Raw genomic sequence first — 57671 nt, 5'->3', positions numbered from 1 at the left:
CTGCTGGCGCAGGTTCGACAACTGGCCGCCGGGGATCTCGTGGGTGTAGACGCGGCCGGTCGGGGCGGGCAGCCCCGACTCGAACGGTGCGTAGACCCTGCGCAGCGCCTCCCAGTACGGCTCGAGATCGCACACGGCCTGCAGGTCGAGGCCGGTGTCGAACTCGCTGTTCGCCGCGGCGGCGACGATCGCCGACAGGGCGGGCTGGCTCGTCGTACCGGCGAGCGCCGCGGAGGCACCGTCGACGGCGTCGGCACCGGCGTGCCAGGCCGCAAGATAGGTCGCGAGCTGCCCACCCGGAGTGTCGTGGGTGTGCACGTGGACCGGCAGGTCGAAGTTGCTGCGCAGCGCCGAGACGAGCGTCGCGGCGGCCGGGGCGCGCAGCAGACCGGCCATGTCCTTGATGGCGAGCACGTGTGCACCGGCCTCGACGATCTCCTCGGCCAACCGCAGGTAGTAGTCGAGCGTGTAGATCGTCTCGTCCGGGTTCGACAGGTCGCCGGTGTAGGACATCGCGACCTCGGCGAGCGTGGTGCCGGTCTCGCGCACCGCGTCGATCGCCGGACGCATCTGGTCGACGTTGTTCAGCGCGTCGAAGATGCGGAAGATGTCGATGCCCGTGTCCGCGGCCTCCTGCACGAACGCGCGGGTCACGGCCTCCGGGTAGGGGGTGTAGCCGACGGTGTTGCGTCCCCGCAGCAGCATCTGCAGGTTGATGTTCGGGATCGCCTCGCGCAGCGCGGCCAACCGCTCCCACGGATCCTCGTGCAGGAAGCGCAGAGCGACGTCGTAGGTCGCGCCGCCCCACGCCTCGATCGAGAGGAGCTGCGGGGTCATCCGGGCCACGTGCCCGGCGACCGTCAGCAGGTCCTTGCTGCGCACACGGGTCGCGAGCAGCGACTGGTGCGCGTCGCGGAAGGTGGTGTCGGTGACGCCGATGGACTTCTGCTCACGCAGCGCACGGGCGAAGCCCTCGGGTCCGAGTTCGAGCAGCCGCTGCCGCGAACCGGCCGGCGGCGCGGCGCTCAGGTCGATCACGGGCAGCTTGTCGTGCGGGTAGAGCGTGGTGGGGCGCTCGCCGTGCGGCTTGTTGACCGTCACGTCGGCGAGGTAGTTCAGGATCTTGGTGCCGCGGTCGGCGGACGAACGCAGCGTCAGCAGCTGCGGACGTTCCTCGATGAACGAGGTGGTGACGTGTCCGTCGCGGAAGTCGGCGTCGTCGAGCACGGCCTGCAGGAAGGGGATGTTCGTCGCGACACCGCGGATGCGGAACTCGGCAACCGCGCGGCGGGCACGGGCGACAGCGGTCTCGAACGTCCGGCCGCGGCAGGTGAGCTTGACGAGCATCGAGTCGAAGTGGGCGGAGATCTCCGCGCCGACCGAGGTGCCGCCGTCGAGACGGATGCCGGCACCACCCGGGGTGCGGTAACCGGTGATACGACCGGTGTCCGGGCGGAACCCGTTGGCGGGATCCTCGGTCGTGATGCGGCACTGCAGCGCCGCGCCGCGGATGGTGATGCTCTCCTGTGACAGACCCAGATCGGCGAGCGACTCGCCGGCGGCGATGCGCAGCTGCGACTGCACGAGGTCGACGTCGGTGATCTCTTCGGTGACCGTGTGCTCGACCTGGATCCGGGGATTCATCTCGATGAACACGTGGTTGCCGCGCTCGTCGACGAGGAATTCGACGGTGCCCGCGCACTGGTAGCCGATCTCCTCGGCGAATGCGACGGCGTCGGCGCAGATTCGGTCGCGCAACTCCGGGTCGAGATTCGGGGCCGGGGCGAGCTCGATGACCTTCTGGTGCCGGCGCTGCACCGAGCAGTCGCGCTCGTACAGGTGGATGACGTTGCCGTACTTGTCGGCGAGGATCTGTACCTCGATGTGCCGCGGGTTGACCACGGCCTGCTCCAGGAAGACGGTGGGATCACCGAAGGCCGCGTCGGCCTCGCGGGAGGCGGCTTCGATCGCTTCGCGCAGCTGGGAGGGCTCGGCGACCCGGCGCATGCCGCGTCCGCCACCACCGGCGACGGCCTTGACGAAGACCGGGAAGTTCATCGACTCCGACGCGGCGATCAGCGCGTCGACATCCGAGGACGGCTCCGACGACGCCAGCACCGGCAGACCTGCGGCCTTCGCCGAGGCGATCGCGCGGGCCTTGTTCCCGGTCAGCTCCAGGATCTCCGCCGAGGGGCCGACGAAGGTGATGCCCGCGTCCGCGCACGCCGCGGCGAGGTCCGGGTTCTCGGACAGGAAACCGTAGCCGGGATAGATCGCGTCGGCTCCGGCCGACACGGCCGCTTCGACGACCTTCTCGACCGACAGGTATGCGCGGACCGGGTGCCCCTCGTCACCGATCTGATAGGCCTCGTCGGCCTTCAACCGGTGCAGGGAGTTCCGGTCTTCGTACGGGAACACCGCGACCGTCCCGGCACCCAGTTCGTAGGCGGCACGGAAGGCACGGATCGCGATCTCGCCACGGTTGGCGACAAGCACTTTCGAGAACATTGGTCGACGGTACCGCGACGTAACATTCCGCCTTCGACGCGCATTCCACATCGTGGGACGGAGTGGCCGGACGGCACGACTGGAACGATGCAGTGGGACCGTCCGTAACACGCTGTCAACGTTCCGGGGAGGGTGGTGGAAACCTCACCGGAGGTTCCACGGCACGGTGTACGGAACGTAACTCAGGACTTGTCGAGGTACTCGACGCGCTCGGCGTCGAGCGCCGCGCGCACCATGCTCGCGAGCCCCGGATGGTGTTCGAGGCCCGGATCCTTCTCGGTCACCGTCCGGGAGAAGTCGCGGGCCGCCTCGATGACGTCGGCGTCGTCGACGAGCGAGAGCAACCTGAGCGTCGACACCGTGCCGGACTGGGCGACCCCGAGGACGTCGCCCTCCCGTCGCAAGTGCAGATCGAGCTGGGCGAGTTCGAACCCGTCGGTGGTGCCGGCGACGGCCTCGAGCCGCATCATCGTCGGGGTGCCTGGTTTCGCGTCGGTCACGAGCAGACACAGCCCCTGGTGCCCACCACGGCCCACGCGACCGCGCAGCTGGTGCAGCTGGCTGACACCGAACCGGTCGGCGTCGACGATCACCATCACCGTCGCGTTCGGCACGTCGACACCGACCTCGACGACGGTCGTGCACACCAGCACGTCGAGCTCCGCCGCGTTGAAGGCCTGCATCACGGCGTCCTTCTCGTCGCCGGGCAACCGGCCGTGCAGCAGACCCACCCGCAGGTCGCGCAGCGGACCGGAGGTCAGGAACTCGAACTGCTCGAGCACCGAGGTGGTCTCGGGTGGCGCCTGCTTGCCCTTCCCCGAGCCCGACGGCTCGGGAGCGCCCGGATCGAGGAGTGCGTCGTCGTCGGAATCGCCGTCGCCGATGCGTGAGCACACCACATAGGCCTGCCTCCCGTCGGCGACCTCTTCGCGGATACGTTCCCACGCCCGGTCGACCCACGTCGGGTGCACCTTCGCCGGGACAACGCGGCTGACGATCGGCGACCGCCCTCGGGGCAGTTCGCGCAGGGTCGAGACCTCGAGGTCGCCGAGCACGGTCATCGCGATGGTGCGCGGGATGGGCGTCGCGGTCATCACCAGCACGTGCGGTGACGCCCCGTCGCGGCCGCGCGACCGCAATGCGTCGCGCTGCTCGACGCCGAACCGGTGCTGCTCGTCGATCACCACGAGACCGAGGTCGAAGAACTGCACCTTGTCCTCGATGAGCGCGTGGGTGCCGATGACGATCCCGGCATCTCCCGTCACCGCCTCGTTGAGCGCGGCCCGCTTGCGCGCGACCCCCATCGAGCCGGTCAACAGGGTCACGCGGGTCGCGAGTTCGTGGGCACCCAGTTCGCCCGCCGCCGCGAGGTCGCCGAGCATCGTGGTCAACGAGCGGGCGTGCTGCGCCGCGAGCACTTCGGTGGGTGCGAGCAGGGCGCACTGCCGCCCGGAGTCGATCACCTGCAGCATCGCCCGCAGCGCGACGATGGTCTTGCCCGAACCGACCTCGCCCTGCAGCAATCGGTTCATGGGGTGTTCTCGGGCCAGATCGGCGGAGATCTCCTCCGCCACGGCGAGCTGACCGGCCGTCAGCTCGAAAGGCAGGCGCCGATCGAACTCGTCGGCGATCCCGTCCGCGCGGTGCGGGCAGGACGGCGCGGAACGCACCTCGACGTCGTGCCGGCGGCCCGCGAGCACGAGCTGCACCGCGGCAGCCTCGTCGAACCGCAGGCGGTCGCGTGCCCGGTCGATCTCCTGCTTCGTGTCGGGCAGGTGGATCGATCGCAGGGCATCGTCGAGACCCACGAAGCCGTGCTCGTCGCGGACCCACGCGGGCAGCGGATCGTCGACGTGGTCGAGCTGGTCGAGCACCTGCCGCACGCAGCGCATGACGGTCCACGACTCCACCTCGCGGGTCGCGCGGTACATCGGGATCAGCGCGCGGTCGAAGACCGACATGTCCACCCCGGAGCCGTCCTGCGCGGTACGCGCGAGACCCGCCAGGGCACCGGCGCCCCGCACCCGCGCGGGCGCCGCCGAGACGAGATCGTCCGCGTCGCGCGGCTCGGGAAGCACGAGATAGCTCGGGTGGGTCAGGCTCCACTTGTCGCGGAAGTACTTCACGGTGCCGGAGAACATCGCGCGCACACCGGGCTTGATGTTGTGCTTGACCCGGTGCGGATTGAAGAAGGTGACGTCGATGCTGTGGCGATCGGAGCGCAGCCGCACCGCGAGGCGCTTCCCGGCGCGGGACTTCATCGGCACCTCCTGCGCCGATTCGACCCGCGCGATGATCGTGATGTGCCGGCCCTCCTCGGGCCGGCTCTCACCGAGCTCGGCGCCCTGGGTGGCGTAGCGGTGCGGATAGTGCCGCAGCAGATCCTCGACGGTGGCCATCCCGAACGCGTCGTGCAAGGCGTCCGCCGTCTTGCGGCCGAGGACATGATCGAGCCGGTCCGCGAGTGTCGCCACTGCCGTCCCTTCCGCTACTCGTGCGGTGGCCTCGCGGCGCACCGGCTACTCGACGCCGAGCTGCAGCAGGTCGCTGCGCTGACCGCCCTGATAGACCACCACGTCGATCTCCGGGTGGCGGCGATCGAGATGGTCGGCCAGTTGCTCGACGAGTCCGTCGGGAGCATAGGCACCGACCAGCATCGTCACGAGCTCGCCGCCCGCGGCGAGAAGCCTGTCGAGCAGCGATGCTCCCGCTGTCACCAGATCATGCTCGATCACTACGACATCGTGGCCGGCGAGGCCGAGACTGTCGCCGGGCTCGCACGTTCCGACCCAGGTCAGAGCACGTTCGTTCGCGTACCGCAGCGATCCCCAGCGCACGCACGACGCCGCCTCCGACATCGCGAACGCGTCGTCGACGGTGGCCCGCATCGGATCGTGCACGGCCAACGACGCCAGTCCCTGGACCACCGAGGACGACGGCAGGAACATCACGTCGCAGTCCTCCCGCCGCGCCCGGGCGCCCACGGCGACGACGTCCTGCGCGGAGAGCGCACCGTTGGGGAGCACGAGGACGTCCCGGCTCGGCAGTGCCCGGATCGCCGCGAGCAGCTCGTCCGGGACGGAGATCTCCTCCGCCCGCAGCACCTGCGCGCCCTCCGCTTCGAACAGTTCGGCAGCACCGTCGCCGCCGACCACCGCGAGGACCGCGCGGGACTGCTCCCCCGCCGTGTGGGTGTGCGCCGGGACTGCGGCCGTGCCCGACGCGGCGGCTCCGTCGCCGCACCCGCGACGTGCGGACTCGAGCGCGAAGCACGTGATGTCGATGCGGCGCAGGGCGCCCGCCGCGAGACCGGCCTCGACCGCTGCTCCCGGATCGCAGCAGTGCACGTGCACGGACCAGCAACCCGATTCCCCGGCGACGATCGCCACGGAGTCTCCCAGTGCGTCGAGATGGGAACGCAGGGCGTCGATGCGCGTGCCGTCGGAATTCTCGACGAGATACATCACCTCGTACTCCTGCTGGTCGCTGTCGTGGCGGTCGTCGACGACCTCGGGTTCGACCACGGGACGCGAGGCACCGGCGAGCACCATCCGGCGGTCGGGGCGCGTTCCCGTGGTGACCTCGACCAGGCAGTCGAGCAGCACGAGCAGGCCGAGACCGCCGGCGTCGACCACCCCCGCCTCGGCGAGGACGTCGAGCTGGGTGGTGGTGCGCTGCAGCGCGTCGGCAGCGGCGTCGGCGCTCGCGACGACCACCTCGCACACGGTCGGGTCGGTCTCCGCGGCAGCACGGGCGGCACCGTCGGCTGCGGCTTCGAGGACGCTGACGATCGTGCCCTTCGCGGGCGCGCTGAGCGCTCCGGTCACGAGTGCCGCGGCGTTCGAGAGTGCGGCGGCGAGATCCGCGGCGCCGACGGTCGTCAGCCCGGCGACTGCGTCGGCCACACCGCGCAGGGCCTGCGCAAGGATGATCCCCGAATTGCCCCGGGCGCCGGTGAAGGCACCGCGTGCGAGCCCCTCGGCGACGTCGGACGCGGTGAGCGCGCCGTCCGCGGGGCCACCGATCCGGGCCGCGGCGGCCTGCAGGGTGCTGAGCAGGTTGTTTCCGGTGTCGCCGTCGGGCACCGGGAAGACGTTGAGCGAGTTGATCTCGGCCCGGCGCTGTTCGAGCGCGTCCACACCGAACTCCACCCACCTGCGCAGCGCTCGCCCATCCACCGTGTCCTCGGCTTCGAGCAACGATTCCACCCCCTTCGCCTCTCGCCTCCGGGCCGCATCCGCCACTACGATGGGTACCGATCGCCACGGTGCCGAGCCCTGGCGAACAGGTTAGCCGCGAGCCGTCCCGGCGTCCGGTTTGGCCATCCGCACTCGAGTTCGCTAAGCTTGCCGGGTTGCCTCGCACGGGCGGCTCGTTCCCCGTGTTTGCAGGGTGAAACAACACAGACAGAAGATCTATCCACTAGACACAAGGAGTTCGCGACATGGCTGCCGTCTGCGACGTATGCGCCAAGGGCCCCGGCTTCGGGAAGTCGGTCTCGCACTCGCACCGGCGTACCAACCGTCGCTGGAACCCGAACATCCAGAGCGTGCGCGCTCAGGTTGCACCGGGCAACACCCGCAAGATGAACGTGTGCACCTCCTGCCTCAAGGCCGGCAAGGTCGTCCGCGGCTGATTCCCGGTCGAGTCGTAGTGAAGGCCCCTTGCGCTGATTGCGCAGGGGGCCTTCACTGTTCGATTCTGCGGCCGGATATCGTGCGGGAATGACCGAGAACCAAGTTTCCTTTCCTGCCGGCAACGGCTCTCTTCACCCGCTGGTGAGTGTGGAGGACCGGGTCCTGCGGATCGCCGTGGCAACCTCCGAGTACGGCACCTCCCTGTCCCCCGCGGGAATGGAGCAGGGCATCGCGGCTCTGCGGGCGGCAGGCCCGGAGATCGGCGCCGTCCTGCTCGTCGGCGAGGGCGCGAACTTCTGTGCGGGCGGCAACGTCCACGGATTCGCCGCGGCCGAGGATCGTGGCGCCCACCTGTTCGAGGTCGCGAGTCTCTTCCACGACTTCGTCCGTGAGCTGAACAAGGCCGCCGTCCCGGTCGTCGCCGCCGTGCACGGCTGGGCTGCGGGCGCCGGCATGAGCCTCGCGTTGCTCGCGGACATCGCGCTCGCCGGCCCGGGTACGAAGATGCGCGCCGCGTACCCCTCGATCGGTTTCTCGCCCGACGGCGGGATGTCCTGGACCCTGCCGCGGATCGTCGGTCCGGCGCGGGCGCGCGAGATCATCATGACCGATGCCGTGATCGGCGCCGACGAAGCCGTGCGTCTGGGTCTGCTGAGCCGACTCGTCGCCGACGGGGAGATCCAGGGCGAAGGGTTGCGGCTCGCCCGGACCCTCGCCCACGGCCCGACGCAGTCCTACGCCTCGATCCGCTCGCTCGTCGCCGAGTCGGCAGGACGGTCGCTGTCGGAGCACCTCGACGCGGAAGCCGCCGCGATCTCCGCGGCCGCGACGAGCCCCACGGGCATCGAGGGCGTCGATTCCTTCGTCGCCAAGCGCCGCCCCGACTGGGATTCGATCCGCGCCTGACGATCCGGTATCGGTGACGGACCGGTGGTCAGGGCAGTCGCCAGTCCACCGGTTCGCCGCCCTGTTCGACGAGGAGAGCGTTCGCGCGGGTGAACGGACGCGACCCGAAGAATCCGCGGGAAGCCGACAGCGGGGACGGATGCGCCGACTTCACGGTGGGCGCACCGCCGAGCATGGGCTCGAGGGTCGCCGCGTCGCGGCCCCACAGGATGGCGACGAGCGGGGTACCGCGCGCGACCAGCGCGCGGATGGCCTGCTCCGTGACCGCCTCCCAGCCCTTGCCCCGGTGCGAGGCCGGCTGGCCCGGCGCGACCGTGAGCACCCGGTTGAGCAACAGGACGCCGTGCTGCGTCCACGGCGACAGGTCGCCCGTGGACGGCTGCGGCAGATCGAGATCCTCGGTGTACTCGCGGTAGATGTTGGCGAGACTGCGAGGGATCGGACGGACATCCGGAGCCACCGAGAAGCTCAGTCCCACAGCGTGACCGGGAGTGGGATAGGGATCCTGCCCGACGATCAGGACGCGTACCGCCTCGAAGGGCTGGGCGAAGGCACGCAGCACGTTCGGGCCGGACGGCAGGTAGCTGCGTCCCGCGGCGAGTTCCGCGCGGAGGAACTGCCCCATGGCGGTGATGTCGTCGGCGACGGGTTCGAGTGCTCGGGCCCACCCCGGGTCGACGAGTTCGGAGAGGGGGCGGCCGGATCGGGGTTCACCCTCTCCACCGGACGCGGACTGTGTGTCGACGGTGCCGGCCACCTGTCACTCCTGGTCGATACGGCGGAGGGCGGTCCGGTAGTAGGCCGCGTTCGCTGCGTACATCTCGGCGTTGGCGTCGAAGTTGTTCTCGGGAACCTCGTACCCCTCGCGGACCTTCGCGGGGATACCCATCGCCATGCGGCGGGGCGGGAGTTCGAATCGCGGAGGGATCAGGGCGCCGGCGGCGACCTGGGCACCGGCACCGATGACCGAGCCGTTGAGGACGAGCGAACCCGACCCGATCAGTGCACCGTCACCGATGGTGGAGCCTTCGATGTGCGCGTTGTGACCGACCACGCACCGCGCACCGATGACGGTGGCCTCGATCGCGGTGCAGTGGATGATCGTGCCGTCCTGGATGTTGGTCTTCTCCCCCACGGTGATCGTGCCGTAGTCCCCGCGCAGCACCGCCGAGGGCCACACGGAGGCCCCGGCACCGAGGGTGACGTTGCCGATCACGACCGCGTCGGGGTGAACCCACGCGTCGGGATGGATATCGGGGACACGCTCGCCGAGTGCGTAGACAGCCATGACTGCAGAACCTATCTCGAGTCGGGACCCTGGGATGCAGCGCCCGGCGCGAAGCTCTCCCAGCCTCCGGATCCCTCCCGGCCTTCCCCGTCGACGGTGACACCGGCGCCCTCGAGCGCCACCCCGATCGGCCGCCATCCGTCCGGCAGGGCGACCCCGCGCGGAAAGCATGCCGCGAGGGCGTGGTCCTCGCCGCCGGTGAGGATCCACTCCCACGGATCGGCCGACAGCGCCTCCCCGGCCCTCCGGAGCTGCGTGTCGGGAGTGAGCGCGTCGGAGTCCAGGTCGATCGCGACTTCCGAAGCGGTACAGATGTGCCCGAGATCGGCGACGAGACCGTCGGAGATATCGGTGCAGGCGTGGGCACCCGCCGCCGCTGCGGCAGGACCTGCAGCGTAGGGCGGAGTGGGCACGAGATGCGACGCGACGAGCTCGGGGAAATCCGGGTTGCCGGCAAGCAGCAGAGCGAGGCCGGCTGCCGAGCGGCCGGTGCTGCCGGCGAGTGCGACGACGTCACCGGGACGGGCGGTCGAGCGGAGCAGCGGGGGTCGGCCCTCGAGGTCGCCCAGCACGGTGACCGACACGATCACCTGGCCGGCCTGCACGAGGTCGCCCCCCACCACTCCGGCACCGATCTCCTCCGCGGCCTCCCCGATTCCCGCGGAGATGCCGTCGAGCACGGCGACGGGAGTGTCGGGCGGGCACCCGAGACCGACGACGAAGGCGGTGGGGCGTGCCCCGACCGCGGCGACGTCCGCCCCGTTCTGGGCGACGGCCTTGCGCCCGACCTGGTGCGGGCCGGACCAGTCGAACCGGAAGTGACGTCCTTCGACGAGCATGTCGGTGGAGATCGCGATACGGCCGTCGGCCGCTGCCACGACCGCCGCGTCGTGGCCCGGACCGACGAGCGTGCTGCGTGGCTGTCGCCGTGCCCTCACCGCCCGTTCGATCACGGGAAACTCCCCGATGTCGGAGACGGTGGGTCCGGTCGGGTTCGTCACGGTGACGGTCGCCTCTTTCTCGGTCGGCGGCGGGAGAGAGCCGGCACGTGTCCTGCTACGTTCGGTTCACGCTACCGCCCCCTGTCCCCGAGCCCGGATTCTGGACACGATGAACGACACCTCTGCTTCCGACCGCGAACCCTCCGACGACGTCCCCGGCGAGACGCCCGAAACGGATGCGACCCGCCGCAGTCCCGCCCTGATCGCCACGGCGATCGCACTGCCCGTCGCTCTGCTGGTCGGCGTGGTCGTGGCGGCCGTGACGGTGTCCCGGTCACCTGTGAACACGCCCGTCGGTCTGGGTCCCGTGCCCGCCCCCGAGGCCGAATCCGAATCGTGCGCGCAGCTGCTCGCGGCCCTGCCCGAGAAGCTCGGCGACTACACGCGCGCCGAACTGGCCGACCCGGCTCCGGTGGGCGCCGCGGCCTGGCAGTCCGACGAGGGCGACGAGGTGGTCCTGCGCTGCGGTCTCGACCGGCCCGACGAGTTCGACCAGGCAGCGGCTCTGCAGGTGATCGACGAGGTGCAGTGGTTCGAGGTGTCGGGGGCCGAGCAGGGCATCCCGGCGAGCACGTGGTTCACGGTCGATCGTCCGGTCTACGTGGCGCTGACCGTGCCCGACGGTTCCGGGCCGACCCCGCTGCAGGACATCACGGCGGCGATCGAAGCGACGCTCCCGCAGCAGCAGATCGATCCGGCGCCGATCCGCTGAGCCGGCCATACCCGGCGGTGGGTCACCGAGCCGGACATACCCGGCGGCGGGTCACCGCGCCGGACGAAGGTCGGCCCCGGCACCGTGGATATGGTGCCGGGGCCGACCTCGTTCGTCGCCGCGTCGATCAGGACGCGTGCATGGTCCCCGTGCGCTGGTAGCGCTCGTGGAAGGAGAACGCCTCACCGAGCAGGTGCGGGGTGTGGCCTGCTCCGGGAGCCGCTTCGGCGCGCTCGATGTAGTCGAGCAGTTCGGCGCGGTAGTCGGGATGCGCGCAGCGCTCCACGACGACCCGCGACCGACGACGGGGAGACAGGGCGCGAAGATCGGCGAGACCCTGCTCGGTCACGATGACCTGCACGTCGTGCTCGGTGTGGTCGACGTGCGGCACCATCGGAACGATCGAGGAGATCGCGCCGCCACGAGCGGTCGACGGGCTCAGGAACATCGACAGGTAGCCGTTGCGCGCGAAGTCGCCGGAGCCACCGATACCGTTCATGATGCGGGTGCCCATCACGTGGGTGGAGTTGACGTTGCCGTAGACGTCGGCCTCGAGCATGCCGTTCATGGCGATGATGCCGAGGCGGCGCACGATTTCCGGGTGATTGCTGATCTCCTGTGGCCGCAACATGATGTGGTCGCGGTAGAAGTCGATGTTCTCGACGAAGTCGTTCAGTCCCGCTTCGGACAGCGCGAGGGCGGTGGCCGAGGCGAACCGGACGGTGCCGTGCTTGACGAGGTCGAGCATGCCGTCCTGGATCACCTCCGAGTAGCAGGTCAGCCCCCGGTACGGTCCGCTGTCGAGACCGGCGAGCACGGCGTTGGCGACGTTGCCGACACCCGACTGCAACGGCAGCAGCGTGTCGGCGGGCAGCCGTCCCGCGGCGACCTCGTGTGCGAAGAAGTCGAGGACGTGCTCTGCGATGGCCTGGCTGGTGGCATCCGGAGCGGTGAGCGCCGTGGCACTGTCGGGCCGGTCGGTCTCGACCACCGCGACGACACGCTCCGGATCGATCCGGAAGTAGGGCTGGCCGATGCGGTCCTCCACGTGGGTGAGGTCGATCGGGCGGCGGTTCGGGGGAAGCGCGGTGCCGTAGTAGACGTCGTGCACACCGTCCATGGCGGCGGGGATCCACGAGTTGACCTCGAGGATCACCTTCTCGGCCACGTCGAGCCAGGTCTTGTTGTTACCGATGGATGTGGCGGGGATCAGCTCGCCGTTCTCGGTGATGCCGGAGATCTCGACGACCGCCACGTCCACGTGTCCGTAGTAGCCCTCCCAGACCTGCTGCGCGACGTGCGACAGATGGATGTCGACATAGTCCATCCGGCCCTCGTTGATCCGCCCGCGTGCGGTGGGCTCCGCCTGGTACGGCATACGCAGCGCGATTCCGTCGACGTCGGCGAGCATGCGTTCGGTGTCGGAGGCGACCGACGCGCCGGTGAGCAGGTTGATCCGGAAGTCGCCACCGGTCGCGCGCGTGCGCCGGATGTGTTCGGCGAGCGCAGGGGTAACGGCCTTCGGGGTGCCTGCACTGGCGAAACCGCTGATGGCGACCGTGTCGCCGGGGCGGATCCACTGGACGGCTTCCTGCGCGGACACGATCTTGTTGCGGTAGGTCTCATGACGTACCCGAGCCTCGGCCGGGGTCACGACGACCGACTCCACAGACGGTGCTGCGGGGGATGAAAGGGCTGCGTACATGACGACGACCATAGCGGCGCGGATGATCCGCTCGTCACACTCGGGCCGGACCGGCGATCGCCGTCACCAATATGGACACAGAGTGTCACGAGTCGCACTCCAAGATCGATGCTATCGGAAGTTGTTGTTCCGCAGGATTTTACATCATGATTTCCGCCACGCCGTGCGACACTCGGTGCCACCTCCTTTCTCGGGCCACGTCCGGTCACGTTCTTCACGGTATCCCCGTTCGCCGCCGCATCGGTACCGTTCACCGCCGGTGACGAACCGCTCACCGCTGCCGTGACGGAACGACGTCGTGCACGATTGCAGCATGACGAACTCCACCGAGCTGTTGCGCGACGACGCCGAGCATCTCCTCCGCGAGCTGGCGGGTCCCGACGCCCGGCTCCGCGACGACCAGTGGGTCGCGATCGAAGCGCTCGTGGTGCACCGTCGCCGCGCCCTCGTCGTGCAGCGCACGGGCTGGGGGAAGTCGGCCGTCTACTTCATCTCCGCCAAGTTGTTGCGTCGACAGGGCCGGGGTCCGACCGTGATCGTCTCGCCGCTGCTCGCGCTCATGCGGAACCAGGTCGCGGCCGCCGAGCGGGCCGGCGTCCACGCGGCAACCATCAACTCCGGCAATGTCACGGAGTGGGACTCGATCCACGAGCAGATCACGGCGGGCGAGGTCGACGTGCTCCTCGTGAGCCCCGAGCGCCTCAACAATCCCGACTTCCGCGACCAGGTGCTACCGTCTCTCGCCCGCGATGCCGGACTGGTGGTCGTCGACGAGGCGCACTGCGTGTCGGACTGGGGTCACGACTTCCGGCCCGACTACCGCCGTATCCGCACCCTCGTCTCCGAACTCGGCGACGACATCCCGGTGCTGGCGACGACCGCGACCGCCAACGATCGGGTGGTGGCGGACATCGCCGCACAACTCGGTGTGGGCGGGAACGCCGATGTCGACGGAAGCAGCGATCCCGGCCCCGGCGAGACACTCGTGCTGCGCGGCGGGCTCGACCGTCCGTCGCTGCACCTGTCGGTGGTGCGGATCGACGAGCCGGCACGACGTGCGGCGTGGCTCGCGCAGCATCTGAAGGACCTGCCGGGATCGGGCATCGTCTACGCGTTGACGGTCTCCGCCGCCCGCGACCTCGCAGCGCTCCTGGCCGACCACGGTTACGCGGTGGCCGCGTACACCGGGCAGACCGAACCGACCGAACGCGAACAACTCGAGGCCGACCTGCTCGACAACAAGGTCAAGGCACTCATCGCCACCTCGGCACTCGGCATGGGTTTCGACAAACCCGACCTCGGCTTCGTGGTCCATCTCGGCGCCCCGTCGTCGCCGATCTCCTACTACCAGCAGGTGGGGCGCGCGGGTCGCTCCACCGACCGCGCCGAGGTGGTCCTGCTCCCCGGCCCGGAAGACCGCCGGATCTGGCAGTGGTTCGCGTCCGTCGCCTTCCCGGACGAGACTCTCGTCCGTCGTGTGATCGCGGCGCTCGATATCGAACGGCCGGTGTCGACCCCCGCCCTCGAACCTCGGGTCGACCTCACCCGCTCACGCCTGGAGATGGTCCTCAAGGTTCTCGATGTCGACGGAGCCGTGAAGAGGGTCAAGGGTGGCTGGATCGCCACCGGGCAGCCGTGGGTGTACGACGACGAGCGGTACGGGCGCCTCGAGGAGGCACGCGCGGCGGAGCAGGAGGCAATGCTCGAATACGAGCACACCACCGAATGCCGCATGGTCTTCCTGCGTCGCCAGCTCGACGACCCCGGACTCGATGCGCAGGGCATCGGCTGCGGTCGCTGCGACAACTGCACCGGCTCCCGATGGGCGACCTCCGTCGGCGACGACGAGGTCGCCCGGACCCGGGCCCGACTCGAACGCCCCGGCGTCGATCTGCCGCCGCGACGCCAGTGGCCCACCGGGATGTCGACGCTCGGGATTCCCCTGTCGGGACGGATCGCGGACGGACCTCGTCCCGGCCGCGTCCTGGGTCGGCTGTCGGATCTGGGCTGGGGGCCTCGGCTCCGGGAACTGCTCGACGGGCCGGATCGCGAGGTACCGAAGGCGGTGGTCGACGCGTCGATCGCGGTGCTCGCCGCGTGGGACTGGGAGGAACGACCGACCGCGGTCATGGCGCTGGAATCCCCCGACCACCCCCTCCTCGTGGAGTCCCTCGCGTCACGATTGGCACAAATCGGACGATTACGAGATCTAGGTGTACTACGACGCCGTAGCGGGAATACGGAGCCCACGGCAGCGAACTCGGCATACCGGGTCGCCGCGTTGATCGATGCGTGGGAACAACCCGACACGGTCGGGTCGAGTGGTCCGATCCTCCTCGTCGACGCGGTGACCGACACCGGCTGGACGTTCACCATGGCGGCGAGAACCCTCGTCGCCGCGGGAGCCGACGCGGTGTTGCCGTACGCACTCGCGAGCCCGAAGTAATCGCCACGAGGAGGACCGACGTAACATGTTTGTGACCGGTATCACAACATGCGCTCCACCTGCACGGACCACAGGGTTCCGATCCCGATTCCGGGCATCGAGGTGATCTCGATACCGGAAGTTGTTAGGTTGAAAGGACATATGAGGCCCGTCAAGGAAAGAAGTACCCCGACCCCCGACTCGGCTGAATCGAATATCGCGACCACCCCTCGGGGCGTAGCCGCATCCGAGTCCGGTAGTGAGCCGGCTGCAATCGAATTCCGGCGTCCGCGTATCGCCGACGGTAGACGACTCTGGCAGATCGCGCGTGATTCGCAGGTTCTCGACGTCAATTCCGGTTACGCATATGTGTTGTGGTGTCGCGATTTCGCCGACACATCGGTTGTCGCAACCGACGATACCGATCGCCCTGTGGGGTTCGTGACCGGCTACCGCCGTCCCGATTCCCCGCACACACTGTTCGTCTGGCAGGTCGCGGTCGACGCCGAGCAGCGTGGACGCGGAGTGGCGGGCCGCATGCTCGATGCCCTCCTCGACCGACTCGAGCCGCTCGGCGTGACCCGTCTGGAAACGACGGTGAGCCCCGACAACGAGGCATCGATCGCAATGTTCACCGCTCTCGCACGTCGCCGTGGAACGCATATCACTCGCACAGAGTTGTTTGCACCCGACGATTTCCCCGATTCCCACCTGGCCGAGGATCTGTACACCGTCGGCGAATGATCGCAGCGCATCTGCGCGCGGAAATCCCATAATCTTCGAATAATCACAGGAGGACCACGACATGACCATCCTGGAAAACAAGCCCGAGACCACGCCCAATTCCGACACCGCAATTTTCTCGCACCTCGAATCCGAGGTCCGCAGTTACAGCCGCGGTTGGCCCGTCGTTTTCGACAAGGCATCGGGATCCTGGCTGCGCAGCGAGGACGGGAAGGACTACCTCGACTTCTTCGCCGGCGCCGGAGCCCTGAACTACGGCCACAACAACCCTGTTCTCAAGTCGGCGCTCGTCGACTACATCATGGGCGACGGCATCACCCACGGCCTCGACATGCACACCGTCGCCAAGCGCACGCTCCTCGAGACCTTCGAGTCCCACGTGCTCGCACCCCGCGGCCTGGACTACAAGGTCCAGTTCCCCGGCCCGACCGGCACCAACGCGGTCGAGGCGGCGCTCAAGCTCGCCCGCAAGGTCACCGGCCGCGAGTCGATCATCAACTTCACCAACGCTTTCCACGGTATGACCCTGGGCGCCCTGTCGGTGACCGGTAACTCCATGAAGCGCGCCGGCGCAGGCATCCCCCTCGTGCACGCCACGCCGATGCCGTTCGACAACTACTTCAACGGCGTCACCGAGGATTTCCAGTGGTTCTCGCGCGTCCTCGACGACGCGGGCAGCGGACTCAACCGTCCCGCCGCGGTCATCGTCGAGACCGTGCAGGGTGAGGGTGGCGTGAATGTCGCTCGCCCCGAATGGCTTCGCGCTCTCGCCGACCTGTGCCGGGAACGCGACATCCTGCTCATCGTCGACGACGTGCAGATGGGCTGCGGCCGCACCGGTCCGTTCTTCTCGTTCGAGATCGCCGGCATCACGCCCGACATCGTGACCCTGTCCAAGTCGATCGGCGGCTACGGAATGCCGTTGGCGCTCACCCTGTTCAAGCGTGAGCTCGACGTGTGGGGGCCGGGCGAGCACAACGGCACCTTCCGCGGCAACAACCCGGCCTTCGTGACGGCCGCTGCCGCCCTCGAGCACTACTGGTCCGACGACAAGCTCGAGCGCGACACCCTGCGCAAGGGCGAGCGCATCCGTCAGACCTTCATGAACCTGTCCGACATGTTCGACGGCGTCTCGACCCGCGGCCGCGGCCTGGTCCAGGGTCTGGTCTTCGAGAACCCGGACGACGCCGGGAAGGTCTGTGCCCTGGCCTTCGAGGAGGGTCTGCTCGCCGAGACCTCCGGCCCGTCGGACGAGGTGGTCAAGCTGCTGCCGCCGCTGACCATCACCGACGACGAACTCGAGTTCGGGCTCAACATCCTCGCGGAAGCGACCGCCAAGGTCCGCTCCTGAGCGGTCCGCTTCTCCGCCCGTCCCGAACCGATTTGCAGAAGAAGGACTTTCGACACCCATGATCGTTCGCACGACAGAAGAGATCACCGGCACCGAGCGCGATGTCGTCTCCGAGGACGGCCAGTGGCGCAGCAAGCGCATCATCCTCGCCGGCGACAAGGTGGGCTTCTCGTTCCACGAGACGACCATCGAGCCCGGCACCGTCAACGAGTTCCACTACGCCAACCACGTCGAAGCCGTGTGGCTGGTCGAGGGCACCGGCAAGCTGCAGGATCTCGACAACGACGTGGAGTACGAGCTCGCTCCGGGCTCGATGTACCTGCTCGACGGGCACGAACGTCACCGTGTGCTCCCGGAGACGCGGATGCGCATGCTCTGCGTCTTCAACCCCCCGGTGACCGGCCGCGAGGTGCACGACGAGAACGGTGTGTACCCGTTGATCGAGGAACCCGCCTGAGCGCGGTAACCACGTGACCGATGCGGGGCGGACGCTTAGAGTCGAGAACATGACTCCCGAGCGTGCGCCCCGCATCGCTGTCGGTCCCGAGCGCGACCCCCGCTTCGAACGGGCGGTCGCGGCTGGGGGCGGTGTGTGCTGCAGGCTCGAGGACGCCCCCGACGCGCTCGTCTGGACTGCCGGGCCACAGAACTTCCCCGAGGCCCTACCCGCCTCCGTCCGCTGGGTGCAGCTCCCCTCCGCCGGAGTCGAGTACTGGTTGTCGCAGGGTGTCGTCAAGGCCCACCCGCGGGTCACCTGGACGTCCGCCGCGGGCGCGTACTCGGCGGCCGTCGCCGAACATGCCCTTCTCCTTCTCCTCGCCGGGGTCCGGGCGTTACCGGCGCACTTGGCCGCCACATCGTGGGCACCCGAGAGCCTCGCTCCGGCCGTCGGCACCCTCCGGGGCGCGACCGTCGGGATCGTCGGCGCAGGTGGTGTCGGCCGGGCGCTGATCCCGATGCTGGCCGCACTGGGCGCCCACACCCTCGCCGTCACCCGGAGCGGCCGTCCCGTACCCGGGGCCGTCGAGACATTCCCCGTCGAACGGATCGACGAGTTATGGCCTCTCGCAGATCATTTCGTCATCTCCGCAACGGCCACCCGAGACGTCGAGACCCTCGTCGGCGCCACTGAACTCACCGCGATGAAATCCACGGCGTGGGTCGTCAACGTGTCCCACGGCGAACTCGTCGACACCGATGCCCTCGTCGCCGCACTCCGGTCCGGCGCGATCGGCGGCGCAGGTCTCGACGTCACCGACCCCGAACCGCTCCCGGACGATCATCCGTTGTGGACCCTGCCCAACGCCGTGATCACACCCCACGATTCCAATCCGCCGCCGCTACGTATCCCGGCCTATCTCGAGCACGTCACCGAGAACGTCACGCGCTTCGCATCCGGACTCGTACCGATCGGGGTCGTCGACCCCAGCGCCGGATATTAGGCCGCGGCTGTCAGGCCACGCCCACGAGGCCACCGGGCTCACTCCGACCCCTTCTCCTGCTTCTCGTCGCGCTCCGCCCATTCGAGCAACGGACCGAGGGAGAAGACCGCGTCGTCGATACCCGCGTGCAGGTCGCCGAGCTCCTCGACGCGCTGCGGTACGGTCCGGATCGTGAAGTCCCTCGGGTCGAGATCGTCGATCTCGTCCCACCGCACGGGGGTGGAGACCGTCGCCCCGGGCACACCGCGGACCGAATAGGCACTGGCGATCGTGTGGTCGCGCGAGTTCTGGTTGTAGTCGACGAAGACCGCCGCCGGGTCGCGTTCCTTGCGCCACCATGCCGTCGTCACGTCGCCGGATGCGCGCCGTTCCACTTCACGTGCGAAAGCCCATGCGGCCCTTCGGACGTCGTCGAAACCCCATTCGGGTGCGATGCGAACGTAGATGTGCAGACCGTCTCCTCCCGAGGTCTTCGGCCAGCCCACGGCACCGAGCTCGTCGAGCACTTCGTGCGCCACCGCCGCGACGCGCCGGACCCGGCCGAAATCGCAGTCGGGCATCGGGTCGAGGTCGATCCGCCACTCGTCGGGCCGCTCCACGTCGCTGCGCCGCGAGTTCCAAGGATGGAACTCCACGGTCGACATCTGCACGGCCCACACGACGTCGGCGAGATGGGTGACGCACAGCTCGTCGGCATCACGGTCGTAGCGCGGAAAGTGCACCCGGACGGTCTCCACCCAGTCCGGCGCCCCGCGGGGCAGCCGCTTCTGGTGCACCTTCTGCCCTTCGAGCCCGTCGGGGAACCGGTGCAGCATGCAGGGCCGTTCGCGGAGCGCCCGGACGATCCCCTCCCCCACGCTCAGGTAGTAGTTCGCGAGGTCGAGCTTGGTCGCCCCGATCTCGGGGAAGTACACGCGCTCGGGGTGCGAGATACGCACCGTGCGACCGTCCACGTCGAGCTCGACTGCATCGGCGTCCTTGCTCATCGGCGCCTCCCGCCTTTCCCTCTCGTGCACCATCCTCGCCTCTCGATTCCCGCCTCGGTGAGGAAATACACCACCGGCGCACGATTTCCTCCGCCCGGCACAGCGGGACGCTAACGTCGAAGCGATGCTGCTGCACTCGGTTGTCGACACCTCCGTCGCCGTCGCCGCCACACGGTCACGACGCACCAAGATCGACCTGCTACGTGAACTGCTCGACCGTGCCGAACCCCACGAGGTCGAATCGGTGGTCTCATGGCTGTCCGGGGAGATGACACAGGGTCGCCTCGGGGTCGGCTTCCGCACCCTCGCAGCTCTGTCCGCACCGGTCGCCGCGGAGCCGACACTCTCCGTGGACCAGGTCTCGGGCCTGCTCGACCGGCTCGCCGGCATCTCCGGACCCGGATCCGCCGCCGCGCGGCAGCACCTGCTCATGGAACTGTTCGAGCAGGCCACCGAGGCCGAGCAGCGGTTCCTCGTCGCACTCCTGGGAGGTGAGCTGAGACAGGGAGCTCTCGAAGGGGTCATGACCGATGCGGTCGCGGCCGCGGCCGGTCTCGCGGTGGAGCCGGTCCGCCGGGCGGTGATGTTGTCCGGCCGGCTGGCCCAGGCCGCAGCAGCGGCCTTCGAGGGCGGTGTGGACGCCCTCGCCGGGTTCGGCCTCGAACTCGGCCGACCGGTCCGGCCGATGCTCGCCTCCCCCGCCGAATCCCTCGACGCCGCGCTCACCGAGTTCGACGGTGCCGTGAGCGTGGAGTACAAACTCGACGGTGCCCGCATCCAGGTGCACCGCCGGGACGACGCCGTATGGATCTTCACCCGCACCCTGCGCGACATCACCACTTCGGTACCCGAACTGGTCGATCTCGTACGGGCACTTCCCTGTCGCAGTGTCGTGCTCGACGGCGAGACGCTCGCGCTCACCGATTCCGGGCGTCCCCGGCCGTTCCAGGAGACCATGAGCCGGTTCGGTGCCCGTTCCGAACGCGAACTGCTGTTGCACCCGTATTTCTTCGACTGCCTGCACCTCGACGGCGACGACCTGCTCGACGAGCCGTTGTCGGTACGACTCGACCATCTCGCCCGCGTCGCGGGTGAACATCGCATCCCGACGCTGGTCGCTCCGGACGCCGACAGCGCCGAGGCCCATCTCGGCGACTCGCTCGGCAACGGCCACGAGGGCGTCATGGTGAAGTCGCTCACGTCGACCTATACCGCCGGCCGCCGGGGCCGGGCGTGGCAGAAGGTCAAACCGGAGCACACCCTCGATCTCGTGGTGCTCGCCGCGGAATGGGGATACGGGCGCCGCACCGGTTTCCTGTCGAATCTGCACCTGGGCGCCCGCGACCCGGACGGCGGCCCACCGATCATGGTCGGAAAGACCTTCAAGGGCCTCACCGATGCGTTGCTGCAGTGGCAGACAGAGGAATTCCCGCGGTACGAGTCGCATCGCGACGAGCACACCGTCCACCTCCGACCCGCGATCGTCGTCGAGATCGAACTCGACGGGGTGCAGACCAGCAGCCGATATCCGGGCGGGGTCGCGTTGCGGTTCGCGCGGGTGCTGCGCTACCGACCCGACAAGTCGGCCGGCGACGCCGACACGATCGACGCGGTCCGTGCGCTCCTGCCCACAGCGCCGGTTTCCGGAACCGGCCTACCGTAGATGGGGTGATCGACCTTTCACTCCGCTCCGACGACCTGCACACGCTCCTGCACGGACGTCGGATCGCCGTTCTCACCGGCGCCGGCCTGTCGACGGATTCCGGTATCCCCGACTATCGCGGACCGGACTCGCCCCCGCGCAATCCGATGACCTTCCAGCAGTTCGTCGGCGATGCGGAGTTCCGGCAGCGTTACTGGGCCCGCAACCATGTCGGCTGGAGACACATGGACGCCGCCCGGCCCAACGCCGGGCACCGTGCCCTCGCATCCCTCGAACGCGCCGGATCCGTCGTCGGTGTGATCACCCAGAACGTCGACCTGCTGCACACGAAGGCCGGCAGCCGCCGGGTCGTCGACCTGCACGGCACCTATGCGCAGGTCCGGTGCCTGTCGTGTGAATACCGCATCTCCCGGTTCACGCTGCACGAACGGCTGTGCGCGGCCAATCCGGGATTCGACGACCGGGTCCGCGCGACGACCGGCCTCGAGGTCGCTCCCGACGCCGACGCGGTGGTCACCGACACCGAGGACTTCGTCGTGGTCGATTGTGAGCGCTGCGGCGGGATGCTCAAGCCCGACATCGTGTACTTCGGGGAGACGGTGCCGCGCCCGCGCGTCGATCTCGCCTTCTCGGTGGTGGACGGCGCCGACGCCCTGCTGGTCGCCGGGAGTTCGCTGTCGGTGCAGTCGGGATTGCGTTTCGTGCGCCGCGCCGCGCAGCAGGACATCCCGGTGGTGGTGATCAATCGTGGCGCTACGCGCGGTGATGCGCTGGCGACTCTCAAGCTCGACGCCGGCACGTCGGAGACGCTCGCGTTCCTGGCCGATGCGGTGACCGCGCCCGGTCTGTGACGGCGGTCAGACCACCCGCACGAGATCGTCCGCGTGCACGACGGGTCGCTGGAGATCCGGCGGCAGCTGACCCGTGGAGAAGCCGATCATGAAATCGAGTTCGGACGCGTCGTAGGCCACCACACCGCGAGCGACCGTGCGGCCGTCGGGCGCGACGATGCCCACGACGTCGCCGGCGTGGAAACCGCCACTGGTGCCGGTGATCCCGGCAGCGAGCAGCGAGCGGCGCCGTTCCATCACGGCCCGCACGGCACCCTCGTCGAGATACAGCGAACCGTGCACGTCGGCGGCGTGACGCACCCAGAAGCGCCGCGCGGACAGGCGCTGGGGACGAGCGGCGAAGGCCGTGCCGACGTCGGCGGCGGCAAGAGCGCGGTCGGCCTGGGAGGCCGCGGCGAGCAGCACCGGCACCCCGGAATCCGCCGCGAGGCGGGCCGCGGACAGTTTCGACGCCATGCCACCGGTGCCGAGAGCCCCACCCGATCCGGCGACCACGCCGTCCAGATCCTCGGGGGTGCGCACCTCGGGGATGAGGTTCGCGGCGCCCTTACGCGGATCACCGTCGTACAGGCCGTCGACGTCGGAGAGCAGGATCAGCGCGTCGGCGCCGATGAGATGCGCGACCAGCGCGGCGAGGCGGTCGTTGTCGCCGAAGCGCAGTTCGACGGTGGCGACGGTGTCGTTCTCGTTGACCACCGGAACCGCCCCGAGCGAGCGCAGGCGGTCGAGCGTGCGTTGCGCGTTGCGGTGCTGGGTGCGCCGGCCGATGTCGTCGGCGGTGAGCAGCACCTGGCCCACGGTGCGGTCGTAGCGGGCGAAGGAGGTACCCCACGCGTGGGCGAGGGCGAGTTGCCCGACGCTCGCCGCGGCCTGTTTCGTCGCGAGATCCCGCGGCCTGCTGGTCAGGCCGAGGGGTGCGAGACCGGCACCGACGGCGCCGGACGAGACCACGACGACGCTCGCGCCCGTGCCGATCCGGCCTTCGATGGCGTCGACGAGACGGTCGAGCCTGCTGCGATCGAGCCCACCCACCAGGCTCGTGATCGCCGACGACCCGATCTTGACCACTACGCTGCGGGCCTGGGAGATGACCTCCCGAGTGTCGCTCATGTTCTCCTCGGTACGCTTCGGACTTCCTGATCGATGGGAAGGCGGGGCCGGCTACTCGAACTCGTCGTCGGTGGCCAGGCCGCGGCGCACCTTCTTGGCGTGGCGGCGTTCGGCGGCGCCGACGCGGTCGACCTGATCGAGACGGGCATCGGTGCCGCGACCGGTCGGCACGACATCCACGCCGGCCTGCGTCTGCGGTTCCCACTCGAAGCCGACCTCGCCGATGGTGACCCAGCATCCGGGTTCCGCGCCGAGCTTGACGAGCTTGTCCTCGACCCCGAGACGTGCGAGGCGGTCGGCGAGATAACCCACCGCTTCGTCGTTGTCGAAGGCCGTCTGGCGCACCCACCGCTCGGGACGTGTGCCCTGCACGACGAATCCGCCGGGCACCTCGGGATCGCGGACCACGGTGAAGGCCTCCTCGTCGCGGGCGACGGGACGGATCACCGGGCGGGTGGGCGCGGCCGGAGGGTGCGCCGCCCGGTACTCGTCGACCATCTTCGCGAGGGCGAACGTCAAGGGGCGCAGCCCGTCGCGGCTCACGGCCGAGATCGTGAAGACCGGCCATCCGCGCGCCTCGAGTTCGGGGGTGACGAACTCGGCGAGTTCCTTCGCGTCGGGCACGTCGGCCTTGTTCAGGATCACGATGCGGGGACGCTCGGCCAGGTCGCCGAGTCCGCTGTCGCCCGACAGGGCAGGCTGGTAGGCAGCGAGTTCGGCCTCGAGCGCGTCGATGTCGGAGATCGGGTCGCGGCCGGGTTCGAGGGTCGCGCAGTCGACGACGTGTGCGAGTACGGCACAGCGCTCGAGATGCCGCAGGAAGTCGAGGCCGAGACCGCGACCCTCGCTCGCACCGGGGATCAGACCCGGCACGTCGGCAACGGTGAAGGTCGTGTCGCCCGACTGCACCACACCGAGATTCGGCACGAGAGTGGTGAACGGATAATCGGCGATCTTCGGCTTGGCCGCCGAGAGCACCGACACGAGAGACGACTTGCCGGCCGACGGGAAGCCCACGAGGCCGACGTCGGCGACGGACTTCAGCTCGAGGACGAGATCCAGTTCCTCGCCTTCTTCACCGAGCAACGCGAAACCGGGTGCCTTGCGCGCCTTCGACGCGAGCGCAGCATTTCCGAGACCACCGCGACCACCGTGCGCGGCCACGAAACGCGTACCGGTTCCCACGAGATCGGCGAGGATCCGGCCTTGGCCGTCGAGCACGACGGTGCCGTCGGGAACCTTCAGGACGAGGTCGCCGCCGTTGGCACCGTTGCGGTGCCCGCCGGCGCCCTGGGCCCCGTTGGTCGCCTTCGCGTGCTGGTGGAAGTGGAAGTCGAGCAGGGTGTGGACATTGCGGTCGACCTCGAGGACGACGTCGCCGCCGTTGCCTCCGTTACCCCCGTCGGGGCCGCCGAGCGGCTTGAACTTCTCGCGGTGGACGGAGGCGCAGCCGTTGCCGCCCTTGCCGGCGCTGACGTGCAGCACCACCCGGTCGATGAAGCGGGACATGGGTGGACCTTCTCTCGTCCTAAGAACAAACGTGGTGATCAACGCAACAAGGGCGGGTCAGGGTGTGCGACCCTGGCCCGCCCCTATTGGGAGTATGTCGCGGGAGATGTCCCCGCGGTGTCCGTACCGGACGGCAGATCAGGCGTCTGCCGTAGCCGGAACGATGTTGACGGTCTTGCGACCGCGCTTGGTACCGAACTCGACGGCACCGGCCGCGAGAGCGAACAGCGTGTCGTCGCCGCCGCGTCCCACGTTCACGCCGGGGTGGAAGTGGGTGCCGCGCTGGCGCACGATGATCTCGCCGGCGTTGACGGCCTGGCCACCGAAGCGCTTTACGCCGAGTCGCTGTGCGTTCGAATCGCGACCGTTACGGGAGCTGGATGCACCCTTCTTGTGTGCCATGACGAACCCTCCTGGGGTTGAAGCTCGAAGCTCGGTTTACTTGATGCCGGTGACCTTGACGACCGTCAGCTTCTGACGGTGGCCCTGGCGCTTGTGGTACCCGGTCTTGTTCTTGAACTTGTGGATGCGGATCTTCGGGCCCTTGGTGTGCTCGACGATCTCGCCGGTGACCGAGACCTTGGCCAGCTTGTCGGCGTCGGTGGTCAGTTCGGATCCGTCGACGACGAGGACCGGGGCAAGCGAGACAGCAGCGCCGGGCTCACCCTCGATCTTCTCGACCTTGACGAGGTCGCCTTCAGCGACCTTGTACTGCTTACCGCCGGTCTTGACGATCGCGTACGTTGCCATCGGACGGCTACCCCTTGCTTCTTCGAACGTGCTCGCGCCACAGTGCTGCGGACGCGACTGGTCTGGTGTGGTTGCTGCCTCGGGTCCCGCCGGCATCCTGAATCCGGACGCGGCTGGGCACTATCGCCGAGTAGCGACTGAACAAGATTACGGGAAGGTGACTCCCAGGGTCAAACCGGGCGGCGTGGTCGTGCCGCTTCCGGGCCGGTCGTGGACCGGCCCGGAAGCGGAAGGTCACGCCTCGGCGTCGACGGGCGGACCCGCGGGACGCCCTGCGGCGCGCCGCGAACGCGGCCGCCGCACGATCTCCACCGGCGTCTCCACCGGTGTGCTCGGCGGGGACTCCGGCTCGGCTCCGGTAGAAGCGTCGGCCGTGACGGGGACGACGAACACCGTGGCTTCCGGCCCTGTCTCCCCGGCAGGCGCGGCGGCTGCCCGGGCGACCCTGCGTGCACGACGGCGACGCGGGGCCGGTTCTGCGGCGCCGGCGGAAGCCGCTCCGTCGGTGCTCTGTGCAGATTCGGAGCCGGCAGCCGCCGTTGCGGCAGCCTCGGACACGGCGGTCTCCCCGACTGCGGACTCGGCCGCTGCGACCTCTGCTTCGATCTCGGCGGGCTCGTCGGAGGCGGTCGTCACCGTGGTGGCGTCCTCCCCGGCGACGGAGCCCTTCGTCGGTGCCGCGACCTTCTCCGGCTCGACGGCATTCAACGGCTCGGTGACCTTGACCGGATCGACCTTGGCGGCCGGTGCCGGCACGGCAGCAGCCTCCGGCGCCGTCCCGGTCGCCGGCGCCTCCTCGGCCGGTGCCGAATTGTGCGCGGCCATCGCGAGCGCCACAGGATGCGGTGCACGCTTGACCACCTCGTCGGGCGAATGCGTGGGCATCTCGGCGGCGGGCTCCTGCGAGCTCTTGTCGCGTCCGCGCTTGCGGCGCGAACCGCCACCGGACGAACGACCCGAATCGTCCGAGGACTTCGACTCGATCGGCTCCGAATGCACGATGAGGCCACGGCCACCGCAGTGTTCGCAGGTAGTGGAGAACGCCTCGACGAGACCGGTCCCGAGCCGCTTACGCGTCATCTGGACCAGGCCGAGCGAGGTGACCTCCGAGACCTGGTGGCGGGTGCGGTCCCGGCCGAGTGCCTCGGTCAGGCGCCGCAGCACGAGATCGCGGTTGGACTCGAGCACCATGTCGATGAAGTCGACGACGATCATGCCGCCGATGTCGCGCAGGCGCATCTGCCGGACGATCTCCTCGGCCGCCTCGAGGTTGTTACGGGTGACCGTCTCCTCGAGATTGCCACCGGAACCGGTGAATTTGCCGGTGTTGACATCGATGACGGTCATCGCCTCGGTGCGGTCGATGACGAGCGTGCCGCCGGAGGGCAGCCACACCTTGCGGTCGAGTGCCTTCGCGAGCTGCTCGTCGATGCGGTGCGCGCCGAAGACGTCCACCGAGTTCTCCGAGCGGTAGCGCTCGACGCGAGGCAGCAGGTCGGGCGCGACCGTGCGGATGTAGCTCTCGACGGTGTTCCACGCAGAGTCGCCCTCGATGACGAGCTTGGAGAAGTCCTCGTTGAACAGGTCGCGCACGACCTTGACGAGCAGATCCGGCTCCTCGTAGAGGGTTTTCGGCTGTCCCGAGGCGTCGGCCTGCAGCTTCTCGGACTGCTCACGGATCGCCTCCCACTGCGTCTGCAGCCGGGTGACGTCGCGCGAGAGTTCCTCCTCGCTCACGCCCTCGGCAGCGGTGCGGATGATCACGCCCGCCTCGGCCGGGACGATCTCGCGGAGGACGTCCTTGAGACGTTTGCGCTCGGTGTCGGGCAGTTTGCGGCTGATGCCCGTGGACGATCCACCCGGCACGTACACCAGGAAGCGTCCGGCCAGGCTGATCTGGGTGGTCAGACGCGCACCCTTGTGGCCGACCGGGTCCTTGCTGACCTGCACGACCACCTGGTCGCCGGGCTTGAGGGCCTGTTCGATCTTGCGCGAGTTGCCGCCGAGGCCCGCGGCCTCCCAGTTCACCTCGCCGGCGTAGAGCACGCCGTTGCGTCCGCGGCCGATGTCGATGAACGCGGCCTCCATGGACGGCAGCACGTTCTGCACGCGGCCCAGGTAGATGTTGCCGACCATCGATGCCGACCCGGAGGTCGTGACGAAGTGCTCGACGAGGATGCCGTCCTCGAGCACGGCGACCTGCGTCATTCCCGCATGGGCGCCACCTGTGCGCTCACGCACGACCATCACCCGGTCGACGGCCTCACGACGCGCGAGGAACTCGGACTCGGTGAGGATCGGGGGCCGACGGCGACCCGCCTCGCGGCCGTCGCGGCGACGCTGACGCTTCGCCTCGAGACGCGTCGAACCGCTGATGCCCTGGACCTCGTCCTTGACGCGGCTCTTCGGACGCGGCTCCCGCTCGTGGACGACCGTGGGAACCGAGTCGTCCTCGGTGCTCGCGGTGTCGGTGTCGGCGGAACCGCGACGACGACGGCGGCGGCGACGACGACGCGACGTCCCGCCCTGCTCGTCGTCCTCGTCGTGCTCGTCGGTGCTCTGCTCGTCGCCCGAGGTCGATTCCTCGGTGATGTCCTTCTCGGTGGAGGACGTGTCCTCGGCGGGGGACTCCTCTGCCTCCGCGGCGGACGACTCGGTGTCCTCCCCGGTCGCCGTGGTCTCGTCCTGCTCGACGTCGGTACCGTCCCCACGGCCCCGCCCACGACCGCGACGTCCGCGACGACGGCGACGCGGCTGGTCGTCCTGGTCTTCCTCGGCCTGCGACGAGGTCGCCTCCTCGGTGGACTCGGCGGCGGCCGTTTCGGCGGACTCGGCGGGCTGCTGCTCTTCCTCTGCCACCGGCTGCTCGGCGTCCTTGCCGCGACGCGCACGTCGCCGCCGCGGACGGGTCTCCTCCTCGGCGGGCGAGGGTACCTCGGGCTGCAGGAACAGCGGCGCGGCGACGATCGACTCGGCCGTGGTGGACGGCTCGGGCATCTCGAACAGCGGCGTGCTCTGCTCCACGGACGTGAACAGCCCGGTGGGTCCTCCGACGGACGGGGTCTCCACTGCCTGCGGCGCGGCCTCGTCCGAGGCCTTCTCGGCGGGCCGGAGCTCTCCGCTCTCGACCGGCACAGCCTCGGCGCTCTCGACCGGCACAGCCTCGGCGCTCTCGACCGGCACAACCTCGGCAGTCTCCTCTGCCTCTGCCTTCGCGGGCTCGGGCGCCGTCTCGGCTGCGCGCTCGGGGGTGTGCTCTGCTGCGGGCTCGGCGGCTGGGGCTTCGGGAGCCGCTTCGGCTTCCTGCACTGCAGGCTCGGGCGTACCTGTATCGCTCAGCGCGGCGTGCAGGTCCTCCGCGACGTCGCGAGGGAGCGTCGAGTGCGCACTGCGCAGCTCGGTGCCACGCTCGGCGGCTTTCGCGATCACCTGCTTACTGGTCAGCCCCAGCAACTTGGCGAGGGCATGGACGCGGATCTTGGCAGGCAGACCGAGGAGGTTTCGTCCCTCTGCGTCCGACGCTTCGATCGAGTTGTCTTCCGGCGGCTCTTGATCGGCCACGTAGGTCTCCTAAGGCCCCCGGGCGCGTCCACCACCGACTACAGCGATGTGAGCGGCCACGCGGGGGCGCAGCTTGTGTACTCGCGCCGGGTGGGCGCGAGTCCTTCCGGTCTCGCATCGCGCGGTCGTCCGGTGCCCGTTTTCACTGCACGGCCGAGCAATGCCTGGCTTGATCGCGGGTCGAGCGCCGGAACATCCAGCGTGCCGCCGAGCGAGGGTGTCTCCTTCGTCCTCGGCCACAGCGATGTCGGGCATCGATCCGTGATGTCGTTCGGCCGCTCCGCACGCGGTGTGTGCGGGGCAACCTCTGCCAGTATCCCACACGGAGATGTCCGGATACGCCAACGGCGCCCCGGAGGGCGCCGTCGGGGGTGTCGGGAAGCGCGAAGCGCGACGCCCGAACGGTTTCGTGGGCGACACGCCAGGCGCGCCGGCCGGTACAGGGTTGCTATTTCGCCAGGGCGGGGAACCAGAGAGCGATCTCGCGCTCGGCGGACTCCACCGAGTCGGAGCCGTGGACCAGGTTCTCGCCCGGATCCAGGCCGAGATCGCCGCGGATCGAGCCGGGAACGGCCTTCTCGACCGGATCGGTGCCACCGGCGAGCTGCCGGAAGGCCGCGATCGCGCGGGGGCCTTCGAGGACCGCCGCCACGAGCGGACCACCGGTGATGAACTCGATCAGCGAGGGGTAGAAGGGCTTGCCCTCGTGTTCCGCGTAGTGCGCTCCGGCGACCTCCTCGGTCGCCGTACGCAGCTCGAGAGCCACGATGTCCAGACCCTTCCGCTCGATGCGCGCGAGGATCTCTCCGACATGACGGCGTGCGACGCCGTCGGGCTTGATCAGTACCAGGGTCCGCTCAGTCACGCGACAAGCCTAGAGGTTCAGTCCCGCTGGCCCGGGAGCAGACCCCTGGATTCGCGATCCCTGATGTCTTTACGCAGGTAGAAGATGTACGCCCATACCACGGCGAAGAGCACGCCCACCGCGCCGAACGCGAGGTCGACGAAGAAACCCAGCACGGCGAGCACCTGCAGGGTGATGTTGAACGGGATCGCCCACGACTTCTTCTGCACCCCGGCGCCGAGGAACATCAGGACGGCGAGGCCCACGACGTAGGTCGTCGACCACGCGCTCAGTCCCCCACCGACGGTCGCGATGACCGGCAGCACCAGCAGGACCACGATCGCCTCGAGCACGAGTGTCCCCGCCATCACGCCCCGGAAACCCTTCCAGGGGTCCGTCGTCGGCGGCCGGAACTTCTGTTCCTCCGGCTTGTCGTTGCTCACGCGGGATCCTTTCCGAACAGACTGCGGGCCGCACCTGCGGTCACCACCGAACCGGTGACCACGACCCCGGCGCCCGACACCGCTTCGCCGGGCTCGCCGACCTCCTCCGCGATCGCGATCGCGGTCTCGATCGCATCCGGGAGCGTCGCCGCGGTGACGACCCGTTCGTCGCCGAATCGGGCGACGGCGATGTTCGCGAGATCGTCGACGTCCATCGCCCGCGGCGACCCGTTGTGCGTGACGACGATCTCGTCGAAGACCGGTTCGAGCGCCTCGATCAGACCCGCGACGTCCTTGTCGGCCATCACGCTCACGACGCCCACGAGCTTGCGGAAGTCGAACTCCTGGGCGAGCGCGGCCGCCAGGGCCTTCGCGCCGTGCGGGTTGTGCGCGGCGTCGAGGAAGACGGTGGGTGCATTGCGCACCCGTTCGAGCCGGCCCGGTGTGGTCACCGACGCGAACGCGTCGCGCACCGCCTCCACGTCGAGCTGCTTGCCGGGGCCCGCCCCGAAGAACGCCTCGACCGCGGCCAGCGCGACCGACGCGTTGTGGGCCTGGTGCTCGCCGTGGAGCGGCAGGAAGATGTCGGTGTAGAGACCGCCGAGACCCTGCAGGTCGATCTGCTGTCCGCCGACGGCGACCGCGCGCCGGACCACCGCGAACTCGGAGCCCTGACGGGCCACGGCCGCGTCGGCTTCGACGGCCTGCCGCAGCAGCACCTCCATCGCCTCGGGTTCCTGCTGCGCGATGATCGTCACGGTGTCGCGGGGCACGAGACCGTCGTCCGGTGCCTTCTTGATGATCCCGGCCTTCTCCCCCGCGATCTCTGTGAGGGTGTCACCGAGATAGCCGGTGTGGTCGATACCGATGGGAGTGATCACCGCGACCTGCCCGGTGACGACGTTGGTGGCGTCCCAGCGTCCGCCGAGACCCACCTCGACGACGGCGACGTCGACCGGGGCATCGGCGAAGGCCGCGAACGCCATTGCGGTGGTCACCTCGAACTTGCTCATCTTCGGCCCACCGGCCGCCTCGGACTGCTCGTCGATCATCCGGACGTACGGTTCGATGTCGCGGTAGGTGTCGACATAGGTGCGCGGCGAGACCGGGGCACCGTCGATGCTGATCCGCTCGGTCGCGAGCTGCAGGTGCGGGCTCGTCGTGCGACCGACCCGGTGATGCATGCGCGTGAGCAACGCATCGATCATCCGGGTGGTCGACGTCTTGCCGTTGGTGCCTGCCACATGGATCGACGGGTAGCTGTTCTGCGGCGACCCGAGAATGTCCATGAGCGCGGCGATCCGCGCCAGGGACGGTTCGATCTTCGTCTCCGGCCACCGCTTGTCGAGTTCGGCCTCGACGAGCGTCAGTTCGGCGAGGTCCACCGGGGACGGCGACCCCGGGGTATCGGTGCTCACGCCGCGCCCAGCTCCTTCAGCCGCGCGGTGATCCGCGCGATCTCCTCTTCGGCGATCTGCTTGCGACCGCGGATCTTCTCGACCACCTGATCGGGTGCCTTGGCGAGGAACGCCTCGTTCGACAGTTTCCCCGAGGTGCCCGCCAGTTCCTTCTCCGCGACGGCGAGATCCTTTCGCAGGCGCGCGATCTCGGCGCCGACGTCGATGCTGCCGGAGGTGTCGAGCTCGACGGTGACCGTCGCGCGGCTCAACCGGACCTCGATCGACGCCGTGGCCGAGAACGAGTCCTCCGGCTCGGTCAGGCGCGCGAGCGACTGCACGGCCGGCACCTGGGCGACGAGATCCGCGTCCTCGACGTCGACGAGCCGGGCCGCCACCTTCTGCGACGGCTTGAGGCCCTGGTCGCTCCGGAATCGGCGGATCTCGGTGACGAGCTTCTGCAGGTCGGCGACACGCTGCGCCGCGGTGTCGTCAGTGGGCACTCCGGACGTCTCGGGCCAGGACGCGATCACCACGGACTCGCCGCCGGTGAGCACCTTCCACAAGGTCTCGGTGACGAACGGGATGACCGGGTGCAGTAGGCGCAGCAGCTGGTCGAGGACGGTGCCGAGCACGACCTTGGTGCCGTCGGCGTGAACGCTGCCCTCGGCGAGCTGGACCTTGGCGAGCTCGAGATACCAGTCGCAGACCTCGTCCCACGCGAAGTGGTAGAGCGCCTCGCACGCCTTGGAGAACTCGTAGTGGTCGAAGGCGGCGTCGACCTCGGTGCGCACCTGCTCGAGGCGGTCGAGGATCCATCGGTCGGCGTCGGTCAGCTGCTCGCGGGCGGGGAGCTCGCCGATCACCGCACCGTTCATGAGCGCGAACTTGGTCGCGTTGAACAGCTTGTTCGCGAAGTTGCGCGACGACTGGGCGTGGTCCTCACCGACGGCGAGGTCGCCACCGGGGTTCGCACCACGCGCCAGCGTGAAGCGCAGGGCGTCGGCGCCGAAGCGCTCGACCCAGTCGAGCGGGTCGATGCCGTTGCCGCGCGATTTGGACATCTTCTTGCCGAACTGGTCGCGGACCAGGCCGTGCAGGAACAGATCCCGGAACGGCACCTGCGCCTGGTGCACGGCGTCGTCGCCCGACACGTAGGTGCCGAACATCATCATGCGCGCGACCCAGAAGAACAGGATGTCGTAGCCGGTGACGAGAACGCTGGTGGGATAGAACTTGTCGAGTTCGGGGGTCTTCTCCGGCCAGCCCATCGTCGAGAACGGCCACAGGCCGGACGAGAACCACGTGTCGAGCACGTCCGGGTCCTGCTCCCAGCCGTCGGGTGCGGTCTCGTCGGGGCCGAAGCACTGGACCTCTCCGTTCGGGCCGTACCAGATCGGGATGCGGTGACCCCACCACAGCTGACGCGAGATGCACCAGTCGTGCATGTTGTCGACCCAATCGAACCAGCGCGGTTCCTGGCTCGCGGGGTGGATGACGGTGTGGCCGTTGCGCACTGCGTCACCGGCGGCCTTCGCGAGCTTGTCGACCTTGACCCACCACTGCATCGACAGGCGCGGTTCGATGGTCTCGCCGGACCGCTCGGAGTGGCCGACGCTGTGCAGATAGGGGCGCTTCTCGGCGACGACGCGTCCCTGCGCGGCGAGTTCCTCGCGGATCGCGACGCGTGCCTCGAAGCGGTCCATGCCGTCGAAGCGCGTACCCGAATCGGCGATGCGACCGGCCTTGTCCATGATCGTGGGCATCGGCAGGTCGTGCCGCAGACCCATCTCGAAGTCGTTGGGGTCGTGCGCAGGCGTGATCTTCACTGCGCCCGTACCGAATTCGGGGTCGACGTAGTCGTCGGCGATGATCGGGATCTGCCGACCCGTGATGGGATGCTCGAGCGTGGTGCCGATGATGTCCTTGTAGCGCTCGTCCTCGGGGTGGACCGCGACCGCGGTGTCGCCGAGCATCGTCTCGACGCGGGTGGTGGCGACGATCACGTGCGGCTCGTCGTCGTTCAGGGAGCCGTAGCGCAGGGAGACGAGTTCGCCCTCGACCTCCTCGAACTTCACCTCGATGTCGGAGATCGCGGTCTGCAGCACGGGCGACCAGTTGACCAGTCGCTCGGCGCGGTAGATCAGGCCCTCGTCGTAGAGGCGCTTGAACATCACCTGGACAGCGCGGGAAAGCCCCTCGTCCATGGTGAAGCGGTCGCGCGACCAGTCGACGCCGTCGCCGATACGACGCATCTGGCCCTGGATCGTGCCGCCGGACTCGGCCTTCCACTGCCAGACCTTGTCGATGAAGGCCTCGCGGCCGAGGTCCTCCTTCTTCTTGCCGTCGGCGGCGAGCCGCTTCTCGACGACGGTCTGGGTGGCGATACCGGCATGATCCATGCCGGGCAGCCACAGCACCTCGTAGCCCTGCATGCGCTTCCGGCGGGAGAGTGCGTCCATGAGGGTGTGGTCGAGGGCGTGACCCATGTGCAGGCTGCCGGTGACGTTCGGCGGCGGCAGGACGATCGAGTACCCGGGCTTGTCGCTCGTGGGGTCGGCCTCGAAGTAGCCGGCGTCCACCCACTGCTGGTAGAGCTCCGCTTCGACGGCGCTGGGGTCCCAGCTCTTGGGAAGGGCGTCGGCGGGGTTCTGCGAGTTCTCTGGCGCACTGGTCACCCGTCAATCGTAAGCGTCGGACGCGAACCTCCTGGACAGGGGCCGCGACAGAACCGGACAGGGGCCAGGACCGGAGGGTGTGGCCCGGTCCCCGACCGGGTATCGCATTGCCGGGCCGCCGAATGCGCGGACGCCGAACTGACAGGACGGAGGACCCCGTCATGATGCGGGCATTGATCTTCGCTGCAGGTGCAGCTGCGGGATTCGTCGCGGGGACCCGGGCGGGCCGCGAGACCTACGACAAGATGCGGGGACGTTCGAACGAGCTGTGGCACAACCCGGCGGTACAGGACAAGGTCATACCTGCCGTACAGGACAAGGTGACCGAAGCGGCCTCCGTCGTGAAGGAGAAGGCACCACAGCTCCAGGAAACGGTGGGCGGTCTCGCCGAGAAGGTCACCCATCGCGGTCAGAGCGGGTCCGGCCAACACGCGGCGACGCACACCGGCTCGTCTACGAGTGAGTCGACCCCGGCCACCGACGAGCCCACTCGTCCGCCCGCGTCGCCGGGCGACCAGCCGCGACCGCCCGCGTAACAGGCGGTCGACACCCCCCGGACGTTCTCGGTCAGCCCAGCTCGGCCGGCAGGTCGAGCGGGTGGCCGAGCACGTGCTCCGACAGGAATGCTTCGACCGTGCGGTACCAGATCTTCGAATGCTGCGGCTGCAGCACCCAGTGGTTCTCGGACGGAAAGCACAGGAAGCGGTGGACGGTGGTGCCGTCGTCCTCGGCGGGCAGCCCCGATTCGTCGAGCAGCTCGTACCACAGGCGCAGTGCTTCGCCGATGGGGACGCGATAGTCCTTGTCGCCGTGGATGACGAGCATGGGCGTGACGATGTCGGCGACGAACAGGTGCGGTGAGTTCTCGACGGCCATCTCCGGGGTCATCTCCCGTTGCCAGTACCAGGCCACGTCGGTGGTCGGGGTGAACTGGTCCAGCGCCCACAGACCGGCGTGGGTGACGACCGCCCGGAACCGGTCGGTGTGACCGGCGATCCAGTTGGCCAGATATCCGCCGAACGAGCCACCCATCACCGCGGTCCGGTCCTCGTCGATGTCGTTCCGCGCGACCGCGGCGTCGGTGATCGCCATGAGGTCGGTGTACGGTTCGCGTCCCCAGCGTCCCCAGCCGCGCCGGATGAAGGCGTCGCCGTATCCCGTGGACAGTGCGGGGTCCGGCAACAGCACCGCGTAGCCCCGGGCGACGAGAAGCCACGGGTTCCAGCGCCACGACCATGTGTTCCAGCTGCTCAGCGGTCCGCCGTGCACCCACAGCAGCAGCGGTGCGGGGTCGGCGGCGGACGCGGTGTGCGGGAGCGCAAGCCATGCCCGCACCGGCGTGCCGTCGGCGGCGTCGGTGGTCATTTCCACGAGGCGGCCCGGCAGTTCCGGGAGCGCAGCGGGAGCGGGCAGGGGCGTGACGGTGCCGGCGCCGGGTCCGGTCAGGTGGATGCGCACGGGATGTGGCGGTGCGTCGTACGAGGCCCTCAGTGCGTACGCACGGTTGCCGTCGGGCGCGAGGTGGACATGGGTGTAGGCGGCGTCGTCCGTGGTGACGCGGACGGGCTGCGCGTCTCCGAGCCGCTGGACGAAGACCGGTGCGCGTCCGTGATCGTCGGCGGTGAGCACGAGACCGGACCCGTCGGGCAGCCAGGCCACCGAAGTGGGACGCCGGTCCCACTCGGGAGCTTCGATACCGGTGGCTCCGGAGTCGATGTCGAGGACCCGGACGGTCACCTGCGGCGGGTTCTCGGCGTCGCCGATCGACTCGTGCAGATAGGCGAGTTTGCGTCCGTCCCGGGAGAGCGACGGATGTGTCGCGTCGCCGGTCTCGTCGTCGACGAGCGGGGTGCGCAGACCGGTGCCGAGATCGATCCGCACGACGGTGACGCGGCGCGAGGCGAGCGGACCGGGGACCACCCAGGTGGCCGCGGCGAACGAACCGTCCGCAGCGACATCGAGGTGGGCGTCGCGCAGCGACCCACGGATCCCCGGGGTGAGATCGGTGAACCCGTCGCCGCTGTTGTCCGGGAGGAGCAGATGCGGCTGGTCGGGTCCGAGATCGTGATCCCAGTAGCGCACCGGATAGCCGGCATGCAGCACGGCGGTGACCGCACCGTCCTTGCGGGCGTCCCGGATCCGTTCGTCGTCGGACTCGCTGTGGCCGAGAACGGACGCGAGCAGGACCGTCCTGTCGGCATGCGACGCCGCACACACCGACGCGAACCCACCCTTCCGGGATCCGATCTGCTCGGCCTCCCCGCCGGCCACGGGCAGTCGCCACAGCGACACCGGCGGGTCGTCCGTACCGCGGGCGGCGGTGAAGAGCAGGTCGCCGGTCGCGGTGAAGGTCGGGTTCGACTCCCCCGTGGCGCCGTGGGTCAGGCGCCGCGCCGGGGCATCGCCGGCGGGATCCACCTCCCACAACGCGCCCGTGTACGAGGTGGCCTTGTCGTCGAGCGTCGACTGCGTGATCACCAGGCGGTTCCCGTCCGGAGACATCGTGAGGGAGGTGACGCGGGGTAGCGCCAGGTAGTCGTCGAGCTCGTCGAAGGCCGTCATGCCTGGACGATATCGGGAGCGGCGGTGGGCGGTCCGCAGGTGGCACCGGGTTCGTCTGTAACCTGGTCGTCCGGCGGGTACATCCCGCGGAAACGCCGTCTCCCCGTCCGAACGGAGCACTCACATGGTCGACCTCGCATACGTCATCGCCGGCTCGGAAGCGACCGGTGGCGCCGGTCTGCAGGTCGACCTCAAGACGTTCCAGCAGCTGGGTGTGTACGGCGTGGGCACCACGACGTGCATCGTCTCGTTCGATCCGAAGAACGACTGGGGCCACCGCTTCTTCCCCGTCCCGGCCGAGGTGATCGCCGACCAGATCGAGGCAGCAACCGCCGCTCACGACCTCGACGTGGTGAAGATCGGCATGCTGGGCACACCCGCGACGATCGATGTGGTCGCCGAGGGCCTGGAGAAGCAGTCCTGGCGGCACGTCGTGCTCGACCCGGTCCTGATCTGCAAGGGCCAGGAAGCCGGGGCGGCGCTCGACACCGACAACGCGTTGCGCGCGCAGGTGCTGCCCCATGCCACGGTCGTCACCCCGAACCTGTTCGAGGCTCGCATGCTGTCCGGTATGGACGACATCACCTCCGTCGACCAGCTCGTCGAGGCGGCACGTCGCATCCACGATCTCGGCCCGCAGTACGTCGTGGCGAAGGGCGGCGTCGAACTCGACGGCGAGGACGCCGTCGACGTCCTGTTCGACGGTTCCGAGGTCACCCTGCTGACGGCACCGAAGGTCGGCAACGAGCGGGTGTCCGGCGCCGGCTGCACCCTCGCGGCCGCGATCACGGCCGAACTCGCGAAGGGCGGGTCGGTCGCCGACGCCGCGGCCCGCGCCAAGGATTTCGTCACCGCGGGGATCAAGGCGCGGGTGTCCGCCAACACCCCGTTCGACACCGTCTGGCAAGGCGCCTGATTCCTCGGTTCGCCGAAACCGATTCCAAGACAAAAGCATTCGCGATCCGATTCGTCATCCGCTGCGGCAATTGCTGTAGCGGATGACGAATTCGATCGCGGATCGACACCTCAGCGCGGCTGCCGCCACATTCCCCACAGCGTCGGCCCGCCGTCGGGGACGACGATGGCGCGGGTGACCTCGAACCCGAACCGCTCGTAGTAGGGAATGTTCGCCTCCTTGCTCGATTCGAGGTAGGCCGGAGCGTGTTCGGCGTCGGCACGGTCGAGGCCGGCCTTCATGAGGGCTGTGCCGAGGCCGGTCCCCCGCGCGGCAGGTGAGGTGCCGATCGTCGACAGATACCAGTGCGGTTCGCCCGGATGCGCCGCATCGAGGGTTTCGTCGACCTGCCGTCCCCGTTTCATGTACCTGCCGAGTGCTGCGCAGAAACCGGGCAGCAGACGGAGCGAGGTCCACATATCGCTACGCCATCGTCCGGGTGGCGCCCACATCGCCGCGCCTCCGACGACCCCGTCGGACTCGGCGATGTCGGTGGCTCCCAACGGCACCATGTGGTGCCGGGCGTCGGCCGCGAAGAAACGGGTCATGCGCCGGATGCGGTGGTGTTCGTCCGGGAACATCCACGTGAAGACCGGATCGTCGACGAAGGCTTCGGCGACCACCGGAGCGAAGGCCGGAATGTCGCGGCGCGTGGCGGTTCTCGGTTCGATGGCCATGAGCGCAGCCTACGACGAGGACCTGTCCGACGGCGCGCGGTCCGTCGCCGCCGCGAGTTCCTTCGCGAGAGGTGTCGGGAATCTGGCCGTCACCTTCACTCCCCCGAGCCACTCGTCGAGGCGCGCGGCCTCCTGTTCGAGCACCGCCCGGCCGTCGACCCCGATGTCCTCGAGCAGATGCAGTTCGACGGATCCGGAATCGCTCTGCCACCACGTGCCGACGATCCGTCCGTCCCACCACGCCGTGGGCCCGGCATTGCCGTTCGAATCGAACAGGTCGCCCTTGTACGACCCCAGATACCAGTCTCGTTCGGCCCACCCCATCACCGTGGGGTCCAGGGAAGGCAGCAGTACCCCCCACGGGTCGGCGGGAGCGGGTTCCTCCACGTCGTCGGCCAGGAGGTATCCGGAACGGCCGTCGAGATCCACCTCCACCACGTCGAGGTCGGCGAGAGCCGCGCGTACGGCGGTGAGGGTGGAGCCGAGCCACCACTTGATGTCGGCCTCGGTACCCGGCCCGAAGACCCGCAGCCATGATTCCACGAGGGCGCGTACACCGTCGGCTTCGTCGCACGGAGCGATCCCGGCGCCGAGCCACGACTCCGTCGACGTCCAGGCGGGCCGCGACACGCGCCACGACCCGTTGTTGGACGCCCGCACCACTTTTCCTTCGGCGGAGAGCACGGTGAGCACGCGCGGAGCGAACGGGACCCTGCCGCCCCACGACTTCCCGATCCCGTAGTCGATACTCGCGTCGAGAAGCGGGATCTCGGCACGCAATTCGCTGGACGTCGCTTCGCGTCCGCCGGACAACGCCTGCAGCACGTGGCCGCTCACCTCGTCGAGCCACTGCTCGCCGTCGCCGTGCAGACCGGCCTTCTCGACGTCCTTGACCACCTGACGGCGTTGCGCCGCTGCGACTCGCGCGCTCGCGCCCGCCTGCACGACCGGCAGGATCTCGCGCGGGAAGACGAAGACGGTGCGCCGCATGGCCATGTGTTTCACCAGCGACCGATCCGTGTAGAGGGCCCGATCGAGGTCGGTCGTGACGAAGTCGTCGACCCGGGCCCATGCCGACAGGTAGACGCTGGCGGGATCGGTGCCGTGCAGGCACACCATGCCGGTCGCGGCGTCGACCGCATCGGCGGCGCGGTGCCCGGGATGCAGGCGGTGCCGGGTGGCGAGTCGTGCTCGGCGTTCGGTTGCGTCGATCCTGCGCACAGCCATGGCCGACAGCGTAGATGCGATGTCCGACTCGGCAGAGCGACCACACGAGTCCACCCTGTTCGACCCTGGTATCCGCGATCCGAAGCCGACCGGTGGCCCGCATTCATCACCGTCCCCCGAGAGGAGACCGAGTCTGTAGTGTCCCTACGAGGAGCGAGTGGGTTTCGTGTGACGCCACCCGCGGTCCACACCGCCTCGGGGCGGAGCCGAGCGCAGTCGTGAACGGGCGGGCAGTGGGGGACAGTACGGAGGATGACGTGCCGCACGACCGGGTACCCCTGCCCTGTCGAGTTGCGTAGTGACAAGGGCTCGACCCGCTGCACGTATCTGGGAGGTAGAGGATGGGACGGGTCACGACACGTCGATCGGTACTGCGCATCACGGCGGACAGGGTGACGCGACGTCCCGACACCCTCGCCGTCGAGGAACCGCTCGAGATCAGGATCGGCGGCGAATCACTGACGATCACGATGCGCACCCCCGGGCACGACGTCGACCTCGTCCACGGATTCCTCCTGGCCGAGGGGATGATCGGCAGTCGTGAGGACATCGCCGCGGTGCGGTACTGCGACGGGGTCGACGAGAGCGGCGCCAACACCTACAACGTTCTCGACATCACCCTCGCTCCCGGTGTCACGATCCCGGAGGGGACGGGGCGACGCGCGTTCACGACCACCTCCGCGTGCGGGGTGTGCGGGAAGACCTCGCTCGACGAGGTGCGCACCCGCACGCGATATCCGCTGCGGGAGGCCGGCGGCACCTCGATCGGCACACACACGCTCGCGGAACTGCCCGACACCCTGCGGCGGCACCAGCAGGTCTTCGAGTCGACCGGGGGCCTGCACGCAGCGGCACTGTTCACGCTCGACGGTGCGCTGTGGGCCCTGCGCGAGGATGTCGGCAGGCACAACGCCGTCGACAAGGTGCTCGGCCGGGCCCTGACCGACAACCGGGTCCCGCTGTCGCACAGCGTGCTCATGGTGAGCGGACGCGCCTCGTTCGAGCTCGTGCAGAAGGCCGTGATGGCCGGCGTTCCCCTACTCGCCGCGGTATCGGCGCCGTCGTCCCTCGCCGTCGACCTCGCCGCGGAGTCGGGCCTGACCCTGGTGGGTTTTCTCCGCGGCGAGACGATGAACGTCTACACCGCACCGGAACGCGTCAAGACCGACTGAACGACCGCATCAACCGCACGTCCCGTCCTGCGTCTCGCCCGCGCGCACTCCGTCGACGAAGGTCCGCACATCGTCGAAGGACGCGTCGAGCACGCCGCGATGGTCGGCTCCGTCGTACACCCGGTAGGTCAGGTCGGCGCCGTTGCCGCACAGCGCCTCGGTGACCCGGTCGGTGACCGGACGCGACACCAGCACATCGTCGGTGCCCTGGACGACGAGTGTCGGCACCGTCAGGGTGAGCGCTTCGAGTTCCTGGCCGGCGTAGTACTCGCGGAGCGCGTCGAGATCCGCATCGGGAGCGAACACCTGATCCACCGGAACGGTGCTCGCGGCTTCGCGGATGTCGTCCATGCACCCGGTGCGCGCTGCATCGAGCAGAGGTCGCGACGCGTCCGTGAGCATCGCGTCGGCGTCGATGGACGGGTCCGCCGCCTGCGCCCCGAGCAGCAGGACCGGCAGGAATCCGAGCGCCGGACCGATCGCGGGGCCGGCCGTCGCGTAGTACTGGGCGGTCTCACTCGTCCGGCTGCCCGGTGCGAAGGCGATCGCTCCCTGCAGGTCGAGCTCAGGGGCGTGTTCCTGCCCGCGTGCCGCCGCGTACAGCGCGGCGTGGCCACCCTGACTGTGGCCCATCGCGACCCACCGGGTGCCGATGCCCGGATCGAGTTCCCGGGCCGCGCGCACGATGTCGACGACGGCGGCGGCGGCACTGTCACCGTTCATGTAGGGATGTCCACCCGGAGTGCCGAGCCCCTCGTAGTCGGTCTGGACCACGGCGTAGCCGTCGGCGACCCACCGGTCGAGCATGGCGGTCGTCCTTGCGACATAGGAGTGGGCCGGGCCTCCGGGAGTGTCGGCGGAGGGCGCACAGGCATCGCCGACCCCCGTGGTCCCGTGGGCCCAGCTGAGCACGGGCCAGCCTCCCTCCGGTGCCTCTCCTTCGGGGATCGCGACAGTCCCGGAGACGAGGACGGGACGCCCGTCGGCCCCCTCGGACAGATAGGTGATCAGGTCGGTTCGTGACGCGCTGGGAAGCGCCGCCGCACCCGTGAGGGGGCGGTCGGTGACCAGGGAGCCGGGTCCTCCTGCTGCCTCCTCGGTGTCGTCACCGCCGGTGTCGGAGCAAGAGGTGAGGCCGAGCATCGAGACCGCGGCGAGTACCGATACCGCGCTCCGAGCAGTACGAGAGATCATGAATCCTCCGTCGGGATTTCAGTCGACCGCCGGCGCCCATTGCACGCCGTTGATGTGGCTACCGCCGTCGACGAACAGCGTGTTGCCGGTGAGATAACGCGAGTCGTCGCTCGCGAGGAAAGCCGCGACGGTACCGATGTCGTCGAGAGGGTCACCGATACGGCCCATGGGGTTGGCCGCGGCCTGTGTCGCCGCCATCTGCGGATCGGCCTCCGCGACCCGCCGGTACGCCGCGCTCTGCGCGCCGGGGCAGATCACGTTGCAGCACACCTGTTTCGGGGCCCATTCCCGGGCCGCGGTGCGGGTCATGCTGCGCAACGCCTCTTTCGCGGCGTTGTACGACACCGAGTACATGTGGGCATTGACGCCGTTGAGACTGCACATGTTGATCACTCGGCCGGTTCCGCGGCGGGCGAGTTCCGGGTACGCGCGTTGCATCGCCCAGAAGGTCGCCATCACGGCCATGTCGAAGCCTGCCTGCATACTTTCTTCGGGCGTCTTCTCCATGCGCGCGAATCCCAGTGATCGCCAGGCGTTGTTGACCAGGATGTCGAGACGTCCGAATTCGCGCACGGCGGAGTCCACCATCGCGTGCACCTGCTCGCGGTCGGTGACATCGGTCGGCACGAAGTGCGCACGCACGCCCCACCGGTCGGTGAGCCACCGCGCGGTATCGGTCCCTGCCGCCCGGTCCACTTCGGCGACCACGACGTGCGCGCCCTCGCGGGCCAGGGCACCGGACACCCCTCGGCCGATCCCCATACCGGCTCCGGTGACGATCGCCACCCGCCCGTCCAGCTTTCCCATGTCGGTTCTCTCCGATCCGGTGAGGTGAGTGATGGCGACCGTCAGCGAGGACGGGGAACCGTCTTGTCGATGAACAGTGCCTCGACGGACACGCACACCGTGCCGTCCGCGGTCCTGATCTCCCCGGCCGTGTTGATCTTGCGGCCGTCCTGCTCGACCAGACGACCGGTGACCGTCAGCGGTTCGAACAAGGGCGTCGGACGGTGGTACCGCACGTTCAGCTGGGCGGTGGCACCGCTGCGTCCGGCCCACGCGTTCGCCACACCCAGCGTGTGATCGAGCAGAAGCGCCGAGACTCCGCCGTGCACGTGCCCGGGCGGACCCTGGTACGGGAAGGTCAGTTCGACGACGCCTTCCACCGAGCCGTCCTCGCGCCCGGAGAGAACCAGCGGCGGCGCGAGCGCATTCTCGGGTCCGGTGACGGGGTCGTGCCGGGTGACGCCCTCTCCGTGCCACATGTCGACCAGTCGCTCCTGCACCTCGGGGGCATGTTCCTCGAGGTGCTCGGCGATGCTGTCGAGTTCTTCCGCGACCCGCTCGAGATTCGCGTTGGCGCGGTCGGTGCGCAACAGCGCGTCCACCACGCGCCGTGCGGCAGCGGTGGCGCGGTCGACGGCGGTGTCCTGCGGCGCCGAGGTCAGCACCGTGCCGGCGGGCGCGTGCCCGACGATGGGGTGGGTATCGGGGTCGACTCTCATCGGATCTCCATCGTGGCGTGGGTGAGCACCGGTTGTCCGTCGCGCTCGGGGCAGGTGGCGAGCAGGGTCAGGGTGTCGCCGTCGCGCCACACCGCCGTCTCGATCGTCTCCCCCGGGTACAGCGAGCCGGCGAAGCGGACCGAGAACGACCGGACACGGGTGGGATCGCCGTCCAGCACACCGTCGACGACGGCCTTGCACACGACACCGTACGACGCGAGGCCGTGCAGGATCGGCCGGTCGAACCCCGCCGTCTTCGCGAAGTCGGGGTCGGCGTGCAGCGGGTTGAGGTCGCCGCTGAGTCGGTACACCAGCGCCTGCTGTGTGCTCGTGGGCGACACGAGGATCTTGTCGGCCTCCCGTTCCGGAACGGTGGTCGACGTGTCGGGTCCGGGGTTGCCGCCGAACCCGCCCTCACCGCGCGCCCAGATCTGCATCGCACTGGTCCACAACGGGTTTCCGTCGCCGTCCGTGGCGGACTGTTCGAGCACGATTACCGCGGCCTTGCCCTTGTCCCATACATCCGCGATACGCGACGAGATCGTCGCGGAACCGGTGGCCGGGATCGGGGCGTGCACGGTGACGGATTGCCCACCGTGGAGGATCTTGCGCAGATCGATGTCGATTCCCGGCAGGTTCATTCCGGCCGGCGACACCTGTCCGGCGGAGACCCCCTGCCCCGCAACCATTGCGAAGGTCGGCAGGACCTGCAGGCCCTTCTCGTAGACCCACCGCAGTTCGGCGGGGTCGAGCGAGTCGGCGCCCGCCCCCAGCCCGAGGTGGTAGAGGATCACGTCGCGGTCGGTCCAGGCGGCCTCACGGGTGGTGGGGGCGGCGGACAGTGCGACCTCCCTGTCGATGGGCATGGGCACTCACTTTCCGGGTTCGGGATCGCGGGGCAGGCCGAGAAGCCGCTCACCGATGATGTTGAGCTGGACATTGGTCGTCCCGCCGGCGATGGACATGCACTGCACGTTGAGGAACATGTGGGTGGCCGAGGTGCGGTCCTGGTCGTCGAGCAGAGAGGCCGGGCCGGCCCAATCCATCGCGGTCTCCCAGACCTGCTGGAGGTGCTCGACACCGAGCAGCTTGGCGACGGAGGACTCGGGGCCGGGCTGCGCACCGGCCAGGGAGCGCAGCGCGGTGCGCAGACCCATGAGGCCACCGGACGCGGCATCGCCGAGCACCTTGCCGAGGACGGTGAGCTGTTCGTCGTCCGGCCCGCCGGGGGTGTTCTCCGCCAGCGTCGCCAGAGCCTCGCAGCCGGCTCCGAAGGAGGAGTCGTGGGAGAGGGAGACACGTTCGTTGGCGAGGGTGGTGCGGGCGAGCTTCCACCCGTCGCCCGGCTCACCGACGAGGCACTCGTCGGGCACGAACACACCGTCGAGGAAGACCTCGTTGAACAATGCCTCGCCGGTGATCTCCCGCAGTGGCCGGATATCGAGACCCTCGGTGTTCTTGATGTCGATCAGGAAGTAGGACAGGCCCTTGTGCTTGGGTGCGTCCATGTCGGTGCGGGCGAGGCAGATGCCCCAATCCGCAACGCGCGCCATCGACGTCCACACCTTCTGGCCGTCGAGTTTCCATCCACCGTCGACCTTGACGGCCTTCGTGGACAGACCCGCGAGGTCCGATCCGGCGCCGGGCTCGGAGAACAGCTGGCACCACACGAGATCCCCGCGCAGCGACTGCGGGACGAAGCGCTCGATCTGGTCGGTGCTGCCGTGTGCGATCAGGGTCGGGACCACCCAGTTGCCGATGATCATGTCGTGCGGTTCGAGGCCGGCGGTCCGCAGTTCCTCGGCGACGACGAGCTGCGTGACGGCGTCGGCGGCCTTGCCCCACGGTGCGGGCAGATGCGGAGCGGTGTATCCCTTCTCGGCCAGATATGCCTTGCGTGCCGCCCCCTCGAGCGAGGTGGCCGGCTCGAGCTCTGCGCGGATGTCGGCACGGATCTCTTCGGCCTCGGCCGGCAGGTCGACACTCAGCACACGGCGGGCACCGTCGAGCGTGAGACGGGCAACCCGGCGGCGCCAGGATGCCGTGGAGCCGAGCAGCAGGCGAAGCGACTGAGCGCGTCGCATGTACAGATGGGCGTCGTGCTCCCAGGTGTAGCCGATGCCGCCGAGCACCTGGATGCAGTTCTTGGTGACCTGGAAGGCCGCTTCCGGGGCGATGGACGCCGCCACGGCGACGGCGAGCGACGCCTCGTCCTCGGATGCCTTCTCGTCGAGTGCTCGCGCGGCATCCCATGCCACGACGCGCGCCTGCTCGGTGAGGCAGAGCATTCGGGCGACGGTGTGCTTGACGCCCTGGAACTGGCCGATGACCCGTCCGAACTGCTTGCGGACGCGTGCGTAGTCCGCGGCGGTGGTGGTGGCCCGGTCCGCGAGGCCGGCCGACTCGGCGGCGAACAGCGTGGCGGCGATATCCACGACCCGCTGCGAGTCCAGTCGCAGCACATCGTCGTCGGACAGGTCCAGGCCGTTCACGGTGATCTCGGCGTTCCGTCGGACCACGTCGTAGCTGGGCAGGTGCGCGACGTCGACCCGATCACGCGTGACGACGACGAACGCCGTCTCGCCGTCGTCGTCGGCCGCGAGCAGGAACACATCGGCGACCTGGCCGCCGAGCACGACACCCGAGGTGCCCGAGAGGGTGACGGAGTCGCCCTCTCGCACGACTCGCATGTCCCCCGGCTGCAGGGACACCGCACCGAACAGCGATCCGTCCGCGAGTCCGTCGAGTTCGGTACGACGCCCCGCCTCGTTCAGGACCGCCGAGACGATCACGGTCGGAAGGAACGGGCCGGGCACCATCGATCGTCCGAGTTCCTCGGCGACGATCGCGGTTCCGAGCAGGCCGAATCCGGCACCTCCCACCTCTTCCGGTAGGTGCAGTCCGAGCATGCCGAGTTCGGCGAGCGAACTCCAGTAAGGAGGGCGCGCTTCGGTTTTCGCTTCGACAGCCGTGCGGATCACGTCGGCTGTCGCGTGCCGAGCCGCCCAGCCGCGTACGGAATCGCGGATTTCGCGGTCCTCGTCACTCAATCCCAGAGTCATGAACGGTCCTTTGGATAGAAGAATGTCCGACGTCAGATGCGCTCGATGATGGTGGCGGTGGCCATGGCGCCACCCGCACACATCGTGACCAGCGCCGTGGAACGGTTCGAACGCTCGAGTTCGTGCAGGGCAGTGGTGATCAGCCGGGATCCCGTGGAACCGACGGGATGTCCGAGCGCGATGGCACCGCCGTTGACGTTGACCTTGCTCATGTCGGCCCCGTGGACCTGGGCCCAGGACAGCACGACGGAGGCGAAAGCTTCGTTGATCTCGACGATGTCGATGTCCGACAACGACATTCCGGTTCGATCGAGCACCGCGCGGGTCGCGTCGACGGGGCCGTCGAGGTGGTAGTACGGGTCGGAACCGATCAGGGTCGACGCGAGGATGCGCGCACGCGGCCGCAGACCGGCTTCGCGTGCCTTGTCCTCGCTCATCAGCAGCACCGCGGCGGCACCGTCGCTGACCTGGGAGGAGTTGCCCGCGGTGTGGATTCCGTTCTCGATCACCGGACGGAGGCCGGCAAGCCCTTCTGCGGTGGTCTCGCGGAGCCCACCGTCGCGGGTCACGGTCGCGATCTCACCGGTGGGCTCGCCTTCCTTCGTCACGACGGGCGCCTGCACCGGGACGATCTCGCGGTCGAAGCGGCCTTCCGCCCAGGCGGCCGCGGCGCGCCGCTGCGACTCGAGCCCGAGGGCGTCGACGTCGTCGCGCTTGATCCCGCGCTTCGCGGCGATCCGCTCGGCTGAGGTGAACTGGTCACCCATGTCGATGGACCAGTCGTCCGGATAAGGGTTGCCGGTGCCCGGTGCGTTGGCCTGACCGAGGAATACCCGGCTCATGACCTCGACGCCGCACCCGATTCCGGCATCGATCTGACCGGACGCGATCAGTCCGGCGACCATATGGACGGCCTGCTGCGACGAACTGCACGCGCAGTCGATGGTCGTCGCAGCGGTCGTGTACGGAAGTCCCGCGTGGAGCCACGCCTGGCGGGTCACGTTGTTGGACTGCTCCCCCGCCTGCGTGACCGCGCCTCCGACGATCTGGCCGACCTGATCGGCGGGCAGTCCGGTGCGGTCGAGAACGGCCTTCTGGGCGGCACCGAGCAACACCGCGGGATGCACCCCGGCCAGCTGTCCGCGGCGACGACCGATCGGTGTCCGCGCGGCCTCCACGATGACGACGTTGCTCATGCCCACTCCCAGCTCTTCGAGGATATTGAAATTTATTCTAGTGACGCAGACCGCAGATTTCCGAGCCGTCCCACCGAGCGGGACAGCCCTTGCGGATTCGATTCCCGGGCCTGCCCGTCAGCGCACGCCGGCGGACAGATCGACGAGCAGAAGGTCGCACGCGACACGCAGGTCGGATTCGACCTCGGGGATCGACATCCGGCCGTTGAGCGCCGATCGGACGAGCCCGAACCACAGCGCCACCAGCAATCGCACGACGGTCACGTCACGAACGGTCGGCTCGTCGATACCCGCGGCGGCCAGGAGCCGTCCGTCGAAGTGCCGATCGATCTTCGCCACATCGGGAATGGTGGCGGCGTTCGACGAGGCGGCGGACTGGATCATCGCGTTGGCCAGCAGCGGTGCTCGCACCAGCGCCCGAGTGGCCTGCAGCAACGCGTCGTAGACCGCGTCCGCGGGCGCAGCGGACGGACGCGAACGTCTGGAGAGATGAATACCCATGCGGTCGATCTGGTCCACCATGACCGCGACGAACAGATGCGTCTTGGACGGGAAGTACCGATAGAGGGTGCCGATGGCGACCCCGGCAAGTTCGGCGACCTCCTGCATCCGAACCCGCTCGAGCTCCTTCTCGGCACCCAGTTGCGCTGCGGCATCGATGATCCTGCCGTACCGCGCGTGCTGCTCGGCCGAGTTCGGCTCGGCCGCATCCCGCACTTCCGCAAGTCTCGGCATGCTCGACTCCTCCCCTTCGTGATCGGTCGGCACCCACCCGTCGTCGGCGACGAACGTTCCAGGTGGAACAGGTCGGGGTCCACCCGATCCCATCCAGCGGGACCGTGTCGACAGTCGAATCGCACACACCCGCAAACTAGAATGAATACTAATTCAGCCGCGGAATGATGACGGACCACGGCAACCGAACAGGAGACGAAGCATGGGTGAATCTGTGAGCCTGACCGGGCGTGCCGCGGTCGTGACCGGTGCCGGAGCGGGCCTGGGGCGGGCCGAGGCCCTCGCCCTCGCCGCAGCGGGTGCCGCCGTCGTCGTCAACGACATGGGCGACGCGGCACACGAGGTCGCAGAGGAGATCGTCGCCACCGGCGGCCGGGCCATCGCGGTGACCGGCGATGTGTCCGACTGGTCTCTCGGAAGCCGTCTCGTCGAGGAGTCCGTCAAGGCCTTCGGATCCTTCGACATCCTCGTCAACAATGCGGGCATCATCCGCGACAAGATGATCTTCAACCTGACCGAGTCCGACTGGGACGACGTGATCCGGGTCCACCTCAAGGGTCACGCCGCCACATCGCACGCCGCCGCGGTGCACTGGCGCCAGGCGAGCAAGGCAGCCGGCGGACCGGTCTACGGTCGTATCGTCAACACCTCGTCGGAGGCCTTCCTGTTCGGTTCGGCCGGGCAGCCGAACTATTCCGCCGCGAAGGCCGGAATCACGGCGCTCACCCTGTCCACGGCTCAAGGGCTGGCCCGCTACGGAGTCACCGCGAACGCGATCTGCCCCCGCGCACGCACCGCGATGACCGCCGAGGCATTCGGTGAAGCCGACGGCACGACCGGACTCGATCCGCTGGCCCCCGAGCGTGTCGGCACTCTGGTGAGTTATCTCGCCTCCCCGGCCTCCGCGGAGATCACCGGGCAGGTGTTCGTCGTCTACGGCAAGATGGTCGCGCTCATGGCCTCGCCGAAGGTCGAGAACCGTTTCGACGCGGCCGGTTCGGCTTTCACGGTCGAGGAACTCGACGAGCAGCTTTCCTCGTATTTCGCCGGTCGTGGCCCGTACGAGACCTACGCTGCATACAGCATCGCGGAACTCGAGAAGGTCGCACTGGCCGTCGACTGACCACCCGGCACCGCACGACGAAGGGAACACGGCATGAGGCTTGCAGGCAAGGTTGCGATCGTCACCGGCGGCGCCGGAGGAATCGGGCGCGGCATCGTCCGGGCGTTCGCGGAAGAGGGCGCACGGGTCCTGTTCGTCGACATCGACCGGTCCGCGGGCGAGGCACTCGAAGCCGAACTCGGCGGAGCCGGGAAGTTCTCGTACGCGGACATCTCCGAGGAGTCGGCCGCCGAGACGATCGTCGCCACCGCCGTCGAACAGTTCGGCAAGGTCGACGTACTCGTCAACAACGCGCACGTCTCGAGGCAGGCGCCCCTGCTGGAAACCACGCAGGACATGCTCGACCTGTCGTTCGGCACGGGCTTCTACCCGACATTCCGGTTGATGAAAGCAGCACACGCCCAGCTCGCCGCGAACAAGGGCTCGGTGATCAACTTCGCATCGGGAGCCGGCATCGAAGGAAGCGTGACGCAGAGTTCGTACGCGGCCGCCAAGGAAGCGATCCGGGCGATCAGCCGGGTCGCGGCAAACGAGTGGGCCGCGGACGGCATCAACGTCAACGTCATCTCTCCTCTGGCGCTGACCGAGGGCATCGAGGCGTACATCGCGGCCCACCCCGGCGTCGAGCAGGCACTCCTGGCGAAGACGCCGATGCACCGTTTCGGCGACCCGCAGGCCGACGTCGGCCGGGTCGCAGTCTTCCTGGCCAGCGACGACGCGTCCTACATGACCGGTCAGACGCTCATGGTCGACGGTGGGACCATCAAGCTGCGTTGACCGGACATCCGCCTGAGGACGACAGCACCTCCGACCGCAGCCTGCTCGGTCGGAGGTGCTCGTGGCCGGCAGTCGCTACGGCGCCATGTCCGTCCAGCCGACGAAACCGGACGGGTCGTGCCGTCCCATGACCGCGTGCTCGAACATCCCCCAACCGACCTGCCCGTCGATCGTCGCTCGTGCGATGTGATCGATCGTCGAATACGGCAACCGGCCGTGGAACTCCGCAGTGGTGGTATCCACCACCGACGCGGACGACCAGTTCTCCCCGCGCCACTCACCGTGCGTCCATTCGGGGTCGCCGCCGTATCCGGCACCGTGGCTCAGAGAGATGAACCCGAGGTTCTCCACCTCGACGACCAGGGGCTTCCCCTCCGGCGTGGTGAGGTGGATGCGCGCGGATTCGGGGTGCCGCGTGCCGCTGCGGTAGTTCACCTCGAGGCGCGGCCACCCGAGCTGCTCGACGCGACCGTCGGGGAAGACGCGTGTGGCGTGATTGAGCGTGCGATGGCCGTCGGACGATTCCTGGACGATCACCATGAGTGCGAAGTCGTCGAATCGCAGAGGGGCGTACGTCCAGTAGTGCCCACCGCGGTTCTCGTATGTCCAGCGTCCCTGCGGATCCGGCTCCCCCACCGGGCGGATGCCCCACGAGCGATCGCGCGTACCCATCCAGGTGTCCGGGTCGACCGTGAAGTCCTTGCCCTGCACGCAGATGCTGCCCGACCAGCTCCCGACCTGAGCGAATCGGGAGGCGTCCAGGATGGGGCGCGGACCCGACATCAGGATGTGCGCCTCTTCGAGTACCGCGGGAAACGACCCGTCCCAGGTGAGGTCACAGGACAGCTCGTCGTGTTCGCAGACGACGCGAATCCTCTGCAAGGGTTCGATCACCTCGAGCCGGTACCCACCGACCGCGCTCTCCATGGACCGCTCCCCGAGAGCGCCGGAGAACCGGACCGCTACCTGGGAATCCCCGTGCCGAACCGTGACGAAGGCGTCGACCACACCCAGATTCGGGTAGACGCCGAAACCGGTGATGAGGTAGATCGAGCCCGTACGGTCGTGGGCGTTGAAATAGTTGCGGTCGTAGAAGTTCCGGTCGGTGGACGCCACCCGTCCCATCGACAGCGGTGACTGGTGCACCGGAAATTCGTCGAGCGGAGCTGGTTTCATCGGGTCACTTCTCCCACTCGTAGGATTCGTCGAGCAAGCGCGCGAGCATGTCGCGGTGGAGGACGTACGCGTCCGGGTCGTCGTGTGGTTCCACCTCACCGAAGTGGATACGCCGGCGCTCGATCTGCGACATCACGATGCCGTGGCGCAGCGCGGCGTACACGAGGTAGAAGTCGAGGTCGCACACCTCGACTCCGGCGGCCTTCTCGTATTCCGCCACCACGTCGGAACGTCGGAGGAAATTCGGGAGGCCGGGGAACGAGAACTGTTCGGCGATGTCCTGGAAGATGCGGTGGAAACAGATGAACCAGCCGAGGTCCAGCTCCCGGGGCGCGAGCGCAGCCGACTCCCAGTCCAGCACCGCTACGGGAGTCGTGCCGTCGTACATGATGTTCCCGATCCGGGCGTCGCCCCAGCACAGCACGTCGGACGACGGTTCGGCAGGCCAGTGGGCGTCGAGCCAGTCGAATGCCCTCTCCAGCACCGGGATGCGCAGACCGTCTTCGCGACGCGTCCATTCGTAGTAGGCGCGTTCGTTCTCGAAGTGCCGTCGCAGTCCCGACAGTCCGTTCGTCCCGGCGAGCGACGGAATCCGCGAGGCCGGATCGTCGACGGCGTGGATCGCCGCCAGCACTCGCACGCTGGCCTTCTCCAGTGCCGCGCGCTCGTCGTCGTTCGTCTCGTAGAGCCAACCGCCGAAGACGTACGGCGGATTGTCCACCGGCACATCGCCTTCGGCACGTTCCATGACGAGAAAGGGACGGCCGAGCGGACCCGAGGAGGACTCCACCCACCGCACCGCGGGCACCGGCACCGCGCCGTGATCGCGCACCGCGGCCATGACGTCGAACTGACGCTGCAGGTCGTAGCCGGGAAACACCGGGAACGCCGTCTCCTCGGGCGCGAGCCGGACGACCAGGTGTTCCGTCTGCTGCTGCCCGTTACGGCTCCAGTCGAGATCGAACAGGACGGAGATGCTGGACATGCCGGAGTGGGTCGGGCGGGTCACGTTGTACACCCGCGGGGCTTCCGTCGCCCCGACACGCTCGCCGAGCCAGTCCTGCAACTGCTCGCGCAGCGCATCGAGATCGGTCTCGGTGGTCTTGATCTCCTGTTCCGCGCCTTCCGGTACCACACCGTCCGTAGCCATCCACGCCTCCGGTTCTCTCTACGAAACGAGCCCGATCGTCCCCGGATTTCCGACATCCGTTCCGGTGAGCGATGGCTCGACCATCTCCCCCCCCCGGAGAGCTCGAGAAGGATATGGCGACAACGGAACTCAGCGATGCGCGCACGCAGCGGCCGGACGGCGAACTGCTCCGCATCCTGCAGGCCGGTGTGCCCCGCGACGAGGTACGCACCGACCACCCGCCCCAGTTTCTCGCCGCAACGATCGGTGCGATGCACCTCTCGACCGTTCGACGCCGGAGATCCGACCCGAACGACGACGTGACCGAGATGTTCGTCCGCGCAGCGCGTTTCGCCACCGAGTCGATTGGCCCCGACCGTCATCCGGACGAGGGGTGCCGCTAACGGGACGATTCGAGTGTCGTCTTCGCCCAACGGTAGTCGGCCTTGCCGGCAGGAGAACGCACGATGTGATCCACGCCGACGACCACCCGCGGAACCTTGTAACGAGCGATGAGTCCGGCGACGTGCTCGGCCAGCTCGTCGAGCGACGGCACATCGTGCCCTTCGCGCGGCTGGATCACGGCCCCGACCCTCTGGCCGTAACGCTCGTCGTCGACACCGGCGACGAGCACATCCATGACGTCGGGATGACTCTTCACGGCCATCTCCACCTCTTCGGGGAACACCTTCTCCCCTCCCGTGTTGATACACATCGATCCGCGGCCCAGCAGGACGATCGTGCCGTCCTCCTCGACCCGGGCCATGTCACCGAGAACCGACATGCGCACGCCGTCGACGACCGGGAAAGTGGCTGCGGTCTTCGCGGGATCGCCCCAGTAGCCGAGCGGCACGTGCCCTGCGCGGGCGATGTAGCCGATCTCGCCGGAACCCGACTCGAGCGGGCGCATCCGTTCGTCGACGACACGCACGGTGGGTTTCGGGGCGATACGCATCGTCCCGTCGCCCCCGATGGCGAGTTCGCCGTCCGTACCGGACTCCGACGAACCGAAATTGTCGCGCACCATGACGTTCGGGAGCAACGAGGACAACTGTTCGCGAACGCTGCGAGAGAACAGCGCACCACCGGAGCCCACCACGAACAGCGAGGTGAGGTCGTACTCGGATCCGTGCTCGGAGATCGCGTCGGCGAGGGGGCGGGCCATGGCGTCGCCGACGATGGTCATCGTCATCACCCGCTCGCGTTGAATGAGACCGAGCACCTCCACGGGGTCGAAGCCCCGCATCAGCACCTGCGCCGTCCCGAGACAGAAGCCACTGAACATGCTGTACACGGCAGCACCGTGGATGAGGGGCGCGGTGAGCATCCAGGTCATCTCCGGCATCTGTGCGGCCGCGGCCGCCACTGCGGCGGCATCGGCGTGAGGCTCGCCGAACGGATTCCCGCCCGACAGCGCCGCGTGGAAGAAGTCCTCGTGCCGCCACATCACGCCCTTCGGCAGCCCCGTCGTTCCCCCGGTGTAGATGATGAACAGATCGTCGCCGCTACGCGCCGGGAAGTCGCGCTCGGCGGACTCTCCGGCCGTCGCCTTGCCGAAGTCGACGGCGGTGACCTCGCCCCATTCCACGTCGGCGACCGATCCGACGGTGACGACGTGCCGCACCGTGGGTGTTCGCGGCAGCACCGCGGTGGTGGTGCCGGCGAACTCGCCGTCGGCTATCACGGCGACGAGTTCCGCATTGTCGAACAGATAGGCCAGTTCCGCGTCGACGTACCGGAAGTTGATATTGATCGGGACCGCACGGATCTTCAGGCACGCGAGCAGCGACTCGACGAATTCCGTGCTGTTGCGCATGTACAGACCGACGTGGTCACCGGCGCCCACTCCCGCACCGGCCAGATGGTGGGCAAGGCGATTGGCGCCGGCATCGAGTTCGCCGTAGGTGAGTCGCTCGTCGCCGCAGACGATCGCCGTCCGTTCGGGCACGGCGTCGACGATCGCTTCGAACAGGTCCGCGAGGTTCAGCGACATCGAGAGTCCTTCCGACACAGGAGCATGAGATGCGGCCAAGGTGTCATCTCACACGCACAGTGACATTCACCACTCCCGGTGAGCGGGACTGGTGAAGGTCGCACTCGATGCCCCGCGACGGCGAGCGCCCCGGCACTGTCCGTGCCGGGGCGCTCGTGGAGAAGTCGGAGTTCTACGGATCAGGCGCTCTTGTCGCGGCGCTCCCGATCGGCCTTGCGGGGCACGATCGTCGGGAGAACGTTGTCGTTGACGGTCTCGGCCGTCACCACGACCTTGGCGACGTCGTCACGGCTGGGGATGTCGTACATCACGGGCAGCAGAACCTCCTCCATGATGGCACGGAGCCCACGAGCGCCGGTGCCACGGAGGATTGCCTGATCGGCAACCGCTTCGAGACCGTCCTGGGAGAACTCGAGTTCGACGCCGTCCATCTCGAACAAGCGCACGTACTGCTTGACCAGAGCGTTCTTGGGCTCCGACAGGATCTGGACGAGGGATTCCTTGTCGAGGTTCGTCACCGACGCGAGGATCGGCAGACGACCGATGAACTCGGGGATCAGGCCGAACTTGATGAGGTCCTCGGGCATGACGTCGGCGAAGTGATCGGTGGTGTCGATCTCCGCCTTGGACCGCACCTCGGCGCCGAATCCGATGCCTCGCTTGCCGACGCGGTCGGAGACGATCTTCTCGAGACCGGCGAACGCACCTGCCACGATGAACAGGACGTTGGTGGTGTCGATCTGGATGAATTCCTGGTGCGGATGCTTGCGGCCACCCTGCGGCGGGACGGAGGCCTGGGTGCCTTCGAGAATCTTCAGCAGCGCCTGCTGCACACCTTCGCCCGAGACATCGCGGGTGATCGACGGGTTCTCGCTCTTACGGGCGATCTTGTCGACCTCGTCGATGTAGATGATGCCGGTCTCGGCGCGCTTGACGTCGTAGTCGGCGGCCTGGATGAGCTTGAGGAGGATGTTCTCGACGTCCTCACCGACGTAACCGGCCTCGGTCAGTGCGGTGGCGTCGGCAATCGCGAAGGGCACGTTGAGCATCTTCGCGAGTGTCTGCGCAAGATAGGTCTTGCCGCAGCCCGTGGGGCCCAGGAGCAGGATGTTGGACTTCGCGAGTTCGACCGTCTCACCACGGGAGTCGCGAGCCTTGTCGCCGGCCTGGATGCGCTTGTAGTGGTTGTAGACCGCCACGGCCAGCGTGCGCTTGGCGGAGTCCTGGCCGATCACGTAGTTGTCGAGGAAATCGCGGATCTCGGCGGGCTTGGGCAGCTCGTCGAGCTTGACCTCGCTGGTCTCGGCGAGTTCCTCTTCGATGATCTCGTTGCAGAGATCGATGCACTCGTCGCAGATGTAGACACCGGGGCCCGCAATGAGCTTCTTGACCTGCTTCTGGCTCTTTCCGCAGAAGGAGCACTTGAGCAGATCTCCGCCGTCACCGATACGTGCCATCAGTCAGGTCCCTACTTCCTCGTGTGCGTGCAACCGGTCCCGCAACCACCACACGAGGCGGTCCCGGGGAGCGGGCCCTTTGATCGACCGTACCCGGATGTCGGCGCGCAGGTCGACCGGTTCTGCGCGTTTCCGGTGATATTTGTACAGCACCGCATGTGTCGGCGATCACAGTCCCGGCGGTGGCGGTTCCGGAAGGCGGTGGGCCTCCCGGAACCGCCTGCGTCGTTCTACTTCTGGGCCGAGAGCTTCCGGTACTCCAGGACCCGGTCGATCAGACCGTATTCGACGGCCTGCTCCGCGGTGAGGATCTTGTCGCGGTCGGTGTCCTTGCGGATCTGCTCGGGCTCCTTGCCCGTGTGCTTCGCGAGCGTGTTCTCCATGAGGGTGCGCATGCGCTCGATCTCGGCGGCCTGGATCTCGAGATCGGAGACCTGCCCCTGGATTCCACCCGTCGCCGGCTGGTGGATGAGCACACGGGCGTTGGGCAGGGCGAGGCGCTTACCGGGGGTACCGGCGGCGAGCAGGACCGCCGCGGCCGACGCCGCCTGGCCCAGGCACACCGTGGTGATGTCGGCGCGCACGTACTGCATGGTGTCGTAGATCGCCATGAGCGACGTGAACGAACCGCCGGGCGAGTTGATGTACATGGTGATGTCGCGGTCCGGGTCGAGCGACTCGAGCACCAGCAGCTGCGCCATCACGTCGTTGGCAGAGGCGTCGTCGACCTGGACGCCGAGGAAGATGATGCGTTCTTCGAACAGCTTGTTGTACGGGTTGGATTCCTTGACGCCGTAGCTCGAGTGCTCGATGAACGACGGAAGGATGTAGCGGCTCGCGGGCGAGGCAGGAGCGGCGCCGCCGAGCTGGCGCGGATCGAACATGTTGGTCATCGCTTCTCCAAGAATTCGGTGGGGTGAGGGCAGATCGGGCCGGGACCTAGTTGCCGGTGCCGCCGGCCTGCTGCGCCCGGGAGACGACGTGGTCGACGAAGCCGTATTCGAGCGCCTGCTGCGCCGTGAACCAGCGGTCGCGGTCGGAGTCCTTGGTGATCTGCTCCACCGTCTGGCCCGTGTGCTCGGCGATGAGCTCGGCCATCTCGCGCTTGGTGTGGGCGAACTGCTCCGCCATGATCGCGATATCGCTCGCCGTACCACCGATGCCCGCGGACGGCTGATGCATCATGATCCGGGCGTGCGGCAGGGCGTAGCGCTTGCCCT

General features: G+C 68.6%; 49 protein-coding genes (2 of these 49 cut by a window edge). 16 read left to right on the top strand and 33 right to left on the bottom strand.

Annotated elements, in window-relative coordinates; all coding sequences use genetic code 11:
* The 3 genes from A8G18_RS07410 to A8G18_RS07400 all read right to left on the bottom strand — a co-directional run.
* Nucleotides 1-2508, bottom strand: partial view of a pyruvate carboxylase gene (locus A8G18_RS07410; protein WP_064063351.1) — the 5' portion only. 894 nt of this gene lie to the left of the window's left edge; the window shows 2508 of its 3402 coding nt (coding positions 1-2508); its start codon is at nucleotides 2506-2508; its stop codon lies beyond the left edge, outside the window.
* A 182-nt stretch (nucleotides 2509-2690) separates the two neighbouring features.
* Nucleotides 2691-4982, bottom strand: coding sequence for an ATP-dependent DNA helicase RecG (recG, locus tag A8G18_RS07405; RefSeq protein ID WP_064063350.1), 2292 nt, complete (start codon nucleotides 4980-4982; stop codon nucleotides 2691-2693).
* A gap of 45 nt (nucleotides 4983-5027) precedes the next feature.
* Nucleotides 5028-6716 (bottom strand): DAK2 domain-containing protein, encoded by a 1689-nt coding sequence (locus A8G18_RS07400; protein WP_064063349.1) that lies wholly within the window; start codon nucleotides 6714-6716, stop codon nucleotides 5028-5030.
* 236 nt (nucleotides 6717-6952) lie between these two features.
* On the opposite strand from A8G18_RS07400, the gene rpmB reads away from it, so the two are divergent.
* Together rpmB and A8G18_RS07390 are read left to right on the top strand one after the other, a co-directional pair.
* The gene (gene rpmB, locus A8G18_RS07395; protein ID WP_006551201.1) at nucleotides 6953-7144 is read left to right on the top strand and encodes a 50S ribosomal protein L28; all 192 of its coding nucleotides are present in this window, start codon (nucleotides 6953-6955) and stop codon (nucleotides 7142-7144) included.
* Nucleotides 7145-7232: 88 nt separating this feature from the next.
* Nucleotides 7233-8051 carry an enoyl-CoA hydratase/isomerase family protein gene (locus tag A8G18_RS07390; RefSeq protein WP_064063348.1) on the top strand — a complete coding sequence of 273 codons (819 nt, stop codon included), beginning with the start codon at nucleotides 7233-7235 and terminating at the stop codon, nucleotides 8049-8051.
* A gap of 28 nt (nucleotides 8052-8079) precedes the next feature.
* Here the strand turns inward: A8G18_RS07390 and A8G18_RS07385 are convergent, their stop codons facing one another.
* Genes A8G18_RS07385 through A8G18_RS07375 form a run of 3 tightly spaced genes read right to left on the bottom strand, consistent with a single transcriptional unit; the run spans nucleotide 8080 to nucleotide 10340 of the window.
* Nucleotides 8080-8808 carry a uracil-DNA glycosylase gene (locus A8G18_RS07385; protein ID WP_064063347.1) on the bottom strand — a complete coding sequence of 243 codons (729 nt, stop codon included), beginning with the start codon at nucleotides 8806-8808 and terminating at the stop codon, nucleotides 8080-8082.
* Between the two features lie 3 nt (nucleotides 8809-8811).
* Nucleotides 8812-9339 (bottom strand): gamma carbonic anhydrase family protein, encoded by a 528-nt coding sequence (locus A8G18_RS07380; protein ID WP_016932499.1) that lies wholly within the window; start codon nucleotides 9337-9339, stop codon nucleotides 8812-8814.
* 11 nt (nucleotides 9340-9350) lie between these two features.
* Nucleotides 9351-10340, bottom strand: coding sequence for a thiamine-phosphate kinase (locus A8G18_RS07375; RefSeq protein ID WP_084421573.1), 990 nt, complete (start codon nucleotides 10338-10340; stop codon nucleotides 9351-9353).
* Nucleotides 10341-10449: 109 nt separating this feature from the next.
* Between A8G18_RS07375 and A8G18_RS07370 the strand changes: the two genes are divergently transcribed.
* Nucleotides 10450-11052 carry a DUF3515 domain-containing protein gene (locus A8G18_RS07370; RefSeq protein ID WP_064063404.1) on the top strand — a complete coding sequence of 201 codons (603 nt, stop codon included), beginning with the start codon at nucleotides 10450-10452 and terminating at the stop codon, nucleotides 11050-11052.
* Nucleotides 11053-11179: 127 nt separating this feature from the next.
* Here A8G18_RS07370 and scpC read toward each other — a convergent pair whose 3' ends face one another.
* Complete coding sequence (scpC, locus tag A8G18_RS07365) at nucleotides 11180-12721, bottom strand: succinyl-CoA:acetate CoA-transferase ScpC (RefSeq protein ID WP_016932496.1); 1542 nt, start codon at nucleotides 12719-12721, stop codon at nucleotides 11180-11182.
* Nucleotides 12722-13070: 349 nt separating this feature from the next.
* Here scpC and A8G18_RS07360 point away from each other — a divergent pair, with 349 nt between their 5' ends.
* The 5 genes from A8G18_RS07360 (at nucleotide 13071) to A8G18_RS07340 (ending at nucleotide 18719) form a co-directional block, all read left to right on the top strand.
* On the top strand, nucleotides 13071-15203 hold the full coding sequence (locus A8G18_RS07360; RefSeq protein WP_064063346.1) for a RecQ family ATP-dependent DNA helicase: 2133 nt from the start codon (nucleotides 13071-13073) through the stop codon (nucleotides 15201-15203).
* 252 nt (nucleotides 15204-15455) lie between these two features.
* Nucleotides 15456-15926, top strand: coding sequence for a diaminobutyrate acetyltransferase (gene ectA / locus A8G18_RS07355; protein WP_064063403.1), 471 nt, complete (start codon nucleotides 15456-15458; stop codon nucleotides 15924-15926).
* Nucleotides 15927-15987: 61 nt separating this feature from the next.
* Nucleotides 15988-17277: a diaminobutyrate--2-oxoglutarate transaminase gene (gene ectB, locus A8G18_RS07350; protein WP_064063345.1), complete on the top strand. Its 1290-nt coding sequence runs from the start codon at nucleotides 15988-15990 to the stop codon at nucleotides 17275-17277.
* 58 nt (nucleotides 17278-17335) lie between these two features.
* Nucleotides 17336-17734, top strand: coding sequence for an ectoine synthase (locus tag A8G18_RS07345; protein WP_064063344.1), 399 nt, complete (start codon nucleotides 17336-17338; stop codon nucleotides 17732-17734).
* A gap of 49 nt (nucleotides 17735-17783) precedes the next feature.
* On the top strand, nucleotides 17784-18719 hold the full coding sequence (locus A8G18_RS07340; protein WP_064063343.1) for a D-isomer specific 2-hydroxyacid dehydrogenase family protein: 936 nt from the start codon (nucleotides 17784-17786) through the stop codon (nucleotides 18717-18719).
* Between the two features lie 38 nt (nucleotides 18720-18757).
* Here the strand turns inward: A8G18_RS07340 and ligD are convergent, their stop codons facing one another.
* The gene (gene ligD, locus A8G18_RS07335; protein ID WP_064063342.1) at nucleotides 18758-19705 is read right to left on the bottom strand and encodes a non-homologous end-joining DNA ligase; all 948 of its coding nucleotides are present in this window, start codon (nucleotides 19703-19705) and stop codon (nucleotides 18758-18760) included.
* A gap of 124 nt (nucleotides 19706-19829) precedes the next feature.
* Between ligD and A8G18_RS07330 the strand changes: the two genes are divergently transcribed.
* Both A8G18_RS07330 and A8G18_RS07325 read left to right on the top strand, forming a co-directional pair.
* Complete coding sequence (locus A8G18_RS07330; protein WP_064063341.1) at nucleotides 19830-21368, top strand: ATP-dependent DNA ligase; 1539 nt, start codon at nucleotides 19830-19832, stop codon at nucleotides 21366-21368.
* Between the two features lie 5 nt (nucleotides 21369-21373).
* Entirely contained in the window at nucleotides 21374-22219 is an 846-nt protein-coding gene (locus tag A8G18_RS07325; RefSeq protein WP_064063340.1) for an NAD-dependent protein deacetylase, read from the top strand.
* A gap of 6 nt (nucleotides 22220-22225) precedes the next feature.
* Here the strand turns inward: A8G18_RS07325 and proB are convergent, their stop codons facing one another.
* From proB to A8G18_RS07280, 9 genes are all read right to left on the bottom strand, one after another.
* Nucleotides 22226-23329, bottom strand: a complete 1104-nt coding sequence (proB, locus tag A8G18_RS07320; RefSeq protein WP_016935406.1) for a glutamate 5-kinase — start codon at nucleotides 23327-23329, stop codon at nucleotides 22226-22228.
* 51 nt (nucleotides 23330-23380) lie between these two features.
* The gene (gene obgE, locus A8G18_RS07315) at nucleotides 23381-24838 is read right to left on the bottom strand and encodes a GTPase ObgE (RefSeq protein WP_064063339.1); all 1458 of its coding nucleotides are present in this window, start codon (nucleotides 24836-24838) and stop codon (nucleotides 23381-23383) included.
* Between the two features lie 138 nt (nucleotides 24839-24976).
* Entirely contained in the window at nucleotides 24977-25240 is a 264-nt protein-coding gene (gene rpmA / locus A8G18_RS07310) for a 50S ribosomal protein L27 (protein WP_016934951.1), read from the bottom strand.
* A 36-nt stretch (nucleotides 25241-25276) separates the two neighbouring features.
* Nucleotides 25277-25588, bottom strand: coding sequence for a 50S ribosomal protein L21 (rplU, locus tag A8G18_RS07305; protein ID WP_006551183.1), 312 nt, complete (start codon nucleotides 25586-25588; stop codon nucleotides 25277-25279).
* A 234-nt stretch (nucleotides 25589-25822) separates the two neighbouring features.
* A complete protein-coding gene (locus tag A8G18_RS07300; RefSeq protein WP_064063338.1) occupies nucleotides 25823-29149 on the bottom strand; it encodes a translation initiation factor IF-2 N-terminal domain-containing protein in 3327 nt (1108 codons plus the stop codon).
* 448 nt (nucleotides 29150-29597) lie between these two features.
* Nucleotides 29598-30014 (bottom strand): nucleoside-diphosphate kinase, encoded by a 417-nt coding sequence (ndk, locus tag A8G18_RS07295; RefSeq protein ID WP_016932616.1) that lies wholly within the window; start codon nucleotides 30012-30014, stop codon nucleotides 29598-29600.
* Nucleotides 30015-30031: 17 nt separating this feature from the next.
* Nucleotides 30032-30436, bottom strand: coding sequence for a DUF4233 domain-containing protein (locus A8G18_RS07290; protein ID WP_016932615.1), 405 nt, complete (start codon nucleotides 30434-30436; stop codon nucleotides 30032-30034).
* Complete coding sequence (gene folC / locus A8G18_RS07285) at nucleotides 30433-31854, bottom strand: bifunctional tetrahydrofolate synthase/dihydrofolate synthase (RefSeq protein ID WP_026002945.1); 1422 nt, start codon at nucleotides 31852-31854, stop codon at nucleotides 30433-30435. The genes A8G18_RS07290 and folC overlap by 4 nt, the downstream gene beginning before the upstream one ends.
* Nucleotides 31851-34511: a valine--tRNA ligase gene (locus tag A8G18_RS07280; RefSeq protein ID WP_064063337.1), complete on the bottom strand. Its 2661-nt coding sequence runs from the start codon at nucleotides 34509-34511 to the stop codon at nucleotides 31851-31853. Before A8G18_RS07280 ends, folC begins: the two co-directional genes overlap by 4 nt.
* A gap of 161 nt (nucleotides 34512-34672) precedes the next feature.
* Between A8G18_RS07280 and A8G18_RS07275 the strand changes: the two genes are divergently transcribed.
* Nucleotides 34673-35047, top strand: a complete 375-nt coding sequence (locus A8G18_RS07275; RefSeq protein ID WP_016932612.1) for a hypothetical protein — start codon at nucleotides 34673-34675, stop codon at nucleotides 35045-35047.
* 31 nt (nucleotides 35048-35078) lie between these two features.
* Here A8G18_RS07275 and A8G18_RS07270 read toward each other — a convergent pair whose 3' ends face one another.
* Nucleotides 35079-37073, bottom strand: a complete 1995-nt coding sequence (locus tag A8G18_RS07270; RefSeq protein WP_064063336.1) for a S9 family peptidase — start codon at nucleotides 37071-37073, stop codon at nucleotides 35079-35081.
* A 124-nt stretch (nucleotides 37074-37197) separates the two neighbouring features.
* Between A8G18_RS07270 and thiD the strand changes: the two genes are divergently transcribed.
* The gene (gene thiD, locus A8G18_RS07265; RefSeq protein WP_064063335.1) at nucleotides 37198-37989 is read left to right on the top strand and encodes a bifunctional hydroxymethylpyrimidine kinase/phosphomethylpyrimidine kinase; all 792 of its coding nucleotides are present in this window, start codon (nucleotides 37198-37200) and stop codon (nucleotides 37987-37989) included.
* Between the two features lie 110 nt (nucleotides 37990-38099).
* On the opposite strand, the gene A8G18_RS07260 is transcribed toward thiD, so the two are convergent.
* The gene (locus A8G18_RS07260; RefSeq protein WP_064063334.1) at nucleotides 38100-38705 is read right to left on the bottom strand and encodes a GNAT family N-acetyltransferase; all 606 of its coding nucleotides are present in this window, start codon (nucleotides 38703-38705) and stop codon (nucleotides 38100-38102) included.
* A 9-nt stretch (nucleotides 38706-38714) separates the two neighbouring features.
* Nucleotides 38715-39932 (bottom strand): winged helix DNA-binding domain-containing protein, encoded by a 1218-nt coding sequence (locus A8G18_RS07255; protein ID WP_064063333.1) that lies wholly within the window; start codon nucleotides 39930-39932, stop codon nucleotides 38715-38717.
* Between the two features lie 341 nt (nucleotides 39933-40273).
* On the opposite strand from A8G18_RS07255, the gene fdhD reads away from it, so the two are divergent.
* The gene (fdhD, locus tag A8G18_RS07250) at nucleotides 40274-41104 is read left to right on the top strand and encodes a formate dehydrogenase accessory sulfurtransferase FdhD (protein WP_064063332.1); all 831 of its coding nucleotides are present in this window, start codon (nucleotides 40274-40276) and stop codon (nucleotides 41102-41104) included.
* Between the two features lie 9 nt (nucleotides 41105-41113).
* Here the strand turns inward: fdhD and A8G18_RS07245 are convergent, their stop codons facing one another.
* The 7 genes from A8G18_RS07245 to A8G18_RS07215 all read right to left on the bottom strand — a co-directional run bounded on the left by A8G18_RS07245 (nucleotide 41114) and on the right by A8G18_RS07215 (nucleotide 48796).
* Nucleotides 41114-42298, bottom strand: a complete 1185-nt coding sequence (locus A8G18_RS07245; RefSeq protein WP_064063331.1) for an alpha/beta hydrolase family protein — start codon at nucleotides 42296-42298, stop codon at nucleotides 41114-41116.
* An 18-nt stretch (nucleotides 42299-42316) separates the two neighbouring features.
* Nucleotides 42317-43105 (bottom strand): SDR family NAD(P)-dependent oxidoreductase, encoded by a 789-nt coding sequence (locus A8G18_RS07240; protein WP_064063330.1) that lies wholly within the window; start codon nucleotides 43103-43105, stop codon nucleotides 42317-42319.
* Between the two features lie 41 nt (nucleotides 43106-43146).
* Nucleotides 43147-43803, bottom strand: coding sequence for a PaaI family thioesterase (locus A8G18_RS07235; protein WP_016935183.1), 657 nt, complete (start codon nucleotides 43801-43803; stop codon nucleotides 43147-43149).
* The gene (locus A8G18_RS07230; RefSeq protein WP_064063329.1) at nucleotides 43800-44669 is read right to left on the bottom strand and encodes a MaoC/PaaZ C-terminal domain-containing protein; all 870 of its coding nucleotides are present in this window, start codon (nucleotides 44667-44669) and stop codon (nucleotides 43800-43802) included. Before A8G18_RS07230 ends, A8G18_RS07235 begins: the two co-directional genes overlap by 4 nt.
* Before the next feature lie 6 nt (nucleotides 44670-44675).
* The gene (locus A8G18_RS07225; protein ID WP_064063328.1) at nucleotides 44676-46865 is read right to left on the bottom strand and encodes an acyl-CoA dehydrogenase family protein; all 2190 of its coding nucleotides are present in this window, start codon (nucleotides 46863-46865) and stop codon (nucleotides 44676-44678) included.
* 32 nt (nucleotides 46866-46897) lie between these two features.
* Complete coding sequence (locus A8G18_RS07220; RefSeq protein WP_064063327.1) at nucleotides 46898-48061, bottom strand: steroid 3-ketoacyl-CoA thiolase; 1164 nt, start codon at nucleotides 48059-48061, stop codon at nucleotides 46898-46900.
* A gap of 117 nt (nucleotides 48062-48178) precedes the next feature.
* Entirely contained in the window at nucleotides 48179-48796 is a 618-nt protein-coding gene (locus tag A8G18_RS07215) for a TetR/AcrR family transcriptional regulator (RefSeq protein ID WP_026003400.1), read from the bottom strand.
* Nucleotides 48797-48998: 202 nt separating this feature from the next.
* Between A8G18_RS07215 and A8G18_RS07210 the strand changes: the two genes are divergently transcribed.
* Nucleotides 48999-49919, top strand: coding sequence for a 3-oxoacyl-ACP reductase (locus A8G18_RS07210; protein ID WP_016934638.1), 921 nt, complete (start codon nucleotides 48999-49001; stop codon nucleotides 49917-49919).
* A 33-nt stretch (nucleotides 49920-49952) separates the two neighbouring features.
* Nucleotides 49953-50696 (top strand): SDR family NAD(P)-dependent oxidoreductase, encoded by a 744-nt coding sequence (locus A8G18_RS07205; RefSeq protein ID WP_064063326.1) that lies wholly within the window; start codon nucleotides 49953-49955, stop codon nucleotides 50694-50696.
* A 75-nt stretch (nucleotides 50697-50771) separates the two neighbouring features.
* On the opposite strand, the gene A8G18_RS07200 is transcribed toward A8G18_RS07205, so the two are convergent.
* Both A8G18_RS07200 and A8G18_RS07195 read right to left on the bottom strand, forming a co-directional pair.
* Nucleotides 50772-51872 carry an Rv3169 family protein gene (locus A8G18_RS07200; RefSeq protein ID WP_064063325.1) on the bottom strand — a complete coding sequence of 367 codons (1101 nt, stop codon included), beginning with the start codon at nucleotides 51870-51872 and terminating at the stop codon, nucleotides 50772-50774.
* 4 nt (nucleotides 51873-51876) lie between these two features.
* The gene (locus tag A8G18_RS07195) at nucleotides 51877-53022 is read right to left on the bottom strand and encodes a phosphotransferase family protein (protein ID WP_064063324.1); all 1146 of its coding nucleotides are present in this window, start codon (nucleotides 53020-53022) and stop codon (nucleotides 51877-51879) included.
* A gap of 113 nt (nucleotides 53023-53135) precedes the next feature.
* Here A8G18_RS07195 and A8G18_RS07190 point away from each other — a divergent pair, with 113 nt between their 5' ends.
* Nucleotides 53136-53405, top strand: coding sequence for a hypothetical protein (locus A8G18_RS07190; RefSeq protein WP_064063323.1), 270 nt, complete (start codon nucleotides 53136-53138; stop codon nucleotides 53403-53405).
* On the opposite strand, the gene A8G18_RS07185 is transcribed toward A8G18_RS07190, so the two are convergent.
* The 4 genes from A8G18_RS07185 to A8G18_RS07170 all read right to left on the bottom strand — a co-directional run.
* Nucleotides 53402-54994: an acyl-CoA synthetase gene (locus tag A8G18_RS07185; protein WP_064063402.1), complete on the bottom strand. Its 1593-nt coding sequence runs from the start codon at nucleotides 54992-54994 to the stop codon at nucleotides 53402-53404. The genes A8G18_RS07190 and A8G18_RS07185 overlap by 4 nt on opposite strands.
* Nucleotides 54995-55173: 179 nt before the next feature.
* Nucleotides 55174-56451 carry an ATP-dependent Clp protease ATP-binding subunit ClpX gene (gene clpX, locus A8G18_RS07180; RefSeq protein WP_016933877.1) on the bottom strand — a complete coding sequence of 426 codons (1278 nt, stop codon included), beginning with the start codon at nucleotides 56449-56451 and terminating at the stop codon, nucleotides 55174-55176.
* A gap of 230 nt (nucleotides 56452-56681) precedes the next feature.
* Entirely contained in the window at nucleotides 56682-57344 is a 663-nt protein-coding gene (locus A8G18_RS07175; RefSeq protein ID WP_064063322.1) for an ATP-dependent Clp protease proteolytic subunit, read from the bottom strand.
* Between the two features lie 46 nt (nucleotides 57345-57390).
* Nucleotides 57391-57671: the end of an ATP-dependent Clp protease proteolytic subunit gene (locus A8G18_RS07170; protein WP_016933881.1), read on the bottom strand. Its footprint extends 346 nt past the window's final position; the window shows 281 of its 627 coding nt (coding positions 347-627); the start codon falls outside the window, past its right edge; the stop codon is at nucleotides 57391-57393.

The sequence above is a fragment of the Rhodococcus gordoniae genome, from assembly GCF_001646655.1.
Lineage (GTDB): Bacteria > Actinomycetota > Actinomycetes > Mycobacteriales > Mycobacteriaceae > Rhodococcus > Rhodococcus gordoniae.
Note: the sequence above shows the minus strand (reverse complement) of the source record. Positions and strands in the feature narration are given on the sequence as shown.

Bases quoted from the DNA above. Each gene is read 5' to 3' on its own strand.
- fdhD (WP_064063332.1), top strand. From the start codon at position 40,274: ATGGGACGGGTCACGACACGTCGATCGGTACTGCGCATCACGGCGGAC.
- A8G18_RS07220 (WP_064063327.1), bottom strand. From the start codon at position 48,061: ATGAGCAACGTCGTCATCGTGGAGGCCGCGCGGACACCGATCGGTCGT.
- A8G18_RS07200 (WP_064063325.1), bottom strand. From the start codon at position 51,872: ATGAAACCAGCTCCGCTCGACGAATTTCCGGTGCACCAGTCACCGCTG.
- A8G18_RS07390 (WP_064063348.1), top strand. From the start codon at position 7,233: ATGACCGAGAACCAAGTTTCCTTTCCTGCCGGCAACGGCTCTCTTCAC.
- A8G18_RS07175 (WP_064063322.1), bottom strand. From the start codon at position 57,344: ATGACCAACATGTTCGATCCGCGCCAGCTCGGCGGCGCCGCTCCTGCC.
- A8G18_RS07360 (WP_064063346.1), top strand. From the start codon at position 13,071: ATGACGAACTCCACCGAGCTGTTGCGCGACGACGCCGAGCATCTCCTC.
- A8G18_RS07230 (WP_064063329.1), bottom strand. From the start codon at position 44,669: ATGCCCATCGACAGGGAGGTCGCACTGTCCGCCGCCCCCACCACCCGT.
- A8G18_RS07380 (WP_016932499.1), bottom strand. From the start codon at position 9,339: ATGGCTGTCTACGCACTCGGCGAGCGTGTCCCCGATATCCATCCCGAC.
- A8G18_RS07370 (WP_064063404.1), top strand. From the start codon at position 10,450: ATGAACGACACCTCTGCTTCCGACCGCGAACCCTCCGACGACGTCCCC.
- A8G18_RS07340 (WP_064063343.1), top strand. From the start codon at position 17,784: ATGACTCCCGAGCGTGCGCCCCGCATCGCTGTCGGTCCCGAGCGCGAC.
- proB (WP_016935406.1), bottom strand. From the start codon at position 23,329: ATGAGCGACACTCGGGAGGTCATCTCCCAGGCCCGCAGCGTAGTGGTC.
- A8G18_RS07190 (WP_064063323.1), top strand. From the start codon at position 53,136: ATGGCGACAACGGAACTCAGCGATGCGCGCACGCAGCGGCCGGACGGC.
- A8G18_RS07275 (WP_016932612.1), top strand. From the start codon at position 34,673: ATGATGCGGGCATTGATCTTCGCTGCAGGTGCAGCTGCGGGATTCGTC.
- rpmB (WP_006551201.1), top strand. From the start codon at position 6,953: ATGGCTGCCGTCTGCGACGTATGCGCCAAGGGCCCCGGCTTCGGGAAG.
- A8G18_RS07210 (WP_016934638.1), top strand. From the start codon at position 48,999: ATGGGTGAATCTGTGAGCCTGACCGGGCGTGCCGCGGTCGTGACCGGT.
- A8G18_RS07345 (WP_064063344.1), top strand. From the start codon at position 17,336: ATGATCGTTCGCACGACAGAAGAGATCACCGGCACCGAGCGCGATGTC.
- A8G18_RS07330 (WP_064063341.1), top strand. From the start codon at position 19,830: ATGCTGCTGCACTCGGTTGTCGACACCTCCGTCGCCGTCGCCGCCACA.
- clpX (WP_016933877.1), bottom strand. From the start codon at position 56,451: ATGGCACGTATCGGTGACGGCGGAGATCTGCTCAAGTGCTCCTTCTGC.
- thiD (WP_064063335.1), top strand. From the start codon at position 37,198: ATGGTCGACCTCGCATACGTCATCGCCGGCTCGGAAGCGACCGGTGGC.
- A8G18_RS07245 (WP_064063331.1), bottom strand. From the start codon at position 42,298: ATGATCTCTCGTACTGCTCGGAGCGCGGTATCGGTACTCGCCGCGGTC.
- rpmA (WP_016934951.1), bottom strand. From the start codon at position 25,240: ATGGCACACAAGAAGGGTGCATCCAGCTCCCGTAACGGTCGCGATTCG.
- ligD (WP_064063342.1), bottom strand. From the start codon at position 19,705: ATGAGCAAGGACGCCGATGCAGTCGAGCTCGACGTGGACGGTCGCACG.
- A8G18_RS07215 (WP_026003400.1), bottom strand. From the start codon at position 48,796: ATGCCGAGACTTGCGGAAGTGCGGGATGCGGCCGAGCCGAACTCGGCC.
- A8G18_RS07255 (WP_064063333.1), bottom strand. From the start codon at position 39,932: ATGGCTGTGCGCAGGATCGACGCAACCGAACGCCGAGCACGACTCGCC.
- A8G18_RS07195 (WP_064063324.1), bottom strand. From the start codon at position 53,022: ATGGCTACGGACGGTGTGGTACCGGAAGGCGCGGAACAGGAGATCAAG.
- A8G18_RS07225 (WP_064063328.1), bottom strand. From the start codon at position 46,865: ATGACTCTGGGATTGAGTGACGAGGACCGCGAAATCCGCGATTCCGTA.
- A8G18_RS07240 (WP_064063330.1), bottom strand. From the start codon at position 43,105: ATGGGAAAGCTGGACGGGCGGGTGGCGATCGTCACCGGAGCCGGTATG.
- A8G18_RS07260 (WP_064063334.1), bottom strand. From the start codon at position 38,705: ATGGCCATCGAACCGAGAACCGCCACGCGCCGCGACATTCCGGCCTTC.
- A8G18_RS07270 (WP_064063336.1), bottom strand. From the start codon at position 37,073: ATGACGGCCTTCGACGAGCTCGACGACTACCTGGCGCTACCCCGCGTC.
- rplU (WP_006551183.1), bottom strand. From the start codon at position 25,588: ATGGCAACGTACGCGATCGTCAAGACCGGCGGTAAGCAGTACAAGGTC.
- A8G18_RS07185 (WP_064063402.1), bottom strand. From the start codon at position 54,994: ATGTCGCTGAACCTCGCGGACCTGTTCGAAGCGATCGTCGACGCCGTG.
- ectB (WP_064063345.1), top strand. From the start codon at position 15,988: ATGACCATCCTGGAAAACAAGCCCGAGACCACGCCCAATTCCGACACC.
- obgE (WP_064063339.1), bottom strand. From the start codon at position 24,838: ATGTCCCGCTTCATCGACCGGGTGGTGCTGCACGTCAGCGCCGGCAAG.
- A8G18_RS07205 (WP_064063326.1), top strand. From the start codon at position 49,953: ATGAGGCTTGCAGGCAAGGTTGCGATCGTCACCGGCGGCGCCGGAGGA.
- A8G18_RS07235 (WP_016935183.1), bottom strand. From the start codon at position 43,803: ATGAGAGTCGACCCCGATACCCACCCCATCGTCGGGCACGCGCCCGCC.